The sequence below is a fragment of the Bradyrhizobium sediminis genome (assembly GCF_018736105.1).
Classification (GTDB): Bacteria; Pseudomonadota; Alphaproteobacteria; order Rhizobiales; family Xanthobacteraceae; genus Bradyrhizobium.
In genome coordinates this window covers 4,443,170-4,500,288 of sequence record NZ_CP076135.1, presented here as the reverse complement: position 1 = coordinate 4,500,288, position 57,119 = coordinate 4,443,170, and the positions used below count along the sequence as shown (strand labels likewise).

Annotated in this window: 51 protein-coding genes and 1 riboswitch (2 of these 52 running past the window's edge); of the genes, 17 read left to right on the top strand and 34 right to left on the bottom strand. The window is 63.9% G+C overall.

Features of this window, described 5'->3' with window-relative positions:
- Positions 1-1,418, top strand: partial view of a phosphoglycerate dehydrogenase gene (serA, locus tag KMZ68_RS21410; protein ID WP_215613145.1) — the 3' portion only. Its footprint begins 172 nt before the window's first position; only the last 1,418 of its 1,590 coding nucleotides appear in the window; its start codon lies beyond the left edge, outside the window; it ends in the stop codon at positions 1,416-1,418.
- Between the two features lie 164 nt (positions 1,419-1,582).
- Here serA and KMZ68_RS21405 read toward each other — a convergent pair whose 3' ends face one another.
- From KMZ68_RS21405 to KMZ68_RS21380, 6 genes are all read right to left on the bottom strand, one after another.
- Complete coding sequence (locus KMZ68_RS21405) at positions 1,583-3,145, bottom strand: GNAT family N-acetyltransferase (RefSeq protein WP_215613144.1); 1,563 nt, start codon at positions 3,143-3,145, stop codon at positions 1,583-1,585.
- Between the two features lie 38 nt (positions 3,146-3,183).
- Entirely contained in the window at positions 3,184-4,548 is a 1,365-nt protein-coding gene (locus KMZ68_RS21400; RefSeq protein WP_215613143.1) for an HlyD family type I secretion periplasmic adaptor subunit, read from the bottom strand.
- Between the two features lie 31 nt (positions 4,549-4,579).
- Complete coding sequence (locus KMZ68_RS21395; protein ID WP_215613142.1) at positions 4,580-6,556, bottom strand: type I secretion system permease/ATPase; 1,977 nt, start codon at positions 6,554-6,556, stop codon at positions 4,580-4,582.
- A gap of 172 nt (positions 6,557-6,728) precedes the next feature.
- Positions 6,729-8,666 (bottom strand): hypothetical protein, encoded by a 1,938-nt coding sequence (locus tag KMZ68_RS21390; RefSeq protein ID WP_215613141.1) that lies wholly within the window; start codon positions 8,664-8,666, stop codon positions 6,729-6,731.
- Between the two features lie 147 nt (positions 8,667-8,813).
- A complete protein-coding gene (locus tag KMZ68_RS21385) occupies positions 8,814-9,638 on the bottom strand; it encodes a hypothetical protein (protein ID WP_215613140.1) in 825 nt (274 codons plus the stop codon).
- A gap of 310 nt (positions 9,639-9,948) precedes the next feature.
- Positions 9,949-10,527, bottom strand: a complete 579-nt coding sequence (locus KMZ68_RS21380) for a hypothetical protein (RefSeq protein ID WP_215613139.1) — start codon at positions 10,525-10,527, stop codon at positions 9,949-9,951.
- Positions 10,528-10,935: 408 nt separating this feature from the next.
- Here KMZ68_RS21380 and KMZ68_RS21375 point away from each other — a divergent pair, with 408 nt between their 5' ends.
- Both KMZ68_RS21375 and KMZ68_RS21370 read left to right on the top strand, forming a co-directional pair.
- A complete protein-coding gene (locus tag KMZ68_RS21375) occupies positions 10,936-11,781 on the top strand; it encodes a helix-turn-helix transcriptional regulator (protein ID WP_215613138.1) in 846 nt (281 codons plus the stop codon).
- A 474-nt stretch (positions 11,782-12,255) separates the two neighbouring features.
- Complete coding sequence (locus KMZ68_RS21370; RefSeq protein WP_215613137.1) at positions 12,256-13,911, top strand: mucoidy inhibitor MuiA family protein; 1,656 nt, start codon at positions 12,256-12,258, stop codon at positions 13,909-13,911.
- A gap of 79 nt (positions 13,912-13,990) precedes the next feature.
- On the opposite strand, the gene KMZ68_RS21365 is transcribed toward KMZ68_RS21370, so the two are convergent.
- The 8 genes from KMZ68_RS21365 to KMZ68_RS21330 form a co-directional block, all read right to left on the bottom strand.
- Positions 13,991-15,346, bottom strand: a complete 1,356-nt coding sequence (locus KMZ68_RS21365; RefSeq protein ID WP_215613136.1) for an esterase-like activity of phytase family protein — start codon at positions 15,344-15,346, stop codon at positions 13,991-13,993.
- Positions 15,347-15,533: 187 nt separating this feature from the next.
- Positions 15,534-16,115 (bottom strand): DUF2478 domain-containing protein, encoded by a 582-nt coding sequence (locus KMZ68_RS21360; RefSeq protein WP_215613135.1) that lies wholly within the window; start codon positions 16,113-16,115, stop codon positions 15,534-15,536.
- A gap of 125 nt (positions 16,116-16,240) precedes the next feature.
- Positions 16,241-18,769 (bottom strand): arsenate reductase (azurin) large subunit, encoded by a 2,529-nt coding sequence (locus KMZ68_RS21355; RefSeq protein WP_215613134.1) that lies wholly within the window; start codon positions 18,767-18,769, stop codon positions 16,241-16,243.
- 12 nt (positions 18,770-18,781) lie between these two features.
- Complete coding sequence (locus KMZ68_RS21350) at positions 18,782-19,303, bottom strand: arsenate reductase (azurin) small subunit (RefSeq protein ID WP_215603322.1); 522 nt, start codon at positions 19,301-19,303, stop codon at positions 18,782-18,784.
- 208 nt (positions 19,304-19,511) lie between these two features.
- The gene (locus tag KMZ68_RS21345; protein WP_215613133.1) at positions 19,512-20,840 is read right to left on the bottom strand and encodes a sigma-54-dependent transcriptional regulator; all 1,329 of its coding nucleotides are present in this window, start codon (positions 20,838-20,840) and stop codon (positions 19,512-19,514) included.
- A complete protein-coding gene (locus KMZ68_RS21340) occupies positions 20,830-22,275 on the bottom strand; it encodes a sensor histidine kinase (RefSeq protein WP_249779440.1) in 1,446 nt (481 codons plus the stop codon). The genes KMZ68_RS21345 and KMZ68_RS21340 overlap by 11 nt, the downstream gene beginning before the upstream one ends.
- Positions 22,276-22,280: 5 nt before the next feature.
- Positions 22,281-23,165 carry a substrate-binding domain-containing protein gene (locus tag KMZ68_RS21335; protein ID WP_215613132.1) on the bottom strand — a complete coding sequence of 295 codons (885 nt, stop codon included), beginning with the start codon at positions 23,163-23,165 and terminating at the stop codon, positions 22,281-22,283.
- Positions 23,166-23,463: 298 nt separating this feature from the next.
- Positions 23,464-24,507, bottom strand: a complete 1,044-nt coding sequence (locus KMZ68_RS21330; protein WP_215613131.1) for a C-terminal binding protein — start codon at positions 24,505-24,507, stop codon at positions 23,464-23,466.
- 240 nt (positions 24,508-24,747) lie between these two features.
- Between KMZ68_RS21330 and KMZ68_RS21325 the strand changes: the two genes are divergently transcribed.
- Complete coding sequence (locus KMZ68_RS21325; RefSeq protein WP_215613130.1) at positions 24,748-26,433, top strand: methyl-accepting chemotaxis protein; 1,686 nt, start codon at positions 24,748-24,750, stop codon at positions 26,431-26,433.
- An 89-nt stretch (positions 26,434-26,522) separates the two neighbouring features.
- Here the strand turns inward: KMZ68_RS21325 and KMZ68_RS21320 are convergent, their stop codons facing one another.
- Positions 26,523-27,503: a Bug family tripartite tricarboxylate transporter substrate binding protein gene (locus KMZ68_RS21320; RefSeq protein ID WP_215613129.1), complete on the bottom strand. Its 981-nt coding sequence runs from the start codon at positions 27,501-27,503 to the stop codon at positions 26,523-26,525.
- A gap of 94 nt (positions 27,504-27,597) precedes the next feature.
- Positions 27,598-28,533, bottom strand: coding sequence for a DMT family transporter (locus KMZ68_RS21315; RefSeq protein WP_215613128.1), 936 nt, complete (start codon positions 28,531-28,533; stop codon positions 27,598-27,600).
- Positions 28,534-28,628: 95 nt separating this feature from the next.
- Here KMZ68_RS21315 and KMZ68_RS21310 point away from each other — a divergent pair, with 95 nt between their 5' ends.
- A complete protein-coding gene (locus tag KMZ68_RS21310; protein ID WP_215613127.1) occupies positions 28,629-29,030 on the top strand; it encodes a DUF1330 domain-containing protein in 402 nt (133 codons plus the stop codon).
- On the opposite strand, the gene KMZ68_RS21305 is transcribed toward KMZ68_RS21310, so the two are convergent.
- From KMZ68_RS21305 to hspB, 4 genes are all read right to left on the bottom strand, one after another.
- The gene (locus KMZ68_RS21305; protein WP_215616425.1) at positions 29,027-30,181 is read right to left on the bottom strand and encodes an alpha-hydroxy acid oxidase; all 1,155 of its coding nucleotides are present in this window, start codon (positions 30,179-30,181) and stop codon (positions 29,027-29,029) included. The genes KMZ68_RS21310 and KMZ68_RS21305 overlap by 4 nt on opposite strands.
- Positions 30,182-30,456: 275 nt before the next feature.
- Complete coding sequence (locus KMZ68_RS21300; protein ID WP_249779438.1) at positions 30,457-31,248, bottom strand: MlaD family protein; 792 nt, start codon at positions 31,246-31,248, stop codon at positions 30,457-30,459.
- Positions 31,249-31,357: 109 nt separating this feature from the next.
- On the bottom strand, positions 31,358-32,293 hold the full coding sequence (locus KMZ68_RS21295) for a DMT family transporter (RefSeq protein ID WP_215613125.1): 936 nt from the start codon (positions 32,291-32,293) through the stop codon (positions 31,358-31,360).
- 218 nt (positions 32,294-32,511) lie between these two features.
- Positions 32,512-32,970: a small heat shock protein HspB gene (gene hspB / locus KMZ68_RS21290; RefSeq protein ID WP_215613124.1), complete on the bottom strand. Its 459-nt coding sequence runs from the start codon at positions 32,968-32,970 to the stop codon at positions 32,512-32,514.
- 288 nt (positions 32,971-33,258) lie between these two features.
- Between hspB and KMZ68_RS21285 the strand changes: the two genes are divergently transcribed.
- On the top strand, positions 33,259-33,588 hold the full coding sequence (locus KMZ68_RS21285) for a hypothetical protein (RefSeq protein ID WP_215613123.1): 330 nt from the start codon (positions 33,259-33,261) through the stop codon (positions 33,586-33,588).
- Positions 33,589-33,678: 90 nt separating this feature from the next.
- Here the strand turns inward: KMZ68_RS21285 and ybaK are convergent, their stop codons facing one another.
- Positions 33,679-34,155 carry a Cys-tRNA(Pro) deacylase gene (gene ybaK, locus KMZ68_RS21280; protein ID WP_215613122.1) on the bottom strand — a complete coding sequence of 159 codons (477 nt, stop codon included), beginning with the start codon at positions 34,153-34,155 and terminating at the stop codon, positions 33,679-33,681.
- 131 nt (positions 34,156-34,286) lie between these two features.
- Positions 34,287-34,460 carry a LiaF transmembrane domain-containing protein gene (locus KMZ68_RS21275; protein WP_215613121.1) on the bottom strand — a complete coding sequence of 58 codons (174 nt, stop codon included), beginning with the start codon at positions 34,458-34,460 and terminating at the stop codon, positions 34,287-34,289.
- Between the two features lie 191 nt (positions 34,461-34,651).
- Between KMZ68_RS21275 and KMZ68_RS21270 the strand changes: the two genes are divergently transcribed.
- The 6 genes from KMZ68_RS21270 (at position 34,652) to KMZ68_RS21245 (ending at position 40,733) form a co-directional block, all read left to right on the top strand.
- On the top strand, positions 34,652-35,239 hold the full coding sequence (locus KMZ68_RS21270) for a TMEM175 family protein (protein ID WP_215613120.1): 588 nt from the start codon (positions 34,652-34,654) through the stop codon (positions 35,237-35,239).
- A gap of 137 nt (positions 35,240-35,376) precedes the next feature.
- Complete coding sequence (locus tag KMZ68_RS21265) at positions 35,377-35,589, top strand: YgaP family membrane protein (protein ID WP_215613119.1); 213 nt, start codon at positions 35,377-35,379, stop codon at positions 35,587-35,589.
- 56 nt (positions 35,590-35,645) lie between these two features.
- Positions 35,646-36,161 carry a Spy/CpxP family protein refolding chaperone gene (locus KMZ68_RS21260; protein WP_215613118.1) on the top strand — a complete coding sequence of 172 codons (516 nt, stop codon included), beginning with the start codon at positions 35,646-35,648 and terminating at the stop codon, positions 36,159-36,161.
- A gap of 33 nt (positions 36,162-36,194) precedes the next feature.
- The gene (locus tag KMZ68_RS21255) at positions 36,195-37,472 is read left to right on the top strand and encodes an NRAMP family divalent metal transporter (RefSeq protein ID WP_215613117.1); all 1,278 of its coding nucleotides are present in this window, start codon (positions 36,195-36,197) and stop codon (positions 37,470-37,472) included.
- A gap of 308 nt (positions 37,473-37,780) precedes the next feature.
- Positions 37,781-39,073 (top strand): adenylosuccinate synthase, encoded by a 1,293-nt coding sequence (locus KMZ68_RS21250; protein WP_215613116.1) that lies wholly within the window; start codon positions 37,781-37,783, stop codon positions 39,071-39,073.
- A 37-nt stretch (positions 39,074-39,110) separates the two neighbouring features.
- Positions 39,111-40,733 (top strand): hypothetical protein, encoded by a 1,623-nt coding sequence (locus tag KMZ68_RS21245; RefSeq protein WP_215613115.1) that lies wholly within the window; start codon positions 39,111-39,113, stop codon positions 40,731-40,733.
- Positions 40,734-41,117: 384 nt separating this feature from the next.
- Here the strand turns inward: KMZ68_RS21245 and thiC are convergent, their stop codons facing one another.
- The 6 genes from thiC to KMZ68_RS21215 all read right to left on the bottom strand — a co-directional run bounded on the left by thiC (position 41,118) and on the right by KMZ68_RS21215 (position 46,768).
- Entirely contained in the window at positions 41,118-43,067 is a 1,950-nt protein-coding gene (gene thiC / locus KMZ68_RS21240; RefSeq protein ID WP_215613114.1) for a phosphomethylpyrimidine synthase ThiC, read from the bottom strand.
- A gap of 218 nt (positions 43,068-43,285) precedes the next feature.
- Positions 43,286-43,894, bottom strand: coding sequence for a thiamine phosphate synthase (locus KMZ68_RS21235; protein ID WP_215613113.1), 609 nt, complete (start codon positions 43,892-43,894; stop codon positions 43,286-43,288).
- Positions 43,881-44,663 (bottom strand): thiazole synthase, encoded by a 783-nt coding sequence (locus KMZ68_RS21230; protein WP_215613112.1) that lies wholly within the window; start codon positions 44,661-44,663, stop codon positions 43,881-43,883. Before KMZ68_RS21230 ends, KMZ68_RS21235 begins: the two co-directional genes overlap by 14 nt.
- 169 nt (positions 44,664-44,832) lie before the next feature.
- Positions 44,833-45,030, bottom strand: a complete 198-nt coding sequence (thiS, locus tag KMZ68_RS21225) for a sulfur carrier protein ThiS (RefSeq protein WP_215613111.1) — start codon at positions 45,028-45,030, stop codon at positions 44,833-44,835.
- Positions 45,021-46,061, bottom strand: a complete 1,041-nt coding sequence (locus KMZ68_RS21220) for an FAD-dependent oxidoreductase (RefSeq protein ID WP_215613110.1) — start codon at positions 46,059-46,061, stop codon at positions 45,021-45,023. Before KMZ68_RS21220 ends, thiS begins: the two co-directional genes overlap by 10 nt.
- Positions 46,049-46,182: riboswitch (TPP riboswitch) on the bottom strand. (Overlaps the previous gene by 13 nt.)
- A 55-nt stretch (positions 46,183-46,237) precedes the next feature.
- Positions 46,238-46,768: a lytic transglycosylase domain-containing protein gene (locus KMZ68_RS21215; protein WP_215613109.1), complete on the bottom strand. Its 531-nt coding sequence runs from the start codon at positions 46,766-46,768 to the stop codon at positions 46,238-46,240.
- Between the two features lie 188 nt (positions 46,769-46,956).
- Here KMZ68_RS21215 and KMZ68_RS21210 point away from each other — a divergent pair, with 188 nt between their 5' ends.
- The 5 genes from KMZ68_RS21210 (at position 46,957) to KMZ68_RS21190 (ending at position 50,404) form a co-directional block, all read left to right on the top strand.
- Positions 46,957-48,447 carry a hypothetical protein gene (locus KMZ68_RS21210; RefSeq protein WP_215613108.1) on the top strand — a complete coding sequence of 497 codons (1,491 nt, stop codon included), beginning with the start codon at positions 46,957-46,959 and terminating at the stop codon, positions 48,445-48,447.
- Between the two features lie 150 nt (positions 48,448-48,597).
- Positions 48,598-48,801 carry a hypothetical protein gene (locus tag KMZ68_RS21205; protein WP_215613107.1) on the top strand — a complete coding sequence of 68 codons (204 nt, stop codon included), beginning with the start codon at positions 48,598-48,600 and terminating at the stop codon, positions 48,799-48,801.
- 58 nt (positions 48,802-48,859) lie between these two features.
- Positions 48,860-49,237 (top strand): PRC-barrel domain-containing protein, encoded by a 378-nt coding sequence (locus KMZ68_RS21200; protein WP_215613106.1) that lies wholly within the window; start codon positions 48,860-48,862, stop codon positions 49,235-49,237.
- Between the two features lie 201 nt (positions 49,238-49,438).
- Complete coding sequence (locus KMZ68_RS21195; RefSeq protein ID WP_215613105.1) at positions 49,439-49,960, top strand: PRC-barrel domain-containing protein; 522 nt, start codon at positions 49,439-49,441, stop codon at positions 49,958-49,960.
- 231 nt (positions 49,961-50,191) lie between these two features.
- Positions 50,192-50,404: a dodecin family protein gene (locus tag KMZ68_RS21190; RefSeq protein WP_215605337.1), complete on the top strand. Its 213-nt coding sequence runs from the start codon at positions 50,192-50,194 to the stop codon at positions 50,402-50,404.
- A gap of 61 nt (positions 50,405-50,465) precedes the next feature.
- Here the strand turns inward: KMZ68_RS21190 and KMZ68_RS21185 are convergent, their stop codons facing one another.
- From KMZ68_RS21185 to KMZ68_RS21160, 6 genes are all read right to left on the bottom strand, one after another.
- A complete protein-coding gene (locus KMZ68_RS21185; protein WP_215613104.1) occupies positions 50,466-51,659 on the bottom strand; it encodes an efflux RND transporter periplasmic adaptor subunit in 1,194 nt (397 codons plus the stop codon).
- Positions 51,660-51,661: 2 nt separating this feature from the next.
- On the bottom strand, positions 51,662-54,025 hold the full coding sequence (locus tag KMZ68_RS21180) for an ABC transporter permease (RefSeq protein ID WP_249779437.1): 2,364 nt from the start codon (positions 54,023-54,025) through the stop codon (positions 51,662-51,664).
- Entirely contained in the window at positions 54,022-54,681 is a 660-nt protein-coding gene (locus KMZ68_RS21175) for an ABC transporter ATP-binding protein (protein ID WP_215616423.1), read from the bottom strand. The genes KMZ68_RS21180 and KMZ68_RS21175 overlap by 4 nt, the downstream gene beginning before the upstream one ends.
- Positions 54,682-54,871: 190 nt before the next feature.
- Entirely contained in the window at positions 54,872-56,440 is a 1,569-nt protein-coding gene (locus KMZ68_RS21170) for a DUF4403 family protein (RefSeq protein ID WP_215613103.1), read from the bottom strand.
- 90 nt (positions 56,441-56,530) lie between these two features.
- Entirely contained in the window at positions 56,531-56,863 is a 333-nt protein-coding gene (locus KMZ68_RS21165; protein WP_215613102.1) for a GIY-YIG nuclease family protein, read from the bottom strand.
- A gap of 252 nt (positions 56,864-57,115) precedes the next feature.
- Positions 57,116-57,119: the final stretch of a L,D-transpeptidase gene (locus KMZ68_RS21160; protein WP_215613101.1), read on the bottom strand. Its footprint extends 680 nt past the window's final position; the window shows 4 of its 684 coding nt (coding positions 681-684); the start codon falls outside the window, past its right edge; it ends in the stop codon at positions 57,116-57,118.

The window sequence follows — 57,119 nt, the reverse complement described above, 5'->3', positions numbered from 1 at the left end:
CCACCGCGAAGATCCTCGAAAAGGCGAAGCGGCTGAAAGTGATCGGCCGCGCCGGCATCGGCGTCGACAATGTCGAAATCCCGGCCGCCACGGCCAAGGGCATCATCGTGATGAACACGCCGTTCGGCAATTCGATCACGACCGCCGAACACGCGATCACCCTGATGCTGGCGCTGGCGCGCGAAATCCCGCAGGCCGACGCCTCCACCCAGGCCGGCAAGTGGGAGAAGAACCGCTTCATGGGGGTCGAGATCACCGGCAAGACGCTGGGCGTGATCGGCTGCGGCAACATTGGCTCGATCGTCGCCGACCGCGCGCTCGGCCTGCGCATGAAGGTGATCGCGTTCGATCCGTTCCTGTCGCCGGAGCGTGCCAAGGACATCGGCGTCGAGAAGGTCGAGCTCGACGAGCTGTTCAAGCGCGCCGACTTCGTCACCCTGCATACGCCGCTGACCGAGAAGACCAAGAACATCATCGACGCCGGCGCGCTTGCCAAGATGAAAAAGGGTGTGCGCATCGTCAATTGCGCGCGCGGCGGCCTGGTCGACGAGCAGGCGCTGGTCGATGCGCTGAATTCCAAGCATGTCGCAGGCGCCGCCTTCGATGTGTTCGTCGAGGAGCCGGCCACGTCAAACGTGTTGTTCGGCCATCCCAACGTGATCTGCACTCCGCATCTCGGCGCGGCCACTACCGAGGCGCAGGAGAACGTCGCGCTGCAAGTTGCCGAGCAGATGTCGGACTATCTTCTGAGCGGAGCGATTTCCAACGCGGTCAATTTCCCCTCGATTACGGCGGAAGAAGCGCCAAAACTGAAGCCGTTCATCGAGCTTGCCGAAAAGCTCGGCTCGTTCGCCGGCCAGCTCACTGAGACAGGCATCGCGAAGGTGCAAATCACCTATGAGGGCCACGTCGCCGAAATGAAGATCAAGGCGCTTACCTCGGCGGTGCTGTCAGGCTTGCTGCGGCCGATGCTGGGCGACATCAACGTGGTCTCGGCGCCGGTGATCGCCAAGGAACGCGGCATGGTGGTCGACGAGATCGTGCGCGCGGCGCAGAGCGATTATGAAAGCCTGATTACGGTCACCGTGACCACCGAGCGGCAGGAGCGCTCGGTGTCGGGTACGGTCTATGCCGACGGCAAGCCGCGGCTGGTCGACATCAAGGGCATCCGGGTCGACGCCGAATTCGGCAAGTCGATGATCTACGTCACCAATGAGGACAAGCCCGGCTTCATCGGCCGCTTCGCCAGCCTCCTCGGCGACGCCAAGCTCAACATCGCGACCTTCCATCTCGGCCGCACCAAGCAGGGCGGCGACGCCATTGCGCTGGTCGAGGTCGATGGCGCGGTGCCTGCGGAAGTGCTCGCCAAGGTGCAGGGGCTGCCGCAGGTCAAACAGGCCAAGGCGCTGGTGTTCTAAGAGGCCTTGGTCTTCCAAGGCGCGGCTGTTCTGAGGCGCCGGTGACTTGAGTTTTCCCCTTTCCCGGTATGGGAGAGGGGAACCGGCGTCGCGAAACCTCCCTGCGGAAGCGTGCAACTGACCGGCCCGACGTTCGAGCGGACGCGGTTACGGCAGTCTTGCTTCTACAGCGCGACCGAGGCGTCCTGCGCCGGCCTGTCATGCGCTATGGCCGGTCCGTCGCGCCCAATCCTGACCGCCGGTCGGGGCGCTGGTCCTATCGTCGCCAGCAACGCGGCGCTGACTTCCGCAATCCGCCCGAGTTTAACCAGGCACCTGGCCGTGCCGACGAACCCGTCCGGAAGGTTCGGCTGCAGCCGCATGAACTCGAGATAGTGGTAGAGCGCTTCCTGATGCTGGCCGAGCCCTTCGCAGGCCTGGCCCAGGCACAGCCACGCCTTGGCGGCTTCGGGGCGGACCGTCGTCAAGGTGCGGAATAGCTTCTTGGCCGAAGCCAGGTCGCCCTTCGCGGTCAGCAACTGGCCCAGCCGGTGCAGCGCGTCGGCATGCCTTGGCTGGACCTCCAGAATCCGCCGGTAGCCGCATTCCGCGTCGGCGGTCTGTCCCTTCTTGTGAAGGTCGGTCGCTTGCTCCAGCACGTCGGGAATGCTTCGCAGGTCGATCCTGTTGCCGAGATTCCTGCCGTTCCTTGTCTCGACCACGGTACAGCGAATCTTGCGCTCCGTACAATGGAACGAATATTTGTAGGGTTCGTTGCCGCGCAGGAAATCGTACTCGGCAAAGCCGTTCTCGATCGCGTGCCGGATGCTGAAGGCATGCAGGATCATTCCCGGCGGCGGCCCATCGAAGGTCTCGTCGCGTCCGGCCATGTAGAAGGAGAAGGTCCGCTTGCGCGGATCGACCAGCGTGGCCAGCGCCGCGACCGGCCGGTCGCCCTGCCAGAAGGTCGGCAGGAATACCAGCCCGGACTGAAAACTGCGCGTCAGCATGTTGCCGTTGGAGCGAACCAGGCTGTCGGTCATCGTGCCCTTGCGGGGGCGCCATTTGATCTCCCAGAACCGAAGCAGGGATTTGAGGTCCTGCGCGAAAGTCTCGGGGGTCGCAACGGTGATCCGGTATTCACCTCCCGCGTTGACCATTTTCAGGAGGCGGCGGATCTTCTGCCTCGTATTGGTGCTCAGCGACTCCAGATAGGAATTCCAGTCCGCCGGCAAGGCTGCGTACGGGCAGAGACTGTTATCGATGCCGTCGATCTTGGCGATCCTGTCCACCTCAGTCATCTGAAAACCGGCCTTCGGAAAACAGGCCATGAGCAACCGGAAGCGTCGCTCCGACATCCGGACATTTTCGAGGTTGAGGCGTGCCCAGTTCATCTGCTTGATGCATCGGGCAAAGGCGGGAATGACCGTGTGCTCCGTCTCCGGCGTGCAGACGATGCCGGTGTAGTCGGCCGAAAAATTGCCGGCCATCCTGATCTCGCTGCGCACGTCGGCGTTCTCGATCGTGGTCTGAAGCCGCAAGGGAAAGAACGCAGCGTAGGGGGCGTCGGCGGCGTCGCTGGCCCTTGCCGCCAGGATGAACCAGGGGCCTTCGATGTGAGCCAGCCATCCGCCAAGCCATTTCCATGACAGGAAGATCTGGGCTTCGGGATCCGCATCGTAGACCGCGTTCCAGTTGTCCTGGAGCCTGGCCAGCGACGGCAACGTTTCGATGATGTCGATATGCACGGCTGACGCCTTTCCGAAATGCCTGCCTGGTTGCTTGCCTAGCGCTCCCTGAATGCCCTCGACATGCTGTCGTGGATGGGCCTGACGATGTACTGGAAGAACGTGCGTTCCGACGTCTTGATGTAGACCTCGGCCGGCATGCCGGGAGTGGGACTGAAGTCGGGAAGCGCCATGGCTTCCTCGTTGTTGAGTTTGACGCGGACGAGGTAGATGTCGGTCGGTCCGACCTGCTGCGACTTCTTTTCGTCGGCCAGCGTGTCGGCCGACAGATAGATCACGTCCCCAGAAACCATGGGCGAGATGCGCTGGTTGAGGGCCGTCAGTCGCACCATCGCCTTGTGCCCGCGCTTGACGCTGTCGATGTCTTGCGGCCGCAACCGGGCCTCGATGATCAGCTCGTCCTTCAGCGGCAACAGCTCCATGATGTTCTTGCCAGCCTCCACCACTCCGCCCCGGGTGTGGTAACGCAGCTTCACCACGACGCCGCTGACCGGCGCGGTGATGCGGACCCGATCGAGCACGCCCTTGGCGCTCAGCATCCGCTCGCGGACGTCGGCCAGCTCGCCCCGCACCTCGTGCATTTGCTCGACCGCGGCCTTGATCGCCGTCTTGCGCACGCCGTTGATCTGCTCGAAGGCACGGGCGATCCGTTCCTTGGCGTCGCCGATGTCGCCCATGATGCGGCCGACTTCGCCTTCCAGGTTGGCTTTCGACCTCTGCAGCACCATCAGTTCCGGCTTGCGTACAAGCCCGGCCTGCACCAGACGATCCTTGGTTTCGATTTCCTCGTCGAGCAGGACGATCTGGCGCTTGACCGCGTCCAGTTGAACGCGCGATCCCTGGACCCGTTCCTCCAGCGCCCTGATGCTCTCATTGATGCTCTTGATGTCGCTGTTCATATTGTTGCGGCGCGCCGTGAACGTCATCTTCTGACTGTCGATGATTTCCTTCACCTCGGGCGAATTCGCCGGCGCATTGGCGACTTCCGACGGAAACGTGATTTCCGGCTCTTCCCTCATTTCGGCCTGCAGCCTTGCATCGATGGCCGACAACCTGATGCGACGCAGAAACAGACGCTGCAATTCCGCTCGAGCGGAGGTCTCATCAAGCTCGAGCAGGATCTGGCCCGGCTCGACGATGTCGCCTTCGCGTACATAGATCTCGCGGATCACGCCGCCTTCGAAATGCTGGATGATCTTGTTCTGCCCGGTGGCGACGAACACGCCGGACGCGACCACTGCGCCCGCGATCGGCGCCATGTTGCCCCAGACGCCGAACCCCATCAGCACTGCGGCCATGACCAGCATGCCGGCGATAGTCGGAAATTTCGTCGATCGCGGCAGCGTATCGTACCAGGTGCCGTCTGCTGCCGCGGTTCGGACTGCAATTTTCCTGTTGGCCATGGCGCGCCTCGTTCCCTTCCGTCTGCGGCCGCTACGAATCCAGTGGCGGGGGATCGCCGGGCCCGCCCGGGATGTTCGTCGGCTTGCGCCCGGTGATGATTGGAATGATCTCGTCGCGGGTGCCGAATGCCTGCACCGCTCCCTGATGCAGAATCATGATTTTGTCGACGCTCTGCAGCAGTGCGGCGCGCTGGGTGATCGTGACCACCGTCATCTTCTTTTCCTTGGCGCGCAGCAAAGCCTTTGCGAGCGCCCGCTCGCCATTCGCATCCAGATTCGAGTTTGGCTCGTCGAGCACGATCAGGCGCGGGTTGCCGTAGAACGCGCGCGCCAGCCCGATCCGCTGCCGCTGGCCGCCGGACAACGGACTGCCGTCCATGCCGACGATGGTCTCATAGCCTTGTGCAAAGCCCGAGATCATCTCGTGCACGTCGGCGGTCTCCGCCGCGTCGAAGACGTCCTCGTCGCGGGCATCCTCGCGCATCCGGCCGATGTTGGCCTTGATCGATGCGGGGAACAATTGCACATCCTGCGGCAGGTAACCGACGCTCTCGCCGAATTGTCGTGGGTCCCAGTTGCGCAGATCCATCATGTCGAGCCTTACGCTGCCGGCGGTCGGGATGATGGATCCGACCAGCATGCGCGCCAGCATGGTTTTCCCGGTTCCGGAATCCCCGACAATGGCGAGCGATTCCCCGGGCTTCAGCTGAAAGCTGATTCCGTTCAGGATTACCTTCTTGTTCGGCGGCGGCACGTAGAGAATCCGCTCGACGTTGAGATATCCAGCCGGCCGCGGCAACCGCAGCCGCTCCATATTGAGCGGCGAGTTCAGCAGCAGGGTCTTGACCCGGGCATAGGCCGAACGCGCCTGGACGAAGCTGCGCCAGCCTTCGATGGTCCCTTCCAGTGGCGACAGCGCCCGGCTTGCGACGATCGAAGCCGCAATGACCATGCCGCTGGTCATTTGGCCTTCCAGCGCCAGCCATGCCCCCCATCCGAGGATGGCGATCTGGGTGCACAGCCGCAGGAACTTCGACAGCCCCGTCATCAGGATGTTGCGGTCCTGGCCGATCACCTGCGCCTTCAGGGACTCGACCGTTTCGCGGCCCCAGACCTGGACGCCTTCCGGAATCATTCCCATGGCGTTGATGACCTGGGCATTGCGGGCCATCGATTCCGCCTGCAGGTTTGCCCTGGTGCCGTAGTTGTTGGCCTGGGTGAACGGCACCGCGGTCACCCGCTGGTTCAACAGCGCCACCGCGACGAGGGCAGCGCCGGTCGACAGCACGATGAACCCGAGATGCGGATGAATGAGAAACACCACGGCAAAGTAGACCGGCGAAACCGGCGTATCGAACATTGTCAGCAATACCGGACCGGTGATGAATGACCGCAGATGCTGCAGGTCCGCCAACGTCTGGAATTCCCGGCTGGATCCGCCTTGTGCGGCCTTGGCGGCGGCGCTCAGCACGGGGCCCCCCAATCTCGCCTCGGTCTCGACCGCAACGCGCATCAGGATGATGCGGCGCATCATGTCCATCAGCACATGCGCCGCGATCGCAATGATGACGATTATGGTCAGCATCACCAGCGTGTCGGTGCTGCGGCTGGTCAGCACGCGATCGGACATATTGAACAGGTAGATCGGAATTGCGAGCACCAGCAGGTTGACCGCAATCGAGAAGATTCCCACGGTCACCAGGCTGCGGCGTGCTTTCGAAAGGCCCTTGCCGAGCACATCCCGGAATTCATGGTCGCGGGATTTCTTGTGCAGCGGCGGCGTGCCGCCACCTCCTCCGCCGCCGCCGGAGGCTCCGCCGCCGCCCCCGTCGCCGTGGCCGGTCGACGGCGGAGGAGTAGCGGGCTGCTCGATCAAGACGGTGGATCCCGGCGCCGGGGTCTTTGCTTCCTCCCGCTGCGCCGGTTCGACCGGCGGATCAGTGATTTTGGCTTTGGCCTGAGGCGCTTCCTCGTCCGCAAATTTGACGGGGGAATCGTCAGCCGGCATCGCAGATGCATCAGGCACCGTCCGAAGCGGAATGATCTTGGCCGTCCTCGGAGTCCCTTCGCCGGGTGGAATTGGATGCGAACTGCCGCCGCCGTTCAAACGATCGTCCCCGCCCAGCGACATTTCGAAACTCCACTACCGATGACAATCAAGCGGAACCCTGTCCTTGCGTCTATTGCAGTACGCTCGCGATCGGATCTGCTTGCACCGAAGCGGGGATCGTGGCGGGGGTCGTGCAGGTATCGTCCTGGCTGTCGTCGACGAAGGCGATCAGTTCGGGAATCAGTGCCTGGGTATCGGCGTTCACCGCCTGATCCTGATCCGATGGCAGAAGATTGGCCTGCACCAGAATCGTATCGGTGTAGACCTGACCGGTGACGTAGGTGTTGGTCGGGCCGACATCGATGATCGCGGCATCATTGACCAGACTGTTGCTGCCGGTTGTCACCGACTGGGTCCCGGGTCCGTCGGGGAAATATGTCAGTGCGCTGGACGACGGCTGGTTCTGCAACTGATAGATCACGTTGACGTCGGATATGACATTGGTCTGCCACACAGCGTTGATGTCGTAATAGTCACCCGTGACGTACAGCACATTGAATACGCCGCCGGATCCGTCCACCGCGGTGCCAAGACTCGGGTCGAGCGACGTTGCTCCGGCTTCCAGCGCGCTGAGGATGGCCTTCATCCCGTCGGTCATCTCGCCGAAATTGTCTCCGCCGTAATTCTCGATCGTCGCGTCGTTGAGAAGGTTGTTCTGCCCGGATTCGACCGACTGCGTCGGATCGGCGCCGTCCGCGGCCACGTGGATCTGGTCGTTGTTGAGCAACAGATTATTCTGGAAGATGACATTCATGCCGTGGTAGGCGCCTTCGATGACAATCAGGTCATAGTGAATCTCGCCGTTGAATAGCTGTGCGAGGTTGCCGAGCTGATTGTGGCCGTCCACCAGGTCGTAGTGCGTGTCCGCACTGGACTGAACCACGACGTCGTTGTCGAACAGGTAATTGGTCTGAAGCAGGACGTGGACGTTGTAATAGTTGCCGTCCACCACGTCGACGTTCCAATGCGGTCCGGCGAACGTCGCTTGGATCGAAGCGTAGACGCCGGGATGCTGCACGAAGTCGGCGATGTTGGTCGTCACGTCGTCACCGGTGGCCGCGAGCGGCGTCGGACCATCGGAAACGTTGATGTGATCGTGGTCAACAATCGTGTTGGTCTGAAAGATCGCATCGGTGTGGAAATAGTCGCCATTGACGATCATGGTGCGGCCGGACTCGCCAAGATCGATAATCAGCGCCGCGTTCAGGCTGCTGTTGTTGCCGAGGACGGCCCATTGCCCGAGACCCTGGCCCGTATCCGGCAAAGGCGCCGGCTCGACTATCAGTGTCTGGTCCGGGGCGATCGGGGCCGGGTCCTGCAACACGCCATTGAGGTAGTAGCCGGGCTGCACCGAATGCGCGTCCGGTGTTCCGCCGTTCGCCGCCCAGTCTGCGTCATGGGCGGTCAGAAAGTCGGTCGCGCCGGTTCCATTTTGCGGGATCCACCATTCCTGCGGGATCTCGCCGTTGGCAGCGTCCGCCATCCGTTCGATCGTCGCGGCGATGTTCGTCGCGAGACTCAAGGTCAGATCGCTCGGAGCAAGCCCGCCGTTGAGCTGCAGAAGAGTATCGTCGTCATGGAGAATGTTGCGTTGATGAACCTCGACCTGGCTTTGCTCACCGCCGGGCTGGTATTCCACCTTGATATGAAAGTCGACGCCGCTCGATCCGCCGCCGCCGGCGGATGTCGGAAGTTGGATGTTCGGTCCCCGTGAAGGCGGAAAGAAACCGAGATCGAGATCCGGCGTATCGCTCAAAGACCTGATCGAATGGATGCGGTTGAAATGAGCGGGGTCGTCCGGGATCAGGTCAGGCGCCGGGCCCACTCTGGTTTCCAGGTCATCGGGCGTGAAGGGATGATCGTAATCGGGTCGTAGGGTGATGTAGTCGTCCGGCGGACGGGGCGCGAGGCTCTCATCGTAGTGGACTCGGTCGCGGGCGATATCATGAAAGATCTGGAGGTACCCTGCAAAGTGCGAGATGACTTCGACGAAGCTCGCTGACGCCATGGGAGACCCTCCTCTGAGCCATTATGGCCATGCATCGGCCATCCAGCTTCTCATTGGCAAATTGCGGCGGCAGTGGTGAAACCAAGCGATGAAGCGGGTTGACGGAGGAAGCCCGCGCGGCGGATGCCGCGCGGGCAAAGCGCGTGACTAGCTGCCCAGTGAATGGTCATCCGCAAGATCGTGGCCTGCAGCTTGTATCGTGATGCTGTTGAACTGGATGTTCGCACCCTGGGTGATGGTCTGGTTGAACGCCTCCTGTGTCAGCGATGCGTCGGCATGTGACGCCACACCGCTGGCCGCGGCACCGACAACGTCTCCCATCTTGGAGTCGACCTTGGAGTCGCCGCCCTCGGCCTTGGCATCCATGTGGAATTCCACATCCCAGCCGCCGAACGATACCTTCGGATCGTACAGGGTGTCGTTGTCAACCAGGTTGTTCACCTGATCGATATTGAACTGGTTGCCGTTCCCCATGGTCTGGGTCACCACGTCGGGCATGATCAGCGAGTCGTTGATGTGTGTCAGTCCATGAAGATCGATCACGGGACTGCTCAGGCCGTCGGCGCTCAGGTCGAGGTCGACCTTCACATCCACATCGACGTTGACCTTGTTGTCGATGGTGTTTTCGATCTTGTTGTCGACGCTGTTGTCGACCTTGTTGTCGACGCCGTTTTCGACCTTGTTGTCGAGCTTGTTGTCGACCTGGTTCTCGTTCTTGTTGTCGTTGAAGTTCAGGTTGCCGTTAAGGTTGCCATTGCCGTTCAGGTTGCCGTTGGCATTCCAGTTGTCATTGCTGCTGCTGGAATCCAGCGACTGCACAGCGGTCTGGTACTGGCCCTGACCCTGGCCTTGGCCTTGACCCTGGCCCTGCAACTGACCCTGGCCCTGCAACTGGCCCTGAAGATTGGCTTGGATCTGGTCTTGCTTCTGGTCTTGGTCCTGGTCGTGTCTCCGGTGTGACCTGCCACTCATGGCGGGCTCCTGTGGTTGGAGCATCGCAGGACGAAACGAGATCGCTGATCTTCTGTGTCTGCGATCTTCGAAGCGCGGCGGTGCTCTTGAACGTCGGTTCCTCCGACTGCCCGCATCCGCCTTATTGCGAACGCCGGCGGCGCAACATCGCGCAACGGACGCGTTCGCAACATGGATGCATCCGGTCAGCCGCGATATCTTGCGATATCAGCCGATCGACGTTCCGGTTGGCGCATTCGATAGGCCTGGCATTCGGTTGGGGGATCGAGATGACGGCGGCGTCGCCGCTGTATGGCTGTCTGCTTCGGGCCTACGCCAACTGTCGCTGCGGCTGCGTGTCGCAGACATGTGCTTCAAGCCGCGGCAGCAGATCCCAGATGTCGCGGTTGATCTTCGTCATTTCGTTCGTGGTCTTGAGCATGTCCTGCAGGCGGCTGTCGTCCAGCGCCTTTATCTCGCCGAACCTGAGGCTGGACTTCGTTTCCACCAGCCGCATCGACTGGGTGTGGGTGATGGCGCCTGAGGCATCGTAGATGAACATGCAATGATTGAGCTCGTTGCGGACCTTTGTCAGTTCTCCGAAGCGCTCGACGAGAGCCGTCAGGTTCCTGGCGAGAGCCTTGTCCGTGACTCTGATCTTGGCCATCCGCTGGATCAGGTCGAGCCTCGCGCGGGTCGTGTTCAAGGTGGCGAACACGACGGCGGCGGAGGCCTCGTCGGTCCGCAGCAAAATCATCAGGACATAGATGAAGAGACTTTCGTTGTTCGACCAGCTGCAGATCAGGTTTCCGATCAGGGCGAGTACGAAAGTACGGCGGTCCGCCGAAGCCGGAGCGGCGGCGGCCAGCAGGTCGAAGTCCGGTTTTGGCGGTAGCTTGCTGACAAACATCGCGTTCTTGTCCGCTGGGCAGCCTAGTATTAATTGTAACTGGTTCGCCTACGAGGAAGTATATATCGAAAGATACATTACAGAGGTTGTCTAGAGCGACGTTGCATCTAGAGAGTGACAATAACGCCCGCATCCTGCTTACGCGCAACGACCGCCAGTCCGATGGAACCCGGAATTTGTTGGCAACTAATTGCTTATTATACTAAGATTGTCTCTATTGGCACAGGAGCAACCCCTTTGGTCCCTTTGGTTGCCGACAGCGTAATTCAAGCGCAGCCTTGGTCGTCTCGGAAAGATCCTGTTGAAAATACTTTAATATAAAAACAGAGTCGGGGGCGCGTTATGTTAGTCCCACCATCCAAGAAGACAGTTATCGTTATTGATGCGATGCCCTTTCGAAGGGCGGTGATGGAGAGCTTCCTGGGTCCCTGGGCCAAGGAAGAGAATGTTGAGCTGATTTCTCTGCAGCCCGAGGAAGCGCACACGAAGCTCGTCGAGCACATCGAGTGCGACATGCTGATTTACAATGTCGGCACGGCTGCCTCCATTCACGAAATGCTCGCCGAGTTGCAGGTGCTGCATACCCTCCGTCGAGAGGCTGCGCTGGTGATCCTCTCCGACGATGAAAGCCCGGTAAGCGTTATCTCCGCGATCAATTGCGGAGCCCAGGGTTACTTCACCAATTCCATGGTGCCGGCTCTCGCACTGCAGGCGCTTTCATTCGTTCTGCACGGAGGTACCTACTTCCCGCCTGCCATACTGGCCGCTCATGTGGCCAACGGAGCGCCGATGGTCGAATACACTCATCAGCATTCTTCCCCGGACACGTCGCATGGGCAACCGCCTCCGGGTTCCGAGCAACTAGGTCACACGCCGGCCGGAGGACAACCGGTAAGCCTCTTCCAACAGCAGGGTTCACTCTTTGATGAGAGGGCACTCGTCCAGCCCGGCGACCGTTTCGCGAGTATCCAGTGCGACGACGCCATCTCCAGGCCCGAATTGACGGTGCGGCAGCAGGCGGTGCTTTCTTGTCTCTGCCGTGGTGATCCCAACAAGGTTATCGGTCGCAAGCTCGGAATGACGGAAACGACCGTGAAGGTCCATGTCCGGGAGATCATGCGCAAGTTGGGCGTAAGCAACCGTACGCAGGTAGCCATTGCTGCCAGCCTCAACTGCATCATCCCGGATTCCGAGGCTGAACTCGTTCCCCAGGATCCACTGACGCTGGTCAAATCTTCGGAACCTCGTCATTAGAGGTGAATTCATGCTGTCTCTTCAGGTTTGCAGCCGTTGGAAATGGCCGGACTGATCGCAAACAGACGCCCCGGTGACAGGGGGGACTGTGGCCGGGGCGCTTTCGGTGGGGGGCTGTTCGCCGAAGCTGAGTTGATGGAGAGAAAATTTATCGTCTCTTGGAGAAAAGAAGCCTAGCATCGAACGGCGCCATGACGAATGCGCATCGGGGTAGGTGCCGGATCATCGGTGCTAATGCTTTCGACGGGCTCGGTCATCTCGGCAGGCCGTCCCACTGCGCTGCAGAAATTCTTCGGAAAGCGCGAACCGCATCCTCTGGCCCTGACGCCGCCCCGACGCCGCCTTACGGTTACCTCAATCGAACCGGTTCCTTCGTCGCCGCGTCTCATCACATGCGGTGATGTGACCTCGACCCGTCCGGCGCCGCTGGACAGGGGCAGGGTGGTCGCGCGCCAGATTTGCGGGAGGGAATTCATGCCAACGATTGCCAACATCCTCGTCACGACCAGCCTGGTCGCGGTTACGGCCTTTGCCGCCATGGAGGCGAGGGCGGCCGATATCGACGCCAGCTCTGCCGTCGATGCCGTCACGGTCTATCCCGACGGCGCCAGCATCATGCGCGTCATGACGCTGGATATGCCGGCCGGCGACCACACCCTGGTGGCGAAGGATTTTCCGCTAACGCTGGATCCGTCCTCGCTGCGGGTCGAGGGTGAAGCCGGCGCGAAGCTTACGATCGGCGCCATCGACACCAGGCCGCCGCGCGCGGCGCCGCCGGTCAATCTGCCGGAACTCGACAAGCGCATCGAAGCGCTCAAGGACGAGCGCGCCAACCTCGCAGGTGCGATCAATGCGGCCGCCGCGCGCCGCAAATTTGCCGAGCGCTTTGCGGAGGCCTCTCCCGCCGGGCTCGGCGAGAAGGGTGAGGCGCGTCCGATTTCCGAGTGGCGCGCCGCCTTTGCGGCGGTCGCGGAGGAAGTCGCCAGCGCGGACACCGCGATCCGCGACGCCGAACGCAAGCAGCGCGACATCGACCGCGAGATCGCCCGGCTCGAATCCGACCGTGCGGCCAAGCCGCCGAGCAAGCTCGAGGTCCGGATCGATGTCGCTACCGCCGCTGCGACCAGGGCGATGCTGCGGGTGACCTACGCCGTGCGCAACGCGCGCTGGGCGCCGATCTACGACGCCCGGCTCGACACCGGCGCAAAGGACCGCAAGCCCGCGCTCGAGCTGGTGCGCCGCGCCGAGATCACCCAGACCACGGGAGAGGATTGGTCGAACGTCGCGCTGGCCGTCTCGACGGTGCGGACCGCGCGCGGCGGCAGTGCGCCCGAGCTGGGTTCGCTGATCGTGCAGTATCCGCAAGTGCCACGCCCGCTGGCCGCGGGCAGCGTCTCCTCGGATATGGCCAGGCCGCGCGCGATGCCGGCGCCCCAGGCGGCCGAAGCGCGCGCAAAAGCCGCCGAAGAGCAGCAGGCGACGGCGGAAGTCGGCGGCTTTCAGGTGACGTTCAGGATTCCCGGCCGCGTCAGCCTGGGCGCCAATGAAGGCGCCAAGAGCCTGCGGGTGTCGACCGCCAGCATTACGCCGGTTCTCGCGGTGCGTTCGGTGCCGGTCAGGGATCCCACGGCGTTTCTCGAGGCCAGCTTCAAGCAAGGCGAGGACGCGCCGCTGCTGCCGGGGCGCGTGGCGATTTATCGCGACGGCGTGTTCGTCGGCCGCGGTCAAATGGCCGCCGCAAGCAAGGACGAAACGGTGCGGCTCGGCTTCGGCGCCGACGACAAGGTCAAGATCGAACGCTCCGTGGTCAGGCGCAACGAGGGCTCGGCCGGCCTGATCGTGACGACGTCGAAGACCGACGAGCGCAGCTTCAAGACCAGCGTGCGCAACGGACACGACTTCCCGATCCGGATCGCGATCGAGGATCAGTTGCCGGTGAGCGAAAACGAGGAGATCCAGGTCGAAATGCTGCCCTCGACGACCCCGCCGACCGCGACCAATGTACGCGACAAGCGCGGCGTGCTCGAATGGGCTTACGAAGCGAAGCCCGGCGAGGCGAAAGACATCGCGTTCGCCTGGCGCGTGCGCTGGCCCAAGGACAAGGGCGTCGTCATGACCCCGTCGGGGTGAGACGGCGCGACAACGCCGTCATGCCCCGCTTCAGGCGGGGCATGACATGAATTTGCGATGAAGCCACGGAAGCCGCGTCTCACTTCGCTTTCAGGAACTCACCGACTTCCAGCAGCACGAACTCGTTGTCGTCGGCCTTGTTGGGATCGCGGCTCGAGGAGAACGGCAGGTTGTTGTCGTTGCCCACGATGATATGGGTCTCGTCGACGCGGTCGACGTTCTCGATGGTGAAGAACGGGAACGTCAGCGCGCCGTCGTTGAGCGGCTTCTTCGCCTTCTTGTCGGGATCCCTGATCTTCATCAGGTCGATATAGGCGATCTTGCGCACCGGCTTGCCAACGTTGGCGTCGGTGAGTTCGATCTTGTAGATGCGCTTGAACTTGGCAAGGTCCGGGAAGCAGTTGTCGCCGCGGGTCCCTTGCGGGCAGGCCTTGTCCGCGGTGCCTTCGCCGTTGTCGCGTTCGATGATCAGGCCGCTCGATGCGTCGATCATGTTGAAGTCGCCGATCGCATGGCCGTTGTGCTCGAACACGTAATGCCAGTAGCGTCCGGTGAACTTTTCCGCCGCGACGTCGAATTCGAGGATCCGCGCGGCTTCCTTGCCGTCAACCTTTTCCCAATCCTTCTTTTCGGCGTCCCACAGCGGGCCTTCCAGCAGGCCGAAGAGGAACTTGCCGTCCTTCGATCCGCCAAAGCCTTCATAGCCCTTGGAGCGGCGCAGATTGACGGTGGTGTAGCTTGCGCCCGGGGCGCCCGGCGACTGCACCGACCAATGGTCCGGCGAGCGCACCGGCTTGCCGTCGGCCACGGTTTCGAACACCGCCAGCACCTTGCCGCTCTTGTCGGCCTTCAGGATGTAGGGGCCGAACTCGTCGCCGATCCAGAAGGTGTCGCCGACGATCTGAAAGCCTTCGGTGTCGAAGTCGGCGCCGGTGAGATAGCGCTTGGCGGTGCTCTCATGCAGGATGCGGAACGGCACCTTCCTGTCGGGATCGTGCAGGAACACGGTTTCCTGGCGGTCGATCTTGCCGGTCGCCCAGTCGATCTTGTGCCGGTTCAGGTACAGCATGGAATCCGGCGAGTTGTAACGCGAGCCCATGCCGTTGTCGGTGAGCACCCAGAACGAACCGTCGGGCATCACCTTGATGCCGGAATGGCCCTGCAGCGGCTGGCCCTTGAATGGCAGCGACACGCCGGTCGGCCGCTCGTAGGATTTCCCCATCACGCTGCCGATGGCATCGACCCTGCGGCCGGTGGTGTATTTGCCCGCGGTCTTGAGATCGTCAGGCGCGTCGGTGGGCGCTTCGACGAAGGACTGCGCCGGCAGCACCGCATGCCCCTTCAGGGTTGCGGGAAACTCGCCTTCGCCTTGCGCGAAGGCGGCGCCAGTAGCCAGAAGAATCGATGCAACGGAGCAAAGCAATGACATCCGCATGGTTAGTCTCCTTCAGTTGACCATGCGGTGTTTTGCGGAACGGGCGTTACGGCACGCTGACGGTTCCATGAAGCCGGCGTGACGCCTGTGGGCGGAGCTGCGGCGTTACGTCGCCGGCAGCGGTGTCAATTCCTCGCCACGCGTCGGGCCGACGACGGGACGTAGTCGACGACACATGCGTTCTCGCTCAATCGATACTCGCGGTATTCGCCGTGGCCACAGTGCCGATAGCCTCCCGATCCACGTCAATTCCGTGCCGCGAGAGCCATTCATGCAGCCGGGAGCAATCGATTGGGCATTCCTCGGCGAGGCCTTCAGCAAAGATGCGCCATTGTTCAATGTTGCGGTAGGGAACGCCGACGACGATTGGCACGCCGAGTTGCACGGCGTCGGCGAGCGCATCACGCAACCCTCGGCCCTCGGCCTCGAGCTTGCCGAATTTGTTGAGGATCACAATTTCCGGCCCGTTTCCGAGCGATGCGGAGAGCAGGGCGGCGGCTTCGGACAGGGCCCCCCGATCCAACCGGCAACCTCGTGCTTCCTTTCCGCGATCTTCAGAAAGTTGCAGGACGGTTTCCGAGCCGAGTTCCTCAACCTCCATGTTGCACTTGGCCCGGTCGCGGATGAATTTATTGTGCTGAACGATACCCGCCACCGCGATACCCGCGTCACGGATCCTGTAACCGAGATCAGAAATGAATCGATCGGCCGCGAGGCCGTCTGAATAGACGATTGCCAGGATCGGGGGCGGGTCGGGCGCGTGGTTCATTTCAAATGCCTTTGGGACTGGCGGTTTGATCCATGTTACGGCGGGCGAATCTTCGCGCAAATGGGCGGCCTGTTTTCAGACACCGCCGGGCGGCCGTTGCCGCCCGGAGGATCTCGCCCGAGAGATCAGACCTTGTATTCAGGCGACTTGAAAGATACCCGTTTTGTCGTCTCCGACGCCGAGGCGATTTTTCGGATATCGGCCCAGGTCTGCTTGTAATTTGGAATGATCAACTCGTTCACACCCGCGTTGACGACGTTGCCCTGGACGCCGGTCGGGAACGCGAAGAGCATGAAAGTCTGGTTCCGTTTTGCCGAAGGCGTGGGCTGCGCCATGGCTTGCGTTGAGCCGGAGTCGTTGAAGATTTCGACGATATCTCCGGCGGCCACATTCAGCGCCTTCATGTCCTCGGGGTTCATTTCGATGAAGGGATAGGGCATCCGATCCATCACGAAGTCGTTGTATTGATCCATGAATGCGTTTTGCCAGACCAGGTTGGTCCGTCCGTTATTGACGAGGAATTTGTATTTGGCCTTCTGCTCGGCCTTGCCTGGCGCCTGCAGGCCGCGCCACGGCGTCGCCATGAAGAAGGCTTTGCCGTCCTTGGTCGAGAACTTGCCGTCGGTATAGAGACGCTTCGTTCCGACGATCTTCTGGTCTGCGAACGCGGTTGCAGGTTCCTGGAAGCCATTGTTGCCCATTGCTTTCAGCCTGGCATAGCTGACGTGCTCGCCGCCTTTCTCGTGTTTGGCATAGCCGTCCTTGAAGGCGTCCTCCTCCGTTTTCCAGTCGAAGCCCTTGAACTGGTCGGCATAGGCGGCCTTGCCCTGCTCGCGGAGAACACGCTCCATGTTGTTGGCGAGACGTGCGGCGATCAGGCAGTCGGGCAGCGCGTTCCCCGGCGGGTCCATGTAACGCTCGGTGAGCCGCATGCGCCGCTCGCCATTCATGGATGTCAGGTTCATTTCGCCCGACACCGCCGCGGGCAGCCAGACATGGGAAGCCTGGCCGATCTGCGTCGGCACGATGTCGACATCGACCGAGAACAACCCGCCTTGCCTGACCGCCACCATGATGGCGTCGACCATGGCCTTGCGGTCGCCCCAAGGCACGGTGTTCATGGCATCCTTTACCATATCCGTGCGCCGCTTGTAGATTTGCTTGAGCTTGAGGGCGTTCAATGTCGTCTTGTAGTGATCGCAGGCCCAGATGTGATGGACGCCGCCGCGACCCTCGATCAGGAGCTTGTCGACATAGGCAGCGGGGCGCCCGACGTGAGCGTCGGAGGGGCGTGAGTAGCCCTCCTGATGGCCTCCGAGCCGGACAGCGCCGCCGCCAGGGCGCCCGACATTGCCGGTCGCAAGCGCCAGGTTCACAATCGCGCCGTTGGTGCGGTAATTGTCGTTGCCCCAGATGATGCCCTTTTCATATCCGAACATCGTGCGCCGGCGTTTGTTGCCGGACTTCGGCTCGGCGATCCACTGGGCCGCCTTGACGATGTCCTCGCCCTTGAGGCCGGTAATCCGCACCGCATCGGCAATTGAGGTCCGGTTGGCCGCCAGGGCCGCGGCAAAGTCGGTGAGGGGCTGATCGTTGGGGGCGCCGCCTGGCCGCGAGATCAATGCCGCCCCTTGCTCGGCAGCCAGCGTGCTGGCTGTGATGAATGCCTTGTCGACCCATCCCTTGTCGGCGATGTAAGTCAGCAGCGCATTGAACAGAACCAGGTCCGTGCCCGGTTCGAGCGCGAGGTGCAGCACCTTGTCCTTGCCCGCTTCCGCCTCGCAGGCGGCAACGGTCACCGTCCTCCGCGGATCGATGATGATGATGCGGCCGGCCTCGACGGCTTCGCCGGGAAATTCCTTCTTTTTCTTCTCAAGCGACGTGCCGCGCAAATTCGGCACCCAGTGATTCAGGAAGTAATTGGTCTGGGTCTCGAGCGGATTGGTGCCGATGGCGACGATCGTGTCGGCCAGTTCAGCGTCCTCGTAGCAGTTGTTGAGTTCGCCGACGCCCATGTCACGCGTGCCATGAACCTCCGAATTATAGGCCGGACGGTTATGGATGCGGACGTTCTTGATCTTCATCGCGCCGAAGTAGAGCTTTCCGGTGCCCCAGGTGTTTTCGTAGCCGCCGGCAGAACCACCGTGATCGAACATCGATACGAAAAGTCCATCCTCGCCCTGCTCGTTGATGACCGCCGAAGTCACGCGCGAAACCAGGTCCAGCGCGTCATCCCAGCTCGTCGGCTGCATCGAACCGTAGCGCCACACCATCGGGTCGGTAAGTCGCTGTAGTTGGGTGCCGCGCTGTTGCGAAGTGTGGTTCTCGGCCATCCGGGCGCCGCGGATCGAGCCGAGGCCCGAGTTTACGACGCAGTTGACGTCCGGTTTGATGACGAGCTGGACGTCCTGGCCATTCTGCTTGACCACATTGTACATCGACGGCGAATACCAGGCGGCGGTTTCCGCAGCTTGCTGCTTCGATAGGTCGATACCGAACTTGTTTGACTTCGCGTCAAATCCGCCCTGCTTGTTGATCGGCCATGTGTAGGCCTTGTAGCCGCAGCCGACGATACAATAGTGGCACGTGACGTTGTGCTCCTTCGCATCCGCCGGGACGATCGGCAGGCGATCAGTCTGTCGCTTGTGGGTCATGGAGTCCTCCCGTCAAAGTACGTTGGATAGCCGGCCATAAAGAAGCTCATCGACGCCTTCGGCGTAGACGTCTCCCTTGCCGTCCACGCGAAGTTCATACTGCGCGAGGTTCTGCGTTGCGTGGCCCCAAATCTGCTGACCGCCCTTTTCGCAGTCGTAGCGACCGTAGTGTCCCGGGCAGCTCAGCGTCTTGTCCTCCTTCGAGTAGCTCAGGGGGAATCCCTTGTGGGGGCATGCAGTCGAGAAGCCGACGATGTCGCCGTCGGGGCCGATGCCGCCCGGGACCCGTGTCCCGAGTTTGAGAAGGACGCCCGGCGCGTCCTTGTCCGGATAGGACACATCGAACGGCTCATTGACCTTGAGCTGCGATACGTTCGCCAGCCGGTTCGAGGGATAATTCACCCGCGCCGTGGTGGGCGCTGCGTTGGCTTCCGTGGGAAGAAGGGTGGTTGCAGCAGCGCCGGCTGCGGCGAGCCCGGCTCCGCTGAGGAACCGGCGGCGGCCGGCGTCGACAAGGTTGTTGCACCTTTTCATCTGGTTTCGCTCCCGGATTTTGGCGTGTCCGAATGGACGCCCACCCCTCATTGCAGGAGCCGGGCCAAAGCAGAATCATGTGGGAAATCAAATGTCCCGCGGAAAACTCTGGCTAAAACAGCGGGGCCGATGTTCGGAAATCCGAACATATTGCGATGCCGTCGGTTCGAAATTCCGGAGGCAGGTCGGCAACGCGACCGACATGAAATTACAAATCCGGATCGCCGTCGTTCAGACCCAGGCGGCGCATCTTTTCCCAAAGCGTGGTCCGGCCGATGCCGAGCAACTTCGATGCGGCGCCGACCTCCCCATTGGTCGCCAGCAGCGCGCGGATGATGTGACGCTTTTCGGCGCTTTGCCGGACGTCCTCGAGCGATCCCATTTGCATCGCCGTGGCCATCCCCTCGCTTTGTTCCGGAAACATGTCGCCGGGCATCACCCATTGTCCAAGTCCGAGCGCGACGGCGCGTTCCATGCGGTTGCGGAGTTCCCGGATATTGCCCGGCCACGCATAGGAGAGGGCCGCCTCTTCCGCGAGACTGCTGATGCCCTTCAACGACGTTTCCATGCGGCCCGCGCTCTCGGCGAAGAAGCGTTCCATCAGCCACGGGATGTCCTGCTGCCGCTCGCGCAACGGCGGGATCCTTACGGATACGACGTTGATCCGGTAGTAGAGATCTTCACGAAACCGCCCGGCCTCGACCAGTTTCGGAAGATCTGCGTTCGTGGCCACGACGAGGCGCCCATTGAATGGGATCGGCCGCTCACCGCCAACGCGATAGAACGATCTGTCTTCGATCAGGCGCAACAGCTTCGCCTGAAGCTCGGATCTGAGTTCGCCAATCTCGTCCAGGAACAGGATGCCTTCACCGGCACGCTCCGCATAGCCGAGGTGTCGCTGCGACGCTCCCGTGAACGCTCCTTTTTCGTGGCCCAGCAGTTCGCTTTCCAGAAGGTCGCCCGGAATGGCGGCGCAATTGACTGCCATAAATGGGCGGCCGTCGCTGGCCGACATGGCATGGAGAAATCTGGCGGCGACCTCCTTGCCGCTCCCGGTCTCTCCGGCGATCAGCACCGTGGAGTTAAGCCTGGCCACCCGCGTCAGCAGACGTTCCAGTTCCTTCATCTTCGGCGCAAATCCGAGAACATGTGTTCCTGACGCCGGAGGCGGACCCATCAACTCTCCGATCCGGATCAGGAAATCGTCGAGCTCGAATGGCTTCATGAAATAGTCGGCTGCGCCGGCCCGCATCAGTCGCACCGCCTGGTCGATGTCGCCGTGACCCGTGATGAAAAGGAACGGGGGCACGTTCGATGAACGCGCCGACTCTCGAAACACGTCTTCTCCGTTGAGGTCGGGCAATCTGATATCGCAGACGATCGCCTCCAGCTTGCTGACCGGGATTTCCCTTATCGCATCCCGTCCGCACTGCCACCATTTGACAGTCACACCCTCCAGGGCGAGCCTTTGGACGATGCTTTCACCCATGATCTGGTCGTCTTCGACAAGACCGATCACACGCTCGCTATGCGACATTGGACAACTCCATGCGCACGATTGGGATCTTCAGTGTGATGGCGGTGCCACCATGTGCGGGATATCCTACCTCAATTCGGCCGCCGATGTCGGTGATAAGTCGACTCGTGGTCCAGAGTCCCAAACCTCCGCCATCCGGCGGCGGGGGGGCAGCGCGCCGGCCGGTGAGGATGTCGGCTGCGGCGTCCGGCAACCCCGGTCCCCGATCCGCAACGGTAATTTCGAGTTCGTGGAGACCTGCCACAGCCGACATATTGACTTGGGATCCGTCCGGAGTCGCTGCGACGGCGTTCAGGAGCAGATTGAGGACCGCCTGTCTTATCGGTGTGCTCGACAGCGGAACGATTTCCTCCAGCGCATTCTCCGTCTTGATCTGGACGCCTTTTCTGTGAGCTTCCGGGGCGATCAGGAGACCCAGATCCTCGATATCCGTGGGGGCCAGCTCCCTTGTTGCGCCATCGTTCCGATAGATGGTCAGCGTCGTGCGGACGACGTCGCGTATGCCGACCAGGCCGCGCTCCAGCAAACCCAGGCTGCCGTCGCGAATATTGTCGAGGTGACCGTGGGACCTGAGTGTGGCGAGGGCATTGAACATCCCTCCGAGCGGATTGTTGATTTCGTGCGCGACCGTCGAGGCAAGTCGTCCCAGGCTTCCAAGACGCTTTTCCTCGGCGAGACGTTTTCCCAAATCCTCGCGCTCTCTCATCGATCGAACGAGAGCGTTATAGCCTCGAAACAAACGACCGAATTCGCCTCTCGTTCTCGAAACGACGTCTTCGGGAATGGGTACTGCAAGTGTTTCCTGCGCCACGCCGAGATGTTCCGAAAGGATGCGCACCGGGCGCATCATGAAAGCCACCAGAATCCAGCCCGCTACGGCCAGCGATAACGTCAGTATCCCGTTGGTGAAGGCCAGCGCGATGACCACGTCACGCCGCTCGGCCGCGAGGTGCCGTGTATCGAATGTCGCATAGATGATGCCCGCCACCCGACCCGGATAGGACAACACCCGGATGGCGCTGGCGCTGTCCGCGCCCGCACTGAAGCTGAAGCTTGCAGACGTTTCGTTGCCGGTCCGGGCCGGCTTGATGATGGATCCGACCGGATGCTGCCTGGGATCGGATGCCGCGATGACTGCGCCCTCCGCGTTTGTCACGATCGTTGCCATCGGATGCAGACTCTTGTTGATCGTTTGCATCCGGGTAATCGCGTCGAATATCTCCCAATTGTCTTCGCGCAGGATCGAAGGAGTTATCGCCGATGATAGCCCATCGAGATAGCTTTGCGATAATTCGATGAGATGGCTTTCCTGCGTGTTGCCAAGACGCGAAAGTACACGCTCCGACAAGACGAGCCCAACCAGCAACATCAGCGAAGCAACCGCAACGGGGACCTTCACCGTGATTGGCCAGGAGTGCACGAGAGGCATACGCATGTACGTTATCCCGCAGCTGCGACAAGCGCCGCCTTCGACGCGATTGCATCGAAAGAGGCGGGGTCCTCCGCGCCGAAACCATCCAGGCGCAGCATCTTCAGGACGGCTCGACCTTCGTCGTCCTTGTTCATCTCCCACAGTGCCTTGACGAGTGCATTCAGGCGAACCTGATTGAGCGGAACCCTTGGCGCGGCGATGGGAGGAAAGCCAAGCAACTCCGATGCCGTCAGAACGCGGGTGCCGGCCGTCAAATCGGGTTCGATCTCGCCAACGACGTCATAGATGTAGCCATCCACCGAGCCTGACCCGGCAAGTCCGGACGAGACTGCCCGGATCACATCGCGGTGGCCGTAAGTGAAGAAGGTTTTCGCGAAGAACGTTTCTGGCCTGAGACCGCGCTCGGCGAGGGCCGCTCGCGTGACGAGAAATCCGGAATTGGAGTCAGGATCCGAAAACGCATGGATGTCGCCTCGGAGATCAAGAAGTCCGCTGCCCCCACGGTCGCGATCGACAATCAGATACGAGCGATAAAGTGGCTTGTGGTGCCAGAGTGGGACCGCAACAAGCTGGAGTTCGGAGCGATGCGCAACATACGGAAATCCGCAAATCCAGGCGGCATCGAGTTGGCCCGTGGTCAGGAGAGTGGTGATTTCCTGATATGTGCGCCGGGTAACCAGCTCAACCGGATGCCCCGTTGCGCGCTGAAGATATGACTGCAAGCGCCCGAGAAGCTCAAGGTCATTGGTAAGAAATACCGGCGTAAGACCAAATCGAATGCGTCCGGATGCCTGCGCTGCCGCCTGCGCGCCTAAACCCGGTGCCAATAGCGCACATCCGCCCGCGCGCAGAAACGCGCGCCGATGCAGTCGATGGTCCAAACTGGAATTCATGAACCTCCCAGTCTTCTTCGAATTTTGCCTGCAATACTAGCGTATTTTGGAAATGCTTGGAACAGGCTGTCGAGGCCTCGTGGACGACCTTTTCCCGCCAGGATGTCCGCGTCCGGCTCCGCCTCGAAGCGCTGACGATGCAGGCGCTGGAACCTGCGGCATGGGCCGCCATGCTCGTCCTTCACCGCCCGACGAACGGCGACTGGAACGTCACGCTGGCGGGAGGCGGCCGTCAACGCGCCGATAGGGGCCGTCCGACACCAGTTCGGTCAGTAACCCTGATGGCCTTTGGCAGTAGCTAGCTGTTGGGGCCGCGGTCCATGCTGACGGGTTGCCAACGCCGAAGCGAGGTATCCTGCAGCACCGACGGATTGACGCAGCTTGCCGGCCACATCCCTTGCAGGACCAATGACAATTCGTGGCCGACGCGGCGCTTGCGCGCTTCGTCGAAGCGTGCCGAGGCGGAAGCGACATGGGCCGTCAGGGTTACGTTTTCCATACCCAGCATCGGATTGTTGTAGGAGGGCGGTTCCGTCTCCAGCACGTCGAGGGCGGCGTGCGCGATCCAGCCTTCCTGCAGCGCCTTGACCAGCGCCTCTTCGTCCACGGTCGCGCCGCGGCCGGTATTGATGAACACGGCGCCCGGCTTCATCTGCCGAAAATGCTCTTCGCCGAGCATGTGGTGGACCTCGGGCCGCGCCGGGGCATGCATCGACAGGAAATCCGATTGCGACAGCACTTCCGACAAGGTTGCCGGCATCACGCCATGGTCGGAAATCAGGGTCTCCTGAATGAAGGGATCATAGGCCATCATCCGCAACCCGAACGGCGCCGCGCGCTTGGCCACGGCGCGCGCCACCCGGCCGAACGAAATGAAACCCAGCGTTTGCCCCATCAGCCGGGGAATCTTCAGCAGCGCCGGGCGGCCCTCGGACCATCGGCCCTCCCGGACCATCCGGTCCTGTGCGACCAGCCGGCGAAAGCCCGCCAGCAGCAGCATCATGGCGTGGTCGGCGACCTCCTCGATGAAAGTGTCGGGAACGTTGGTGACGGGGATGCCGCGCGCGGTGGCGGCCTTGACGTCGACGCTGTCGACGCCGACGGTGCCGAGCGTGATGACCTTGCAGTTTTCCAGGGCGTCGATGATGGTCTTGGTGATCCGGATGCCCTTGGCGTAGATCGCGTCGGCGGTCCGGGCGGCGGCGATGAACTCCGCCTCATTGGCCGGAGCCTCGACGATCTCGGCGTCGATCGGATCGAGCGCCTCCCTTTCGAGCGCATAACCGCCGCCGGTGACCGTGAAGCTCGCGCCTTTCGGCGTCACCACCCTGAATTTCGGCATTTTGTTCTCCCCGATTTGACGCTTCGGTGTTGGTTATGACGGCGACACGTCGCCGCTGCCTCGCGTTTCCAGCATTCTCAGCCTCGCACAATTCCGGCGACCTGCGGAAGAAAGCGGCATTTGCGTCCGGGCTTCTACGGGCGGCCGAGTAACAAAGCGCTAAAGGGTTTCACTATAGCGTGTTGGGACTCATTCCGCGAATCGCGCGCCACCCCGCGCCAAAATCCCTGGAGAAACACTGTGAAGCTGAACAATCTGAAGATTGCCCCCAAACTCGGCATTTTGGTGGGGGTGGCATTGTTCGGCCTTTGCATCGCCGGCGCTCTCGCAAGCTATCTGATGCAGCGCGAGATGCTCAACGCCCGCATCGAACAGACCAAGGCCATCGTCGAGGCCGGGCGTAACCTGGCGGCCGGGCTGCAGAAGGAAGTCGAGGCCGGCAAGCTGACCAAGGAAGCCGCGATCGCCGAATTTGCGCGCCGCGGGAATTCGATGACCTTCGACAAGGGGGCCGGCTATCTGTTCGGTTATACGATGGAAGGCATTGCGCTGATGACGCCCGACTCCAAGCAGCACGGCCAGAACCGCCTCGATGTCGAGACCAATGGCAGAAAGCTTGCGCGCGAATTGCGTGACGGCGTGGCTGCAAAGGGCGAGGTCACCCTGACCTATGAATACCGGAAGCCAGGCCAGGAGGACATCACGCGCAAGATATCGTATGCCGTCGCAGTTCCCGGCTGGAACATGTTTATCGGCACCGGGGCCTATATCGACGATATCGACGCCAAGCTGAGGCCGATCATGTGGATGCTCGGTCTCGCCATTCTCGGCATCGGCGTGATCGCGGGCGGCATTGCCTGGATGATCGGCCGCAGCATCAGCCGGCCGCTCGGTCAGCTCGGCGACCGCATGCAGGCGCTGGCCCATGGTTCGCTGGAAGGCGACATTCCCGGCATCGGTCGCGGCGACGAGGTCGGCGCGATGGCCGCGACCGTGCAGATATTCAAGGACAACGCGCTACGGATTCGCGGGCTGGAAAAGGCCGAGGCCGAAACCCAGGCCCACGCCGCGGCCGAGCGCCGGGCGGCCATGGAGAGCCTCGCGGGCGACTTCGAGCGCAGCGTCAACGGCATCGTCCGCTCGGTGTCGACGGCGGCGGCAGACATGCAGACCACGGCGCAGTCCATGACCGCCACCGCGAGCGACGCCAGCGCGCGTGCGGCTACCGTCGGGGCGGCGTCGCAGAGCTCTTCGAACAATGTCGGAACGGTCGCGGCCGCCGCGGAAGAGCTGTCCAGCTCGGTCAGCGAGATTTCCCGGCAGGTGAGCCGCTCCAGCGAAATCGCCAGCAAGGCGGTGGGGGACGCCGAGCGCACCAACGCCACCGTGCAGGCGCTGTCGACCGGCGCCGAGAAGATCGGCGAGGTGGTCAAGCTGATCTACTCGATCGCCGCGCAAACCAATCTCCTGGCGCTCAACGCCACCATCGAGGCGGCGCGCGCCGGCGAATCCGGCCGCGGCTTCGCGGTGGTGGCTTCCGAGGTGAAGGCGCTCGCCAACCAGACCGCCAAGGCCACCGAGGAAATCTCGGCCCAGGTCGCCGCCATGCAGGCGTCCACCGGCGAGGCGGTGACCGCGATCAGCGGCATCAGCGAGACCATTGCGCAGATGAGCGAGATCACGAACGGCATCTCGACGTCGATCGAGCAGCAGGGCGACGCGACCCGCGAGATCGCCCGCAACATCCAGTCGGTCGCGGCCGGCTCGAACGAGATCAGCGCCCATATCGGCGGCGTCACGTCAGCGGCGGCAGCCACCGGCACCGCCGCCACGGAGGTGCTCTCGAACGCCCGCGAGCTCGACAATCAGTCCGGCATGCTGCGCAGCGCGGTCGACGGATTCCTGGCCAAGGTCCGCGCGGCGTAGGCCTTGCAGGATTGCACTCTTCATGCCCGGGCAGAAGCGCTTCGCGCTTTAGCCCGGCCATGACGGCAACTATCTAGGCGAGCCGCATCTCACTGCTTCTCGATTCCCGCGTTCGCGATCAGCTTTTCCCACACCAGCAGCTGCTCTTTCAGGAAGGCATCAAACTCTTCGGGTGGGCCCGAGAACGCCTCCATGCCGCGCTCGGCGAGCTGGCTCTTGACGTCCGGCCGCTCGACCACCTTGCGGATTTCCGCGTTCAGCCTGGTGACGATATCCTTCGGCATATTGGCCGGGCCGAGGTAACCCTGCCACGACGTGATGTCGAAGCCTTTCACCGTGGCATCCATGGTGGGAAGGTCGGGCAGCAGGGCCGAGGGCTGCTTGGTGGTGACCGCAAGCGCCTTCAGCGCCTTGCCTTTGACATGGGGCAGGCCGGTAAGGACATCGATGAACATCATGGAGACGCGGCCGGCGATCAGGTCGGTGAGGGCCGGCGGCGAGCTCTTGTAGGGAACGTGAAGCAGATCGATGCCGGCAAGGCGGGCAAACGTCGCGCCTGACACGATCGCCGCCGAACTGCCGCTGGCATAGGAGAACTTGCCCGGTTCCTTCTTGGCCAGCGCGATCAGCTCGGCCACCGAATTCGCCGGAATTTCCGGATTGATCACCAGCATGAACGGCAGATCGCCGGTCCGCGCGATCGGCGTGAAGTCCTTGATCGGATCGTAAGTCATGTTCTTCAGCAAATACGGATTTGCCGAATGCGGTGTATTCGTCGACACCATCAGCGTGTAGCCGTCCGGCTCGGAGCGGGCGACATAGCTCGCCGCGAGCGAGCCGTTGGCGCCCGGCTTGTTTTCGATCACGATGCCGACGCCGAGCGCGGTGCCAAGTTCCTTGGAGATGATCCGGGTTGTGCTGTCGGTGCCGCTGCCGGCGGCGAACGGCAACACCAGGGTGATGTTACGGTTCGGATAGGGTGCCTGCGCGGAAACGGCGGAGGTCAGTCCGGCGAAGATCAGCGCGAAGGCGCCGGCTGCACGCAGGCATTGTGTCGATAGCGAAATCATTCCGTTTCGTCTCCCATGGGGCTTTCTGGCTATGCCGGGCACGTTAGCCTGCCGGAGACAAAAACAAAAGCCTGTGCCATGCGGCAGCCGCGGATCAGGCCGCGACCGACGCCCGCCGCGACGCGATCACCACGCCCGCCAGCACCAGCAGATAGCCGATCAGATGAAACAGCCGCGGCTGCTCGCCGAGCAGCAGGATCGCCATCGCCGAGCCGAACACCGGCACCAGGTGGAGAAACGGCGCGGCGCGGTTCGGCCCGATCAGCGCGATGCCGCGGTTGAAGAACAGGTATGCCAGCGTGGAGGGAAAGATCACGACGTAACTCAGCGTCGCGGCCGTCAGCAGATCGGGTTGCAGCCTGGCGCCGGAGGAAAATTCAAAGATCGAGAACGGCAGCAGCAGCAGCGCGCCGCAGCCGATGGTGAATGAAATCAGCGACAGCTGATGCGTCTTCGGCCGCCGCGTCATCAGCGCCGAATACAGCCCGAAGCTCACCACCGCGCCGGCGAACATCACGTCGCCCCGGTTGAAACGGATGCTGACCAGCGCCGCGACGTCGCCGCGCAGGAGGATGGTGAGCACGCCGGCGAGCGAGATCATGATGCCGGCGAGTTGCGCCCAGGTCAGCCGCACCCCGAACAGCGTCAGCGCCCACAACGCCACGAACAGCGGTCCGGAGGACTGGATCAGCAGCGCATTCAGCGCCTCGGTGTATTGCAGCGCCCAGTAGGAAATCGCATTGTTGAAGGCGAACCCGGTCGCCGACAGCGCCACCATCAGGGGCAGGCGGGCGCGCATCGCCGGCCAGTCCCGCTTCAGATGCGGCCAGGCAAACGGCATCAGCATCAGGAAGGCGCCGATCCAGCGGACGCAGGACAGCGTCATCGGCGGCACGTGTCCGGCGACATAGCGCGCGAGCACGATGTTGCCGGCCCAGAACAGCGAGGTCAGGCTCAAGAGCAGATAGGGCTGGTTGTTGAGCCACCTGACCGGATCGGGGGCAGACGGCGCCGGCGCGGGAATTGTCATGTGCTTCAGGGAGAAGTTGTGCCGGTTTTGTGCCCGCGACAAGTCCTGCGTCCGCAATGCTACAATGCCGGAATCAAAGCGAACGAGGAGCGGCCATGGGCGTGGATCTGTTGAATATCAGAGGTCTGAAGCAGCTGGAGCATCAGGGGCCGGTCGTGATGGTGAACCTGATGCGGTTCCACCCGCACTCTCTCGACGGCGACGGCACGGGCTGGGATGCGTATCTGCGCTACAGCGCGCTCACCGTGCCGATGATCAAGGCGCGCGGCGGCACGCTGCTGTGGACCGGCGACGCCAAGGCGGTCGCGCTGGGCGCGCCCGACGGCAATCAGTGGGACTATCTGGCGCTGGTGTATTACCCGTCGGTGGCCGCCTTCACCGATATGATGACCTCGGCCGATTACGAAAACCGCTGCGACCCGCACCGCCGCAACGGCTGCGCCGAGCATGTCATCATCTGCACGAAGGAGGCCTACAGCAAGTTCAAGATCGGCTAAAACCGCCGCACCAGGTCCGGCGTGATTTCGCTGATCTTGCGGATGCCGAGCAGCGCCAGATCGCGGTCGATCTCGTCCTTGAGCAGCGTCAGCGCGCGGCTTACCCCGGCTTCGCCGCCGGCGACGGCGGCGTAGAGCAGCGGCCGGCCGACGAAGACGAAGTCGGCGCCGAGCGCCAGGGCCTTGATCACGTCGGTGCCGCGCCGGATACCGCCGTCGAGCATCACGGTCATGCCGTGGGCTTCGGCTGATATCTCCGGCAGCATGCGCAGCGCCGACACGGTGCAGTCGAGCTGGCGGCCGCCATGGTTGGAGACCATCACGCCGTCGACGCCGCTCTCGCGCGCGATCCGCGCATCCGCCGGCGAGATCAGGCCCTTGACGACGAGCTTGCCCTTCCAGCGCTTGCGGATCAGCTCGACATGCTTCCAGGAGAGCTGGTCGCGGTGACCGATGTTGCGCATCAGGTTCTTGGAGAGCACCGGCGGACCCTGCTTGGCGTCCATGTTCTCGAAATGCGGCATGCCGTGATTCATCAGCGTGCGCGCCCAGGTGCCGAACAGCCAGTGCGGATGCGTGACCGTGTCCCAGACGACGCGCGGCGTGATCGCCAGCGGGACTTGGAAGCCGTTGCGGATGTTGTTCTCGCGGTTGGGCGGCACCGGCACGTCGGCGGTAACGACGAAGGTATCGTAACCGGCGGCGGCGACGCGGTCGACCATCGGCTCGATGCGCGAGGGGACGCCGGCGAGATAAGCCTGGTACCAGGCATCGGGATTGGCGCGCTTGACGTCCTCGAGCGTGATCAGCGACGATGCGCTCAGGATCATCGGCAGGTTCATGGCAGCGGCCGCGCGCGTCAGCACGATGTCGCCGCGATAGGCGCACAGCGCCGACGAGCCCATCGGCGGAATGCCGAACGGCGAGGCATAGGTCTTGCCGAACAGCGTCGTGGTCTGATCGCGGCCGGAGACGTCGTTGAGCACGCGCGGCACGAAGCCGTATTCGTCCAAGGCTTTTCGATTGTCGCGCACCGCGGCATCGGTCTCGGCGCCGCCAGAGATGTAGCCGTAGAGGAATTTCGGCAGCCGGCGGCGGGCGGTCGCCTCGAAATCATCGAGCGACAGATAGCGCCGCAGGGCGCGCGGCACCGGGCGCTTCTCGCGATTCACGGTCGGCGGCGGGGGAGTTGTGGGCGCGGTCTTGTCGTGCACGTCGGCGAACCTTCTTTCGGGGGTCTTGGCCATCATGGTGTGACAGAGCGGAGCGAGCGTCAACCTCCGCTACAGGCCCCGGCACGCAAGATCATGATCCGATTAGATCGAATCGGATCATGATCGCATCTTTTTGTTGGAGCATGATCTCCGGGCAAACGCTTCGCGTTTGTCCCGAGGGAAAACCGGTTCCCGCTTTTCCGGATCATGCTCTAGCGTCTGGCGGGGCGGCCGCCAGGCTTCTGGTCCGCCTTGCCGACGGACTGGCTGACATCGTGGAGCATGCGGCGGGTGTCCGCCATCAAGGCGCCGGAGCGCTTGTCGAAACTTTCGATCAGTTCGCGAAGCGAAATCACGGTCGGCAGCAGGTCGCCGCCATATTTGGCGCTGCCGAGGCTCGCCAGAAACTTGTCGGTTTTGGCAAGACCGCTGTCGACGCCTGCCATGGCGTTGTCGGCGGCAGAGACGATCTCGGTGATCCGCTCGCCATTACCCGCGAGCGTCGCGGTGAAGGTCTCGAAATTCCGCAGCGTATCCTTCACCGCCACCTGATTGTCGGCGATGATCTTGTCGACGTTGCGCAGCGCCACCCGGATCTTTTCCTGGACATCGAGCAGCGCGTCCGGATCGGCGGTCAGCACCGGCACCCCGTCCTTGTCCAGCGGGACCGGCGGACCGTCGATCGAGCCGCCGATCAGCGATATCGCCGCCACGCCGGTCAGCCCCTGAAACTCCAGTCCGACCTCGGTGTCCTTGCGCACCGGCGCGCTGCTGTCGATCATCGCCATCGCGACCACCCGGCGCGGGTGATCCAGCTTCAGCGAAACCACTTCGCCGACCCTGATGCCGTCGAAATTGACGCTGCCGCCCTTGTGCAGGCCGGAGGCGGCACCTTCGAAAATGACCCGCAGCGGCACCTGCCCCCGGATGCCGGCGAACTTCTTGACCCCGAGGAACGTGCCGAATCCCCCGGCGATCAACGCCAGGAACAGGGATCCGATCATCAGGCTGCTCGCCCGCCATCTCATGTTCGAAGTATCCAGCTGCAAACAGCGGCAAGAGATAGCGCACTTGCCGTCCCGCGTCACCGCTTTCCGGACGGTCTGCGGCGGGTCAGTCCGCCGCCGCGGGCCTTCGCGAGGCGACGAAAACGCCGGTCAGCACCAGCGCGAAGCCGATCACGTGGAAAAGTTGCGGCTGCTCGCCGAGAAACACGATGGCCATCGCCGCTCCGAACACCGGGATGACGTGAAAGAAGGGGGCCGCGCGGTTGGCGCCGATCAGCTGCACGCCGCGATTGAAGCACAGATAGGCCAGCGTCGAGGGAAACACCGCGACGTAGAACAGCGACAGGAGGTTGGCGGTGTCGATCCGCATCACCGGCCGGGCGAGCAGTTCCCAGATCAGCAGCGGAATCAGCACGGCAGCGCCGCAGCCGAAGGTGAAGCCGACGAACGACAGGCCGTGAATCCGCGGGCGCTTGTAGGACAGCGCCGAATACAGCCCGAAGATCGCCAGCGCGGCGACGAAGATGATATCGCCGGCGTTGAACTCGATATTCTTCAGCGTGGTCAGGTCGCCGTGCAGCAGGATCACCAGCACGCCGACCAGCGACAGCGCGAGCCCGCCGGCCTGCGCCAGCGTCAGCCGGACGCCGAGCAGGACCAGCGACCATGCCGCGACGAACAGCGGTCCGGCCGATTGCAGCAACAGCGTGTTCAGCGCCTGGGTATGCTCGAGCGCCCAGTATTGCATGGTATTGAAGGCGCCGATCCCGGTGATGGACAGAATCACCATGGTGCCGAGGTGGCGGCGTATCGCGGCCCAGTCGCGCACCAGATGGTTCCAGGCGAACGGCAGGATGATGAGGAACGCCAGCGACCAGCGCAGGAACGACAGCGTCACCGGGGGAATATGCCCGGCGGCGAGCCGGCCGACGATGGCGTTGCCGGCCCAGCACAGCGAGGTGATGGACAGCAGCAGATAGGGCTGGTTGGCGATCCAGTTCCCGGAAGGGGCGGCATCGGTAGTCGGATCGGAAGCAGACATTCGCTGAGCTCGGTTGATGACGCCGCGCCCGCCCGGCGCGGACAGCCGGGCCGGAATGTTCGCCCGGCACACCTCAAAGACACGGATTTGTCGTCGACATCAATGGCGCAGGATGCATCTCGACCATGCGCCGGACAGGCCGGGTCACGGTTCGCGCGCACGGGGAACTTCGCGGCGGCGGCCGCCGCGAAGGCCCTACTACCGACGAATGCTGCCGGTCAGGCTACCTTGGTCTCGATCTCGCGGAGGCCGGAGGCAGGCGAACCATTGATCGCGATCCGGCGCGGCTTCATCGCTTCCGGGATTTCGCGGGTCAGTTCGATCTGCAGCAAGCCGTTGTCGAACGTCGCGCCCCTGACCTGGACATAGTCGGCCAAGTTGAACTGACGCTTGAACGGCCGCGAAGAGATGCCTTGGTAGAGGAATTCGCGCTGCGTCTTCTCGGCCTTGCGGCCTTCGACCGTCAGCACGTTCTGCTCGGCGGTGACGGTGATCTCATCGGGCGCGAAGCCGGCGAGCGCCAGCGATATCTGATAGCGGTCCTCGCCGAGCCGCTCGACGTTACAGGGCGGGTAGTTGTCGTCGCTGCCGGCATGCTGCGCTGCATCGACGAGATCGAAAAAGCGGTCAAAGCCGATCGTCGACCGCCAGAGCGGAGTGAAGTCGTAGGTTCTCATAGCCAAATCCTCCGTTGAGCAAGTTGGGTACGAGCAGGCACCGGACATCACCGATGCCCGCCTCATCCGGGCCCCCGAGAGGCGCCCGGGCCGCAGGTCGCGGCAGTCAAAAAACTAGCAAACGCCTTTGCAGTTTCAAGAGACCGCACAATTTTTTGGTAAACCTGATCGCGGGCGGCCCGTAGGCTCCAGGCCGACGGTCAAAAATTTTCGCAGGGGTCTTGAAGTCGGTCCCGGTTTTTCTAAGTCGTTTTCCGTCCCGAAACGAAAGGAGTTCAGGAGGACGACATGACCGATCTCGACCGAAACTTTGATGAAAATGTCTACGATCTGAACGCCATTTTGCATCCCGGTTCGGTATTCGATCATCCCCGGGATGTGCTGGCCGACGCAACGCTGTCGCGGGCAGAGAAACGGGCCATCCTGGCCTCCTGGGCATCCGATGCCGCAGCGGTGACGTCCTGCCCCTCGTTGCGCGTCATCCCCGGAGCCAGGCGGACGGTCTCGATCGACGAGATCCTCGAAGCGTTGTCCAGCCTGGACCAGCCACCGAGAAATCCGCCGGGGGGGAAGCCGGCCCGGCTCAAATCTGTCGAACGGACGTCGCTCGCGGCCTGAGCGATTGCGCGCCTCGAAGTGGGACCGGCGGCGCTTGGCGCCCGTTGCGTGGCGGGGACGGTGCTGCCGGATGGTATCCTTGGCGCGATTTTACATCGTCAGTTCGTGTGCGACGGCGCCTGCGGCGATGGCGGCGTCATTGGGATCGATCTCGATCTGCAGTCCGCGCTGACCGCCATTGACGTACACGGTCAGATGGCTGAGCGCCGCCTGTTCGATCGCGACCGGCACAAGCCTCCTCTGCCCGAACGGGCTGATACCGCCGACATGATAGCCGGTCAGCCGCTCGGCATCGGCCGGGCGCATCATGTTCGCCGCCTTGCCGTCGAACGCCGCGGCGAGCTTTTTCATGCTGACTTCGCGATCCGACGGCACGATCACGCAGACCGGCCTGCCGTCGACCTCGGCCATCAGGGTCTTCAGCATGCGCCCTGGTTCGACGCCGAGCGCCTCGGCGGCCTGCAGGCCGATCTTGTTGTCCACGTTGGAATCGTAGACATAGGTGTGCAGCTTGAAGGCGCAGCCAAGCTTCCGCAGCGCAAGGGTCGCAGGCGTGGTCTTCGACATGGCGCCGCCGCTCCTCGTCAGATATCCCGGAAGTTCAGATAGCAGAGTTTCGGGCGGGCCGTCACGCCTGCCCGGATCATGACCGCAATGCGCATGCAGCAGGCGAGGCAGGGTACCTCGCGGCCGGTCCGCTACCTGGCGCGACGGGGCCGCAGCATCACCGTGACGCCGACGACGATGAGCAGCAGGGGCCACCATTGCGCCAGCAGCTTCCTGATTTCCGCCGCCGGAGCAACATCGAGATTGATCAGGAGGAAGATCACGCCAAGCAGGATCAGGATCACCGCACCGATATGCAAACGCATGTTGGCCTCCACCAGACTCTCAGCGCCGCATGATCGCACTGTTGAAGACACTGTCAATGCAATGCTGCTACGCCCTTGACCTGCATCAAGCGAGGGCCGGAAAAACCGGCAGAACCTTTTGCTAGGTTGCGAGGCGAGGGAGGGGCCAAATGGCTCAAGCGGCACAACGCAGAATTTTCAGTCCGGAGCGAATGCTTGCATTCAGCGACGGGGTGATTGCCGTTGCGATGACGCTGCTGGTTCTCGATGTCAGGCTTCCCGCAATGAGCGGCAGTGTCGACGAATCCCAACTCGCGGACGCTTTGGTTGGAATCCTTCCCAAGCTCGGGATGTACGCGTTGAGCTTCGTCGTGGTCGGGTCGATCTGGCTCGCCCACCACCAGAAGTTCTCCTATATCGAACGCGTCGATCGCCGGCTGATGCAGCTCAATCTGCTGTTCCTGATGTCGGTCGGCCTGGTGCCGATTGTGACAAGCCTCGTCAGCGAGTACTCCAACAAGGTCGCCACCATGGCCTATGCGGCGAGCATGATGACGACGCTGTTGCTTCTGGCTGCAACCGGCTGGTACGCGGCGCGTCATGCCGATCTGATCGCCAAGACCGCGCCTCGCGATATCGGGCGCGAGTTGATTCTCGTTCCCCTGCTGTCGGCGGCGGTATTTGCGGCTTCGATCGGAGTAGCGGCGGTGGATTCTACCGCCGGCCGTTTGATGTGGGTGCTGACGTTTCCCGTCACGCTGCTCGCGGTCTTGAAGCTTCCGCGGATGACGGATGCATGACGGATCGAACGGTCGCTGCGGTTGATTGCGCTGCAACTTTGCCCGTATCCGGCGAGCGGGTTTGACTCACGTCAATGTCCGGCGGCGGTGGCCCGATATTGTTGGATTTTCCCGCAATCTCGAAAGGATCGCACATCATGAGCAGGAACGTTGGATCGGTCGATCGGATCATACGTGTCGTGGTGGGGCTTCTGCTGATCGCATACGCCATTCCCATCGGCTTCTCGCAGACCGGCTGGAATTGGGTCGGCTGGATCGGCGTGGTGCCGCTGCTGACCGCTGTCTTTGGCTATTGCCCGGCCTACTCGCTGTTCGGCATGTCCACCTGCCCGCTCAAACAGCAGAGCTGACGGCGCGCATCGTCCAATCGATCTGGGCCTCGTGCCCCTGAACCGGAGAGAATACCATGGCGGCAAGATTCGGGATCGTGCTGGTTGCTTCCGCAGCCTTGGGTGTCAGCGCGCTGCTGGCGACCGCCGCTGCACAGCCGGGTCCGGGGCCCGGATTCATGGGCCCGGGCATGATGTCGGGTCCCGGCATGATGGGGTCGGGGATGATGGGCCGCCGCGGTTTCGGCGCGATGTGCAATCCGGGTGCAACCGGATTTGCGGAGTGGCGGGCCGACAGGATCGCCGAACTGGTCAAGCTGACCGACGCGCAGCGCGGCAAGTTCGATGAATTCAAGGCGGCGTCGATCAAGTCGGCCGAGGTGATGCGCAACGCCTGCCAGACCGATGTTCCCGAGACCATTGTCGGGCGAACCGAGGCCATGGAAAAGCGCATGGACACCATGCTGCAGGCCATCCGCACCATGCGGCCCGCGCTGGAGGCGTTCTACGCGACGCTGAGCGATGAGCAAAAAGCCAAGCTCAATTCCAATTACGGCCGCGGCCGGTTCGGGCGCTGGCGCGACCGCTGGTAAACGGGTGCGCAGCTCACCGGCTAAGCTGGCGGCATGAACGAATCACCCGATAAGCCGGCCGGCAGCCTGCTCGGGCGCATCTGGAGCCGGCTCGGCCCCGGGCTCGTGACCGGCGCGGCGGATGACGATCCCAGCGGGATCGCCACCCACAGCCAGATCGGCGCGCAGTTCGGCTTCGGGCTGGCGTGGACGTTCGTGCTCAGTTTTCCGCTGATGGTGGTGATCCAGGAGGTCGCCGCCCGGATCGGCAGCGTCAGCGGACGCGGCATCGCGCACAATCTGCGGCGACATTACCCGCCGTGGCTGTTGCGGCTGGTCGTGACGCTGCTGCTGGTCGCCAACATCATCAACCTCGGCGCCGATCTCGGCGCGATGGGGGCGGCGCTTCAGCTGCTGATCGGCGGGCCGGAGCACCTCTACACCCTGCTGTTCGGCGTCGTCTGCATCGTGCTCGAGGTCTGGCTCAGCTATCCGCGCTATGCCGCGGTGCTGAAATGGGGAACGCTTTCGCTGTTCTCCTATGTCGCCGTCGTGTTCGTGGCCGACGTGCCGTGGATGGCTGCGGTGAAATCGCTGCTCATTCCGGCCATCGACCTCACCGGCGCTTCCGCGATGGCGATGGTGGCGATTCTCGGCACCACCATCAGCCCCTATCTGTTTTTCTGGCAGGCCGGGCAGGAAGTCGAGGAGCAGCACCGCCACCACGCCAAGCCGCTGTGCGTGGCGCCGAAGACGGCGGGGCCGGAGCTCGCCCGCATCCGCATCGATACCATCACCGGGATGGCGTTCAGTTCGCTGGTGTCGCTGGCGATCGTGTTCGCCACCGCCGCGACGCTGCACGCGCACGGAATTACCGATATCGCCACCTCGGCGCAGGCCGCCGAGGCGCTGCGCCCGATCGCCGGCGAATTCGCCTTCGCGCTGTTCGCTCTGGGGATCATCGGCACCGGCCTCTTGGCGGTGCCGGTACTGGCGGGTTCGGCGGCCTATGCGGTCAGCGAGGTGTTCGGCTGGACCGAAAGCCTCGATGCCCGCCCCAACGACGCCCGCGCCTTCTATGCGACCATCGCGGTGGCCACGCTGCTCGGCGCCGCGCTCAATTTCGTCGGACTCGATCCGGTGAAGGCGCTGTATTGGGCGGCGGTCGTCAATGGCGTGCTGGCAGCACCCCTGATGGCGGTGATGATGCTGATCGTCCGCAACCCGCGGGTGATGGGGCGGTTGACGGTATCGCGGTCGATGGCGGTCTGGGGCTGGGCCGCGACCGCGGTGATGGCCGCGGCGTCACTGGGGTTTTTCATGCTGCGTTAGAGGCGTGCCGCACCCGGCCGTCGCCGCGCTGGACGGCCGCCATCGTGCGGCCACAAATTTTCAGGGGATATCAATGGGTTGAGGCCCTTCTAACCCGGCCCCGAGGGCCCGTTCTTGCTTGCCTAGATCACCTGCTTCCTTTATCCGATGGGGTGCCTCGCATGCGAGCGGCCCCGGCCGTGTTTTAGCTGGGGGCGTACGCGCGAGCATGATCCGGAAAAGCGGGACCGGTTTCCTTCGGGACAAGCCGGCCGGTTGCCCGGAGATCGTGCTCCAACGAAGCGAGTTGCAGAGGGATAACTTACGAAATGGCCAATGTCGTCGTCGTCGGCGCCCAATGGGGTGACGAAGGGAAGGGCAAGATTGTCGACTGGTTGTCGGAGCAGGCCGATATCGTCGTGCGCTTCCAGGGCGGCCACAATGCCGGCCATACCCTCGTCATCAACGGCATCACCTACAAGCTGGCGCTGTTGCCCTCCGGCGTGCTGCGGCCGTCGAAGCTCGCGGTGATCGGCAACGGCGTGGTGTTCGACCCGCAGGCCTTCCTCGATGAAGTGACGAAACTCAAGGGCCAGGGCGTCGCCATCAGCCCGGACAATCTGCGCATCGCCGAGAACGTCACGCTGATCCTGCCGCTGCATCGCGACCTCGATTCGATCCGCGAATCCGCTTCGGCCCTGACCGCGATCGGCACCACGCGGCGCGGCATCGGTCCGGCCTATGAAGACAAGGTCGGGCGCCGCGCCATCCGGCTGATGGACCTCGCCGATCTCGATACGCTGCCGCACAAGATCGACCGGCTCCTGGCGCATCACAACGCGCTGCGCCGCGGGCTCAAGCTGGAAGAGATCGACGGAGCCGGCATCCTGAAGGAGTTGAGCGCGCTGGCGCCGCAGCTTCTGCCCTATGCCGAGACGGTGTGGCGGCTGCTCGACCAGAAACGCCGCGAGGGCAAGCGCATCCTGTTCGAGGGCGCGCAGGGTGCGCTGCTGGACGTCGATCACGGCACCTACCCCTACGTCACCTCGTCCAACACCGTGGCGGCGCAGGCGGCGACCGGTACCGGTATGGGGCCGTCGGCGGTCGGCTACGTGCTCGGGATCTGCAAGGCCTATACGACCCGGGTCGGGCAGGGGCCGTTTCCGACCGAACAGGACAACGAGATCGGCCGCCGGATCGGCGAGCGCGGCCGCGAGTTCGGCACCAATACCGGCCGGCCGCGGCGCTGCGGCTGGTTCGACGCGGTGCTGGTGCGCCAGACCGTGCGGACCTGCGGCATCAACGGACTGGCGCTGACCAAGCTGGATATTCTCGACGGTTTCGACGCCATCGAGGTCTGCACCGGTTATATGCTGGATGGTAAGGAGATCGACCATCTGCCGGCGGGCGAGGGCGCCCAGGCCCGGGTGGTGCCGGTCTACGAGACCATCGAAGGCTGGAAGGAACCGACCGCCAATGCCCGTTCCTGGGCGGATTTGCCGGCCCAGGCCATCAAATATGTCCGCCGGGTCGAGGAATTGGTGGGTTGTCCAATCGCCTTGCTTTCCACCAGCCCGGAACGCGAAGATACTATTCTGGTACAGAACCCGTTCGAGGCTTAACGAGATATTACCGGGAAGTCCGCATTGTTGAGTACAAATGGCTGATTACTACCCGCTGATCGCCCGCGCCATCGCCGGACTGGATCCCAGTGCTCCCGGCGAGAGCCGCCGCGCGCTGTATGAGCGGGCGCGCACCGCGCTGATCGCGCAGCTGCGCAGCGTGCAGCCGCCGTTGAGCGAATCCGAAATCACCCGCGAGCGGCTGTCGCTGGAAGAGGCCGTGCGCAAGGTCGAATCCGAAGCCGCCCAGCGCGCCCGCGACGCCTCGCGCAGCGCCCGCGGCGGCGACGGGGGCCGCGCCGGCGATTCCTTCCGCGCCACCACCCGCCCCGCAGCGCGGCCGGCCGAACCGGCGCCACCGGCCACCGCCCAGCCGCAGCAGCCACCGCCGCGGCCGCGTCCCCCCGGGCAGCCGCCGGCCCGCAACGAACGGCCGCCGCTCGGCCAGGACGACCGCGCCCCGCGCGGCTCGCGCCCCGACGCCGCCCCGCCGCTGCCGCGTCCGCAGCCGCCGCAACCGCAGGTCTCGATGCAGGACCCGCAGCTGCCGCCGACCCGGGAACGGCCGGGCGCGCCGCGCCGCGGTTCCGACAGCGCCATCCCGCAGGCGCCGGGCATGCGCGGCTTCCGCGACATCGCCGCCGATGCCGACGATCTCGGCCGCGCCGCCGCGCAGGCCAGCCGCGCCGCGCGAAAGACCTATGCCAACGTGCCTTCGCCCTCGCCGGAATTCGACCGGCTCGAGCCGAGCATGGAGAACCGCGGCGCCGATCCCGACGCGCCCTATTCCTATGACGAATCCGTCGAGGAGGCCGAGCGCTACGCGCCGCCGCCGCAGGCGCCCGCCGCGCGCACCCGGATCGGCCAGGATCGCGAGCCGAAGAGGCGCGTCCGGTCAGGCACGGTGTTTCCGTTCAAGAGCGCGATCGCGGTCGGCGTGGTCCTGATCCTGGTCGGCGCCGGCATCCTGTGGGGCAAGTCGCTGGTGACGGCGGTCAGCGGACTGTTCAAGTCGCAGCCCGCCGTGGTCGAAGCCCCGAAGGATCCCTCGACGTCGCTGTCGAAGCCGAAGATTCCCGATCGTGTCGGCCAGCCGTCGTCATCGGATCAGCTCGCCCCGGTGGCGCAGCGGGTGGTGCTGTATGACGAGGATCCGTCCGATCCCAAGGGCAAGCAATATGTCGGCTCGGTGATCTGGCGCACCGAACCGATCAAGGCGTCCGGCAATCAGAAGGCCGATATCGCGGTGCGCGCCGACATCGAAATCCCCGACCGCAAGTTCAAGATGACGATGTCGTTCCGCCGCAACACCGACACCTCGCTGCCGGCCAGCCATACCGCGGAGCTGACGTTCATCCTGCCGCAGGATTTCACCGGCGGCGGCGTCGGCAACGTGCCGGGCATCCTGATGAAATCCAACGAGCAGGCGCGCGGCACGCCGCTGTCGGCGCTGGCCGTCAAGGTCACCGACGGCTTCTTCCTGGTCGGCCTGTCCAACGTCGATTCCGAGCGCTCGCGCAACCTGCAGCTCCTGAAGGAGCGCTCCTGGTTCGACGTGCCGCTGGTCTACGTCAACCAGCGCCGCGCCATCATCGCCATCGAAAAGGGCGCCCCCGGCGAACGCGCCTTCAACGAGGCGTTCGCGGCGTGGGGCGAGTAGGCGGACGTTTGGGGCGTTGAGAAGCGCCGCTTGATGGCGTACTCCGGGATGGCGTGTTGAGCCGCTCCGGATTTCGCAAGCGCTCCATCCGGGCTACCAGACTCTATCAACGTCATTGCGAGCGAAGCGAAGCAATCCATTTCACCGCTTGCTGAGACATGGATTGCTTCGTCGCAAGCGCTCCCTTGCGCAAACGCTCTGCGTTTGTCGCAGGCAATGACGTCGTGGCAGTTTTGTTTCGAATTTCAAACAGCAGACATGCGTCCGAGAGGTGTGGTGCTGTTGCGAGTCACCAAACAACAAAGGCCGAGCTTTCGCCCGGCCTTTCGCATTTCCGATGGATGCCCGGGTCAAGCCCGGCAATGACGAGGAGAGTGTGGTAGGTCACAACACCCGATTACTCTCCTTCACCTTCTCCGCATCCAGATACACGCTGCTCCCCATCTCCTTGAACTTCTGCGACATCTGCGCCATGCCCGCCTTCGCCAAGGCTTCGGCGGGCAAGCCGTCCTCAAGTACACCCGACACCGACATGCCAACACTGCCGCCCGCCACCGCGCGCTTGTCGGGATCGTTCAGCGTCGCGGCGTAGTCCCGCACGTCCTGGGTGATCTTCATCGAGCAGAATTTCGGGCCGCACATCGAGCAGAAATGCGCGACCTTGTGGGCTTCCTTCGGCAGCGTCTCGTCGTGGTAGAGCCGGGCGGTTTCCGGGTCGAGGCCGAGGTTGAACTGGTCCTCCCAGCGGAAGTCGAAGCGGGCGCGGCTCAGCGCGTCGTCGCGCAGTTGCGCGGCGGGGTGGCCCTTGCCGAGATCGGAGGCGTGGGCGGCGATCTTGTAGGTGATGACGCCGACCTTGACGTCGTCGCGGTTGGGGAGACCCAGATGCTCCTTCGGCGTGACATAGCACAGCATGGCGCAGCCGAACCAGCCGATCATGGCCGCACCAATGCCTGAGGTGATGTGGTCGTAGCCCGGCGCGATGTCGGTGGTCAGCGGCCCCAGCGTGTAGAACGGCGCCTCGCCGCACTCCTTGAGCTGCTTGTCCATGTTGATCTTGATCTTGTGCAGCGGCACGTGGCCGGGGCCTTCGATCATCACCTGGCAGCCCTTCTTCCACGCGATCTGCGTGAGCTCGCCGAGCGTCTCCAGTTCGGCGAATTGCGCGCGGTCGTTGGCATCAGCGATCGAGCCCGGCCGCAGGCCGTCGCCGAGCGAGAACGACACGTCGTATTTGCGCATCAAGTCGCAGATTTCCTCGAAATGCGTGTAGAGGAAGCTTTCCTTGTGATGCGCCAGGCACCACTTCGCCATGATCGAGCCGCCGCGCGAGACGATGCCGGTGACGCGGTTGGCGGTGAGGTGGATGTAGGGCAGCCGCACGCCCGCGTGGATCGTGAAATAATCGACGCCCTGTTCGCACTGCTCGATCAGCGTGTCCTTGTAGAGCTCCCAGGTCAGCTTGACCGGATCGCCGTCGCACTTCTCCAGCGCCTGGTAGATCGGAACGGTGCCAATCGGGATCGGCGCGTTGCGCAGGATCCATTCCCGCGTGGTGTGGATGTTGCGCCCCGTGGAGAGGTCCATCACGGTGTCGGCGCCCCAGCGGATCGCCCACACCATCTTGTCGACTTCTTCCTCGACCGACGAGGTGACCGCGGAGTTGCCGATATTGGCGTTGATCTTGGTCAGGAAGTTGCGGCCGATGATCATCGGCTCGAGTTCGCCGTGGTTGATGTTGCAGGGGATGATGGCGCGGCCGCGCGCGATCTCGCTGCGGACGAATTCCGGGGTGACGAAGGCCGGCACCGACGCGCCGAAACTTTCGCCGTCGGCAATGGCGGCTTCGGCGCGCTCGAGCTGCATTTTGCGGCCAAGGTTCTCACGGGTGGCGACATAGATCATCTCCTTGGTGATGATGCCGGCGCGGGCGAATTCGAGCTGGGTGATCATGTGGCCGTCGAGCCCGCGCAGCGGCTTGTGATGCGCAATGAAGGATTTCGCGGCATGCGCGGCGCCGACATTGCCGTTGTCCTCCGGCTTGATGTCGCGGCCCTGATATTCCTCGACGCCGCCGCGCTCCTTGACCCAGGCGATGCGGCCGCGCGCGAGACCGGCGTTGACGTCGATGGTCACGGCCGGATCGGTGTAGGGGCCCGAGGTATCGTAGACCGGCAGGTCAGGCTCGCCGGCGCCCTTGCTCAAAATGATCTCGCGCAGCGGCACCCGCAGGTCGGGCGCCTCGTCGGGCGTGACGAAGATCTTGCGCGAGGACGGCAGCGGGCCTGTCGTGACGGCGGGCAGCGTGGTGTCGGGATTGGAGCGGATGTTCATGGCCTATCCTCCTGTGATTCTTGTTGTCGTTTTCGTTATTGCGAGCGCAGCCAAGGCGCCCACCCCAATAAGAGTGTCGTCGCCCGGCTTGACCGGGCGATCCAGTACGCCGCGGCTTCTCGGTTGAACACGACCGTCTCTGGAATACTGGGTCGCCCGGTCAAGCCGGGCGATGACAACGGTGTTTGTTTCGGCAGTGGGCGATTTCGTAAGTCTCATCACGCCGCCTCCGCGTTCAGTCCGAGCCACGCGCGCACCCGGGCGTCGGGGTCGGCGTTCTGGGTGACGTCGCTGACGACGGCGATGGAGTCAGCGCCGGCTTTGAAAATCTCGGCGGCGTGTTCGAGCTTGATGCCGCCGATCGCGACCAGCGGGATGTTGCCGATGCGTTTCTTCCATTCGGTGATTTTCGGAATGCCCTGCGGCGCGAAGCGCATCGATTTCAGCGTGGTCGGGAAGATCGGCCCGAGCGCGACGTAATCGGGTTTGGCGCGCAGCGCGGTTTCGAGTTCCTCGTCGTCATGGGTGGAGATGCCGAGCGTCAGGCCGGCTGCGCGGATCGCCTTGAGGTCGGCATCGACAAGGTCCTCCTGGCCGAGATGCAGATGCCTGGCGCCCGCCGTGATCGCCGCGCGCCAGTAGTCGTTGACCACCAGCCTCGCCGGCGTGCCCTTGATCACCTCCAGCGCGTCGCGCACGATCTGCAGCGCGTCGGCATCGTTCAGCTCCTTGGCGCGCAGTTGAATGGTGCCGACGCCGAGCAGCGCCAGCCGCGCCACCCAGGCGACGCTGTCGACGACGGGATAAAATCGATCAGGATACGGCATGCCAGAACGGGGTCCCAACGACAGGAGTGGAAGGGGAGGCGAAGTCGCGGGCTTCCATCAGCCCGGCTTGATAGGCAGTGCGGCCTGCCTCGATGCTGAGCCGAAACGCGTTCGCCATCGCGACGGGGTCGGCGGCTTTGGCAATCGCGGTGTTCAGGAGCACGGCGTCGTAGCCGAGTTCCAGCGCCTGCGCCGCATGCGACGGCGCGCCCAAACCGGCATCGACCACCAGCGTGATGTCGGGCAGGCGGTCGCGCAGCAGTTTTAAGGCATCGCGGTTGACGATGCCCCTGGCGCTGCCGATCGGCGCCGCCCACGGCATCACAACCTTGCAGCCGGCATCGACCAACCGCATCGCGACGCCGAGATCCTCGGTGCAATAGGGAAACACCTCGAAGCCGTCCTTGATCAGGATGGAGGCGGCCTCGACCAGGCCAACCACGTCGGGCTGCAGCGTGTCGTTGTCGGCGATCACTTCCAGCTTGATCCATGATGTCGCAAACAGTTCGCGCGCCAGCTTCGCCGTGGTCACCGCCTCGCGCACGCTGCGGCAGCCGGCGGTGTTCGGCAACACCGTCACATCGAGCTCGCGGATCAGCGACCAGAACGCATCGCCGGTCTTGCCGCCGGCGGATTCGCGCCGCAGCGACACCGTGACGATGTTGGCGCCGGAGCTGCGGATCGCCTGCTGCATGATCGCCGGCGACGGATACAGCGCGCTGCCGATCAGGAGGCGGGAGGTGAATTCGCGGTCGTAGAATTTCAGCATGATCGCCGTCCCAACACGCAGCTGTCGTCCCCGCGAACGCGGGGACCCATACGCCGTGTCTTCTCAATGTGGCAGTGTGGTAGAAACCTTTCGTAACCACGAAGGCCTGTGGTTATGGGTCCCTGCGTTCGCAGGGACGACAGGTGTAGAGTGTGATGCGCACCCATCCTCACCCTCCCTGCCGCGGCGTGATGATCTCGATTTCGTCGCCGTGCTTGAGCGGCGTCTCGGCCCAGCGGCTCTTCGGCAGTACGTCGTAGTTCAGCGCGATCGCGAAATGGGTGCCCTCATATTCGAGTTCGGCGAGCAGCGCGTCGACGCTTGACGAGGAAATTTCCCGCGCCTCGCCGTTGACGATCACACGCATCGCATCACCTCGTTGTCGATCTGGCCGCGTTCGACGAAGTTGAGCGTCAGTTCCGCCAGCGCCGGCGCGATCAGGAAGCCGTGGCGATAGAGCCCGTTGACCGCGATATGCTTCTTGTCGATCGCGATGCGCGGCAAATTGTCGGGAAACGCCGGGCGCAGGCCCGAGCCGAATTCGAGAATCCGCGCTTCGGCGAACGCCGGGTGCACCGCATAGGCCGCGCCGAGCAATTCCAGCGCGGAGCGGACGCTGACGCCGGTGTCCTCAGCCTCGATCGAGGTCGCGCCCAGCATGAACAGGTTGTCCTCGCGCGGGATCACGTAGAGCGGCCAGCGCGGATGGATCAGCCGCACCGGGCGCGCCAGTTGAACCTCGCTGGTTTCGATCAGGATCAGCTCGCCCTTGACGCCGCGCAGCTCGGGCTGGGTGTCGCGCGCGGAAAGCCCGCGGCAATCGATCACGATACCGTCGAGCTCGGCGGGCTCAGGCTCGCTGTTGAACTTGATGGTGCCGCCGGCGGCGATGATGCGCTCGTGCAGTTTCGGCAGCACGCGGCGCGGCTCGACATGGCCCTCGTCGGCAAAGTACAGCGCTTCGCGGAAGCGGCCTTCCAGCGAGGGTTCGAGTTCGGCGAGGCCGCGCGCATCGAGCCGCTGGTGGCCTGTCGTGAGCCTGGCAAAGCGTTCGAAATCGTTGCGCTCGCGCGGCAGCGCCACCACCAGCGAGCCGTTGAACGGGGTATCCGGCAATTCGCGGCGCCACAGATCGAGCGATTTCAGGCCGAGCCGGCTGATGATGGGTTCGGCGACCTCGCTCTCGCAATAGGGCGCCAGCATGCCGCCGGCCCAGTGGCTGGTGGAGAGCATCATCGCCTCGTCGCTGCGCTCGTGCAGCGTGACGTCGTGGCCGGCCTGCGCGAACAACAGCGCCTGCCAGGCGCCGGCAATGCCGGCGCCGATGATGGAAACCGGGGATTCCCCCCCGGGCGCGACGGGCGACGGCCCGCGCTGTGCTTTCGAACTCTGGTACATCCCTGTCCCTTCGCCGGCATGACCCGGATCAGGTTCAAAGGGTCACCGCGGTCTCTCGCCTGAAAACAGGTTCGAGCGTGCGGTATCTCAGCTCCTCGTCGGAGCTCCCCTCGGAACGGGGCTAATGTAGGCCGATGGCAGGGAGTGTCAACGCTGCGCAGCCGGTTTGCACCGGTCTAGCGCGCGGGAACCCGCTGTGCCTTGGCGTCGGCGGAGTTCCCGGTCGCGTGTTTCCGCGGCGGACCGGCTGATACCTCGATCGGACTGCCGGAAGGCTCCTGCCCCTGAACCGCGATGCGCTCCAGCCGCTGGCGCTTGGCGGCGTGGTAATAGCCGCTGGCGTAATAGGCCATGGCGCGGTTGTGGTCGCCGTTGGCGGCGCGAAAGGCGCCGGCGAGATACTTCACGCCATAGGTCAGATTGGTGGCGGGATCGCGCAGCCCTTCGGCGTCGCCGCCGTAGCCGAGGCCGCGCGCGGTCGCGAGCTTGATCTGCATCAGCCCGATGGTGCCGCCGCGCCCGACCAGCTGCGGCTGGTAGCGGCTCTCATGCTTGATCACGCGATGCACCAGCGCTTCCGGCACCGCATTGGCGCTGGCGTGGGTCGCGACCAGCGCATCGTATTCGGCGCGCTGCGCCAGCGCGCTTTCCGAAAATGGCAGTGTGGCGATGGCGGCGAAGCAAGCGAGCGACAGCAAACGTTTCATCGGGAAAAGGGCCTCGGTGCTGTTATGGGGGGCTGGGCACCTCCATTGCCGCAATCGCCGGGCAGGGATGTGGCCAAATCCCGGCTTTCTCGGGCGTATTGCCCATGCTTTGGCGGGCCGGATTTACCAAGAATTATGCCCTGGCGTGCTTCGATTGACCGGAAAAGTCCGAAAATCCGGCCGCGCCAATGACCCTATCCGTCGCCCACACCACGGAGGCCGCGCACCCCCTGCGCGGCTTGCTGCCGTTATGGGTCGGCGTCGCCATCTACGCGCTGTTTCTTTTGGCCGGAAACCGGCTGCTGATCGATCCCGACACGATGTGGCAGATCACCGTCGGGCAGTGGATATCAGACTACCGCGCGGTGCCGGAGACCGACGTCTATTCCTTCACCATGCGCGGCCAGCCCTGGATCTCGACGCAGTGGCTGGCGCAGGTGATGTACGCCAAGGCCTTCGCGATGTTCGGCTGGAGCGGGCCGGTGGTGCTGGCGGCATCAGCGATATCGGCGACTTTCGCGCTATCAACGAAATTCCTCAACCGGCATTTGAGCGAAAGCACCACCCTGGTGTTCATCGCCGCAGGCCTGGCGCTGGCGGTGCCGCATCTGTTGGCGCGGCCGCATGTGCTGGCGCTGCCGGTCATGGTGGCATGGGTCTGCGGCATGATATCGGCGGCGGACCGCCGCGCGGCGCCGTCGTTGCGGCTGCTGCCGCTGATGGCGCTGTGGGCCAACCTGCATGGCGGCTTCGTGTTCGGTCTGGTCTTGATCGCGCCGATCGCGCTTGACGCGGTGTGGAGCGCGGAAGCGCGCTTGCGCAAATCGCTGGCGCTGCGCTGGGCAGCGTTCGGCGCGGCGGCGCTGCTGACGAGTTTCGTCACGCCCTATGGCTGGAATGCGCTGCTGGCGTCGCAAAAGATCCTCGGCCTCGGCGCCGCACTGCCGTTGATCATGGAATGGAAGCCGGCGGATTTCGGCAGCCTCGGCGCGCTCGAGGTCTGCCTGCTGCTCGGCACCGGGCTCGCACTCTATCGCGGCATCAAACTGCCGCCGGTGCGCATCGTGCTGCTGCTGGGACTGGTGCACATGGCGCTCGCGCAAGGCCGCGCCAGCGAAATCCTGGCGCTGCTGGCGCCGCTCGTTCTCGCCGCGCCGCTGGGCAAGCAGATCGGCGGCGCGGCGACGGCCCCTTCCACCGCCGCGCCGATGCGCGGACTATTGTTCGCCGGTGTCGCGGCCGCGCTCTTGGCGGCAACGATCGCCTGGACGTCAGTGCATCGCTTCGAGCCGCATACCCGCGGCTCGCCGGTCGCGGCGGTGGCTGCGCTGAAGCAACTGAAACTGTCGCGCGTGTTCAACGATTACGATTTCGGCGGCTATCTGATCGCCAACGGCGTCGCGCCCTTCATCGACGGCCGCACCGAACTCTACGGCGAGAAATTTTTCGTCGACCACAATGCGGCGTCCGGCCTGATGGAACCGGAAAACCTGTTCCGGCTGCTGGAAGCGTACAACATCGAGGCGACGCTGATGCGTACGCAAAGTGCGGCGAGCAAATTGCTCGACCATGTCGACGGCTGGCAGAAGATTTACAGCGATGATATCGCCACGATTCATCTCCGCAAATCAGGTGCGGTGCACAGCAGGCAACCGGCGGTCGATCCGAAGGCGAAATAAATCTTCAAATTATTTCCGGCGTCTCGCCGTGCAATAGACGCAATGCGCGGCAAGAATTATAATCCGCTTGCGTCAATATCCGGCAGCAATCCTGTCCAACTTCCAGCACCACCACCAGCTCAAAACCAAGAGACGACAAGGGAGACGCGCATGGCCCGAAGAGAGTTCGGCTATCTGCCCCGTGAAAATCCTTGTGCCCAATGCGGCGAGCCGATCGCCGCCCCGGACTGGATCGAAAACGGTCCGCGCCGCATTTCCTATCTGTGGCGCTGCAAGGCCTGTAATTACCGCTTCGAGGCGGTGGCGTTCTACGATGCGTCGCAGTCGGACCGGGAAACCCCGCTGGCGGCCTGACGGAACTCGTTGAAGGGCATTGCGTTAGTTTCCTCCTTCATCAACCCAAGGAGGGACGATGATGACCGACGTCATGACCAAACAACATCAGTTGATTGCGAGCGACCGGGTCGAAGGCACCGCGGTGCGGCGGCCCAACGGCGACAGGATCGGCCACATCGAGCGGCTGATGATCGACAAGGTTTCCGGCAAGGTGGCCTACGCCATCCTCAGTTTCGGCGGGTTCCTCGGCATGGGAACCAGCCTCTTGCCGCTGCCGTGGGAGCGTCTCACCTACAATACGACGTTCGAGGCCTACCAGCTCGATATCGACGACGAGGAGCTGAAGCGCGCGCCGTCGTTCCGCGCCGACAAGGATTTCGACTGGGGCGACCGCTCGCAGGAAGCCGAGCTGCATCGCTATTATCGCACACCGCCGTACTGGGGCGCGTTCTGATCGCATTCGCAGCCTGGTGTCTTGAAAACCGCAACGCAGCAGCGCGAGCTGTCCGCGCCCGTGGTGACGTGTTCCGCGGAACCGATCGCCCTTCATCGTGGATGTTGCAATCGTGGATGTTGAAAATGTGCCCGGCCTCCGGAACGGCCGGAGGCGTAGCGGGTTTTCTCCCGATCGATTTCAAATCAGGGAGAACCCCAGATGTTGGCAAGATTCATGACGGCGGGTCTGGTCGGATCCGCATTGCTTGCGACGGTTGCTTTCGCGCAGACCCCGACCGCCACCACCGACAGCGCCAAGTCGTCGCCGTCGATGGTGTCGGACACTTCGATGCAGGGCAACTGGCGTGCCTCGAAGCTCGTCGGGCTCAGGGTCTACAACGACGCCAATGAAAGTCTCGGCTCGATCAACGATCTCCTGACCGACAAGAGCGGGAACATCAAGGCGGTGGTGCTCGGCGTCGGCGGCTTCCTCGGCGTCGGCGAGCATCTGGTCGCCGTTCCCTTCGACAAGATCAGGTTCGTCAACGAGCCGGTCGCCTACACCGGCGCCGCGAACGCACCGGGCAGCCGCCCGTCGTCGACCACGACCACGGGCGCCGCCACCGGCACCGCGCCTCCGCCGATCGCATCGAAGCCCAACCCGTGGTATCCGGATCACGCCGTGTTCAGCGCCACCAAAGATGCGCTGAAGGCGATGCCCGAGTTCAAATATGCGATCTGAGCGGGCAAGGCCCATGCCTTAAGGCCCTCGCCTTAACGCCTTGAGCCGATGATCCGAAATGGCCGGACGGCAGCGCTGCCGCCCGGCCTTGTTCTGCAGCGGTTCGATGCGCCGGCCTCGGCGCACGGAAGCATGGTGCGGCGCATCCTTTCGGCGCCGGTATCCCGATGTTAGGCTGCCTGCGCGGCAGGAGCACCCTTTCGTCCTGCCTGACATCAACGGGAGGACGACATGGCTGAGAGCGTCTACAAGGTCATCGAGCTGATCGGCACCAGCAAGGAATCCTGGGAGAAGGCCGCCACCGCGGCCGTCAACCGGGCCGGCAAATCCCTGCGCGATCTCCGTGTTGCCGAAATCGTCCAGCTCGATCTGCAACTGGACGCCAAGGGCAAGGTCGAAGCCTACCGCGCCAAGCTGAAAGTCTCGTTCAAGTTCGAGGGCTGATGCAGCGATCAAGCTGCGAGCCCGCTTGCCCGACCTCGTCCCGCAAGCGGGGCGAGGTTTCTCATTTCAAACTGATCCGGACGCCGGGGCTGACCTGATCGCTGGGATAGACGATCACGCGTTCGCCCTGGGCGAGCCCCTTCCTGACTGCGGCAAAACCGCGGGAGCGGCGCACGAGTTCGATGGTTCGCGGTTGCGCGCGTCCATCGTCGGCGACGTAGACGCTCCAGCTGTCGCCGCGGCGGAACAGGGCGCCGGCCGGGATGATCTCGATGTCGTCCTGCGTGAACACGGTGATCCGCGTGTCCACCTGATAGCCGTCGCCGAGGCCGTTCCATTGCTGCGGCGGCGACAACACGTCGATCAGCACATTGACCCGCTGCTCTTCGACGCCGAGCGTCGACACCTTGGTGAACGCCGCGGGCTCGACCCGGCGCACCCGCCCCGAAAGCACGCCGGGCCCGCCCCAATGCTCGATCGTAACCTCGGCGCCGGGACGAATTTCGACCGCATCGGTGCTGAGAACGTCGGTCACGATTTCGAGGTCGCGCGGATCGCCGATTTCCATCAGCGGCATTCCCGACTGCACCACCGTCTCGCTCTCCTGCAAGACCTTCAGCACCACGCCCGATACCGGCGCCGTGACGTTCCAGGGTTCGGTCGGTGCGTCCACGCCATCCCTGTAGCGGCCGAGCAGCGCCTTGGCCTGGGCGACTTCATGGCCCGCCGCATGATCCTGGAATTCCGCGGCCCGCAGGTCGCGATCGGCGATCCGCTGCGCGAGTTCGGCGCGCTCCAGCGCCTGCACGGTCGATGCGCCGCGACCGGCAAGCGTGCGGGTGCGATCGAGCTCGGTCCTGGCCTGCTCGGCCTGGGCCTGCGTGCGCTCGACGGCAGCCTTGCTGCGCTCCAGCGCGGCCTCGGCGGTGCCCAGCCGTTCCTCGGCCTCGCGGCGGCTGCGCGGGTCGAGCAGCGGCGCCGGCGGCGGCAGGATCGCGGCCACGACATCGTCGGCGGCAACCGGGTCTCCCGCCTTCAATCGGACGCGCGTCAGGCGCCCGCCGAGCGGGGCTGCCACCACATAACGCTGGCGGATGCGGGTCTTGCCGTCGTCATCGACACTGGCGACAAAGCGTCCCTTGCTGACGGTCGCCGTCTCGACCGGGATCGGCTGCGGCATCACAAACCAGGCGATGCCCGCGGCCGCAGCCAGTGCGCCCAGCGCCAACCCCACACGACCGGCCGTGATCTGCATCGTCAATCCCTCGTCTTCAGTACCGCAACCAGATCGAGACGATCGACCCGGCGGCGTACGATGTATGCGCTGGCTGCGGCGGTGGCCACGACAATGGCGACCGCCACCACATAGGTTCGCGCGCCCACCACGCCCGGAATCTGGAAGCTCTCGTTGGAATGAAACCGCGCGATCAGCGTGACGATGCTCTGGGAGAGCACCAGCCCGATCGGAATCGCCAGCGCGATTTCGGCGGCGAATTGACTGAACAGGATCTGCGCCACCTCGGCGCGGGTGAAGCCGAGCACGCGCAGGCTGGCGAGCTCCCAGGCGCGCTCCTGCAAGGCGATGCGGGCGCTGTTATAGACCACGCCCACCGCGACGATCACCGCAAAGGCGGTGAGGATGCCGGCGCTGACGAGAACGATGCCCGCGATCTTTTCCAGGAACGAACTCAGCGTGTAGGCCTTCACCGCCACCGACTCGATGACGGGCAGTTCCTTGAAGCGCCGCGACAGGGCCGGAAGCGCCGACGGCTCCACGAACAGGGACGCTGCCGACACCACCGCGCCTTCACCGGTCAGGCGGTTGAGCGTGTCGATCTCCATGTACGACGACATCCCGATCGTCTCGTCGACGATGGCGCTGACCGGCAGGTCGATCTTGCGGCGCTGGCCCTCCATGACCTCGATCGTCACGATTTCGCCGGGGCGGACCTCGATCCGTTCGGCCAGCCGGCGGGTGAGGGTGATGCCATCGGGCGGCACGTCGATCGGACGCAATGCCGCATCGTGCGGGCGCCGCAGGCCGGCGTTGAACGGCAGGCCGATCACCGACGTCAGGTAGCTGCGATGTCCCGCGCGCAGGCGGACCGGGACAAATCGCAGACCTTCGGCGACGAGCACGCCGGGCTCGCGCGCGAGGTCGCCGATCACGGTGCGGTTGAGCGGATGGGGGAACGTGACCACGGCGTTGCCGCGTTCGACCAGGTTGAACTGGACTTCAATCATCTGGTCGATCGCGTCGCGCCAGAACAGGCCGAGCACCACCATCGGCACCGCGAGCGCGATGCCGACGATCGTGAATGTGCTGCGCAGCGGACGGCCGGCAAAATTGCGGATCGCCAGCACCCGCCGCGGCGTCAGCGCCTTCGCCGACAGCAATGCCTCGATCCACGAACGGCGAAAACGCCGCGGTGCGGCCGGCCGCATCGCCACCGCCGGCGCCAGCGCGACGACGTTTCGCAGCGCCGTCACCACGCCGAGCGTCGCCGCCGCAAGGCTGATCAGGAAGCCGGCGAGCGCGGACCATGGCGTCGGTTCGAACACCAGCGCCGGCAGGCGAAAGAAGCCGTGATAGCTTGCCACCATCGCCTCGCCGAACAGGTAGCCGCCGGCGAGGCCGAGCGCCGATCCGAAGAGAACGACGACCGCGACCAGCTTGAGATAGTGCAACACCAGCGGCGTCGTCGGAAAGCCGAGCGCCTTCAAGGCTGCGATCTGCTCGCGCTGCGCGGTCACCAGCCTTCCGAGCACCACGTTGAGCAGGAACGCGGCGACCCCGAAGAAGATGATGGGGATGGTGATCGACATCACCTTCTGCTGGTTGAGCTCGTCGTCCAGGAAACGATTGGACGGCTGATCCCGCCTGGCGATGGCGCCGACCGAACCATAGGGCTCGAGCAGGCGGTCGAGCTGGTCGATCACCTGCCTGGGGTCGCTGCCCGGGGTCAGCGACACGATGGCGTCGTTGAACGCGCCTTTCATGTCGAAGGCGGCCTCGGCGGCGCTGCGGTCGACCCAGAGCACGGCGTAGAAGCGGTCGTCGGGGATCGGCACCCCCGGTTTCACCGCATAGACATATTCGGGCGACAGCGCCACGCCGGCGACGCGAAAATTCTGGATACGCCCGTTCAGCACGACCGGCACGTCGGTGCCGAGCTTGACCGAATTCGCCTCGGCAAAGGCCTCGTTGATGGCGACGGTTCTGGTGTCGCCCGGCTCCGGCGGGGTGCCTCGGCGCACATGCAACCGCGCCAGCGGCTCGTCGCCGGCATGCGTCAGCGAAACCATCCGCGCCGAAACCGGCAGGATGGCGGAGGGCCAGTCCAGAATGACGTCGCGCACGATCCGCGGTTCGATCGCGGCCACGCCCGGAATTTCCCTGAGCTGCGCCACCACCGAAAGCGGCGCCCGCTTGAGGGTTACGAAAACCTGCGGAAACCGCGTGGCGGCGTAGAAGCGGTCGCGCCCGGCGCGCAGCGAATCGTAGGTCGAGATCGAGGCGATGAAGACGGCCGTGCCGGCGGCGACCACCAGCGCAATGGTCGTCACCTGCCCGCGCATGGCCAGGATATCCCGCAGCAATTTGCGATCGAGCAGGGTCACCAGCGCACCTCTTCCGGCGAAAGCCGGCGCGCGTTGCGCTCTTCGCCGACGATGCGTCCGCCGCCGAGACGGAGAACGCGATCCGCCATGCCTGCGATCGCCGCGTTGTGGGTGATGATGATCGTCGTGGTGCCGAGTTGCTCGTTGACCCGCGCGATGGCGGCCAGCACGACCTTTCCGGTCTCGAAATCGAGCGCGCCGGTCGGCTCGTCGCACAACAGCACATCGGGCGATTTGACGATGGCGCGGGCGACCGCGACACGCTGCTGCTCGCCGCCGGAGAGCTGCGAGGGAAAATGATCGAGCCTTTTGTCGAGGCCGACCAGCGCCAGTGCCTCCCGGGGATCGAGCGGTTTGTCGGCGATCTCGTTCACCAGCGCCACGTTCTCGAGCACGGTCAGGCTCGGAATCAGATTGTAGAACTGAAACACGAACCCGACATGCTCGCGCCGGTAGCGCGTCAGTTCGGCGTCGTCGGCGCCGACCAGGTCATGGTCGCGCCAGCGCGCCTGGCCGCCGGTCGGGGCGTCGAGCCCGCCGAGGATGTTGAGCAAGGTCGACTTGCCCGAACCGGACGGCCCGAGCAGCACGACGAATTCGCCTTCATAGATGTCGAGATTGACGTCCCTGAGGGCGTGGACCTCGACTTCGCCCATGACATAGGTCTTGGACAGATCGCGGGCCTGAAAGACCAAGCGACGGGGTTCGCCTTGCTGCCGGGGTTGGTTCAGCGCCACGATGTCCTGCTACTGCCAGTGCGCGCTTCAACGAGCGGCCGAAGATAGGTAGCGCCTTGCGCCGTACCCTGTTTGAGACAGGTCAATCTGGCGCCCGGCGCCAGCCCCGTCACAGTCCCGGCAGCGCCGTGAGATAGACGTTGATTGCGCCTTCGGCCTCCGCGATCACGCGCAGCGTTTTGGAATCGAAGGCGATGTCGGCGAGCCGCAGGCTCGAGATCTCGGCCGCCACTCGCACGCCGTCCTCGTTCTTCTGGAAGTCCGCGATCACGGCGGCGATCTTCTTCTGCGCATTGCTGGCGAACGGCTTGAGGTCGATCGTCGCCTTGTCGGCCAGCGCCTTCTGCAGATGCGGCATGGCCGCGCGCGCCGCGGCGCCGAGCAGCCCGAACGCCGCTTCGGATTCGACCGCAAGTTCGATGTCGGTCAGCCGCAGCGTCTGCCTGGCCTGATCGAGCACGGGCTTGCCCCAGATATGCACGTTGGCCTCGCCGCCGAAGCCGAAGAAGCTTTTCTTCTCCCTGGCGTTGACCAGGAGCGAGATCAGGAGCCGGTCGCCCGAGGCGGCGACGTTGGCGCGCTTGACGGTGACGTCGACCGCGCCCGAGCCGTCCTCGGGAAAGGTCTTGCCGGCGAACTGCGCCTCCAGCAGCTTGTTGAGATCGGTGAACGGCATGTCGATCGGCACGCCGATGCTGACCCCGCCGGGCGTCGCCGGGATGATGGCGATGGTCGCCGGGAACGGACAATTGGGCTTGGTCTGCACCGGGGTGATGCGGGTCTCCGCCTCGATGCCGAGCGTCAGCGTGACCGCGGAGGCATCGACGCGCGGCTGCGCGGCGATCGCCCGGGTCGGCCGCAGCTCCAGCCACAGCGCCGGCAGCGACGAGGTGGCGCCGGTGCCTTGCAGCGGGATCGAGCGGCAGGCCTTGGCCCATTGCGCCCGCGCGTTCTGCTCCAGCGCCGGATCGTTGCGGATCCGCGCCTGGGTCGCGGCGATCTGGTCGGCTACCGTCTTGTCGATCAGCGGCTTGACCTGTGCCGGAACGTTGACGCGCGCGCCCGCCACCACGAGGCTGGTGTCGCCGAGATTGACCTGCGCGGCGAGGTTCGGCTCGAGCCGCCAGGCGGCGGCGAGCTTCGGCCTTGCGGTGATGGTGACGTTGCCTTTGATCTCGGCGCTGGCGTTGAGGTTCTTGATGTTCACGCTGCCGATCTGCTTCGCGACATTGCCGCCGAGCAGGCCGCCGAGCGCGTCGCCGACTGCGCCGGTCGCTTTCGCCGACAGCGAGCCCGTCACATTCAGCGTTCCCGTCAGCGGCGTGGCCAGCGACAGCAGGTCCTGGGCGCCGGTCGCGGTGATCGGCCCGCGCGAGGCGGTCCAGCCGATATCGGCGTTCTGCAGGATCTGCGACACCGGATTATCGGCCTTGCCGGCGAAGCTGCGCGGCGCGCCGCGATCGGCGGCTTCGCGAATCGCCGACAGCGCGATCGCTACCGGCGCGATGATGCGGGAGGAGCGCGGGGCCGGCGGCAGCGGCGGCAATTCGACCAGCACCGGCGGGCGGAAGGTGCCGCGCGGCGCCACCCAGTCCATGATCTTCAGGCTGACGAAAAACGAGACCGCGACCACCGCGACCCCGAGCAGGATCGTCTTCAGACTTATCGGCAGCCGCATCGTCCCCCCGGACCAAATCAGCTGATAATTCTACAGGGCGGGCGGGGGAGGCGCCAGAGCGGGGGGATAGGCGGCCAGACACTCCAGCCCTCATCCTGAGGAGCCCGCCGCAGGCGGGCGTCTCGAAGGATGAGTTGACTTGCGCTTTGCCAGTTGCTGCAGCGATTCGAAGTCGCCGCGGATGAACGCTTCCTTCTTGGCGCGGCTCCATTTCTTCAGCTTGCGCTCATTCTCGATGGCATCCGTGATCCGATCGAACCATTGCGAGAAAATCAGTTCCACCGGCCTGCGCGATGCAGTGTAGCCTTCGAACGTGCCGCTATTGTGCTGGGCTATTCTGATCTCGAGCGACGTCCGGGTGGTGCCGATGTAGTAACTTCCATCGGAACATCTGAGAATGTAGAGCCACGCTCCCTCGGTCATTCCCGTACACGCCCCATCCTTCGAGACGCGGCGAAGACGCCGCTCCTCAGGATGAGGCTAACTGCCGGTGTGTCAAATTCAAGAAGTGAGTTGGCAGCTCTCAAAGGATGCCCGCCAGACCATCGCGGCCTCATCCTGAGGAGCCCGCCCGCAGGCGGGCGTCTCGAAGGATGAGGGGATGTGTGCGAAAACAAAAATGGCGCGGGGACCGCGCCATTTTTCAAATCATCAACTCTATCGTTGCTGAATGATTCAT

Bases quoted from the DNA above. Each gene is read 5' to 3' on its own strand.
- hspB (WP_215613124.1), bottom strand. From the start codon at position 32,970: ATGAGAACCTACGACTTCACTCCGCTCTGGCGGTCGACGATCGGCTTT.
- KMZ68_RS21390 (WP_215613141.1), bottom strand. From the start codon at position 8,666: ATGGCGTCAGCGAGCTTCGTCGAAGTCATCTCGCACTTTGCAGGGTAC.
- KMZ68_RS21270 (WP_215613120.1), top strand. From the start codon at position 34,652: ATGCTTGCATTCAGCGACGGGGTGATTGCCGTTGCGATGACGCTGCTG.
- KMZ68_RS21210 (WP_215613108.1), top strand. From the start codon at position 46,957: ATGACCCTATCCGTCGCCCACACCACGGAGGCCGCGCACCCCCTGCGC.
- KMZ68_RS21265 (WP_215613119.1), top strand. From the start codon at position 35,377: ATGAGCAGGAACGTTGGATCGGTCGATCGGATCATACGTGTCGTGGTG.
- KMZ68_RS21285 (WP_215613123.1), top strand. From the start codon at position 33,259: ATGACCGATCTCGACCGAAACTTTGATGAAAATGTCTACGATCTGAAC.
- KMZ68_RS21165 (WP_215613102.1), bottom strand. From the start codon at position 56,863: ATGACCGAGGGAGCGTGGCTCTACATTCTCAGATGTTCCGATGGAAGT.
- KMZ68_RS21350 (WP_215603322.1), bottom strand. From the start codon at position 19,303: ATGAAAAGGTGCAACAACCTTGTCGACGCCGGCCGCCGCCGGTTCCTC.
- KMZ68_RS21175 (WP_215616423.1), bottom strand. From the start codon at position 54,681: ATGGGCGAAGTCGAGGTCCACGCCCTCAGGGACGTCAATCTCGACATC.
- KMZ68_RS21215 (WP_215613109.1), bottom strand. From the start codon at position 46,768: ATGAAACGTTTGCTGTCGCTCGCTTGCTTCGCCGCCATCGCCACACTG.
- KMZ68_RS21255 (WP_215613117.1), top strand. From the start codon at position 36,195: ATGAACGAATCACCCGATAAGCCGGCCGGCAGCCTGCTCGGGCGCATC.
- KMZ68_RS21340 (WP_249779440.1), bottom strand. From the start codon at position 22,275: ATGCGTATGCCTCTCGTGCACTCCTGGCCAATCACGGTGAAGGTCCCC.
- ybaK (WP_215613122.1), bottom strand. From the start codon at position 34,155: ATGTCGAAGACCACGCCTGCGACCCTTGCGCTGCGGAAGCTTGGCTGC.
- KMZ68_RS21310 (WP_215613127.1), top strand. From the start codon at position 28,629: ATGGGCGTGGATCTGTTGAATATCAGAGGTCTGAAGCAGCTGGAGCAT.
- KMZ68_RS21375 (WP_215613138.1), top strand. From the start codon at position 10,936: ATGGAGAGCTTCCTGGGTCCCTGGGCCAAGGAAGAGAATGTTGAGCTG.
- KMZ68_RS21185 (WP_215613104.1), bottom strand. From the start codon at position 51,659: ATGCAGATCACGGCCGGTCGTGTGGGGTTGGCGCTGGGCGCACTGGCT.
- KMZ68_RS21275 (WP_215613121.1), bottom strand. From the start codon at position 34,460: ATGCGTTTGCATATCGGTGCGGTGATCCTGATCCTGCTTGGCGTGATC.
- KMZ68_RS21170 (WP_215613103.1), bottom strand. From the start codon at position 56,440: ATGCGGCTGCCGATAAGTCTGAAGACGATCCTGCTCGGGGTCGCGGTG.
- KMZ68_RS21300 (WP_249779438.1), bottom strand. From the start codon at position 31,248: ATGATCGGATCCCTGTTCCTGGCGTTGATCGCCGGGGGATTCGGCACG.
- KMZ68_RS21380 (WP_215613139.1), bottom strand. From the start codon at position 10,527: ATGTTTGTCAGCAAGCTACCGCCAAAACCGGACTTCGACCTGCTGGCC.
- KMZ68_RS21355 (WP_215613134.1), bottom strand. From the start codon at position 18,769: ATGACCCACAAGCGACAGACTGATCGCCTGCCGATCGTCCCGGCGGAT.
- KMZ68_RS21260 (WP_215613118.1), top strand. From the start codon at position 35,646: ATGGCGGCAAGATTCGGGATCGTGCTGGTTGCTTCCGCAGCCTTGGGT.
- KMZ68_RS21235 (WP_215613113.1), bottom strand. From the start codon at position 43,894: ATGCCGTATCCTGATCGATTTTATCCCGTCGTCGACAGCGTCGCCTGG.
- KMZ68_RS21220 (WP_215613110.1), bottom strand. From the start codon at position 46,061: ATGTACCAGAGTTCGAAAGCACAGCGCGGGCCGTCGCCCGTCGCGCCC.
- thiS (WP_215613111.1), bottom strand. From the start codon at position 45,030: ATGCGTGTGATCGTCAACGGCGAGGCGCGGGAAATTTCCTCGTCAAGC.
- KMZ68_RS21345 (WP_215613133.1), bottom strand. From the start codon at position 20,840: ATGTCGCATAGCGAGCGTGTGATCGGTCTTGTCGAAGACGACCAGATC.
- KMZ68_RS21205 (WP_215613107.1), top strand. From the start codon at position 48,598: ATGGCCCGAAGAGAGTTCGGCTATCTGCCCCGTGAAAATCCTTGTGCC.
- KMZ68_RS21250 (WP_215613116.1), top strand. From the start codon at position 37,781: ATGGCCAATGTCGTCGTCGTCGGCGCCCAATGGGGTGACGAAGGGAAG.
- KMZ68_RS21395 (WP_215613142.1), bottom strand. From the start codon at position 6,556: ATGCCGGCTGACGATTCCCCCGTCAAATTTGCGGACGAGGAAGCGCCT.
- KMZ68_RS21200 (WP_215613106.1), top strand. From the start codon at position 48,860: ATGATGACCGACGTCATGACCAAACAACATCAGTTGATTGCGAGCGAC.
- KMZ68_RS21385 (WP_215613140.1), bottom strand. From the start codon at position 9,638: ATGAGTGGCAGGTCACACCGGAGACACGACCAGGACCAAGACCAGAAG.
- KMZ68_RS21320 (WP_215613129.1), bottom strand. From the start codon at position 27,503: ATGATTTCGCTATCGACACAATGCCTGCGTGCAGCCGGCGCCTTCGCG.
- KMZ68_RS21370 (WP_215613137.1), top strand. From the start codon at position 12,256: ATGCCAACGATTGCCAACATCCTCGTCACGACCAGCCTGGTCGCGGTT.
- KMZ68_RS21245 (WP_215613115.1), top strand. From the start codon at position 39,111: ATGGCTGATTACTACCCGCTGATCGCCCGCGCCATCGCCGGACTGGAT.
- KMZ68_RS21295 (WP_215613125.1), bottom strand. From the start codon at position 32,293: ATGTCTGCTTCCGATCCGACTACCGATGCCGCCCCTTCCGGGAACTGG.
- KMZ68_RS21315 (WP_215613128.1), bottom strand. From the start codon at position 28,533: ATGACAATTCCCGCGCCGGCGCCGTCTGCCCCCGATCCGGTCAGGTGG.
- KMZ68_RS21190 (WP_215605337.1), top strand. From the start codon at position 50,192: ATGGCTGAGAGCGTCTACAAGGTCATCGAGCTGATCGGCACCAGCAAG.
- KMZ68_RS21365 (WP_215613136.1), bottom strand. From the start codon at position 15,346: ATGCGGATGTCATTGCTTTGCTCCGTTGCATCGATTCTTCTGGCTACT.
- KMZ68_RS21335 (WP_215613132.1), bottom strand. From the start codon at position 23,165: ATGAATTCCAGTTTGGACCATCGACTGCATCGGCGCGCGTTTCTGCGC.
- thiC (WP_215613114.1), bottom strand. From the start codon at position 43,067: ATGAACATCCGCTCCAATCCCGACACCACGCTGCCCGCCGTCACGACA.
- KMZ68_RS21360 (WP_215613135.1), bottom strand. From the start codon at position 16,115: ATGAACCACGCGCCCGACCCGCCCCCGATCCTGGCAATCGTCTATTCA.
- KMZ68_RS21400 (WP_215613143.1), bottom strand. From the start codon at position 4,548: ATGGCCAACAGGAAAATTGCAGTCCGAACCGCGGCAGCAGACGGCACC.
- KMZ68_RS21195 (WP_215613105.1), top strand. From the start codon at position 49,439: ATGTTGGCAAGATTCATGACGGCGGGTCTGGTCGGATCCGCATTGCTT.
- KMZ68_RS21230 (WP_215613112.1), bottom strand. From the start codon at position 44,663: ATGCTGAAATTCTACGACCGCGAATTCACCTCCCGCCTCCTGATCGGC.
- KMZ68_RS21330 (WP_215613131.1), bottom strand. From the start codon at position 24,507: ATGCCGAAATTCAGGGTGGTGACGCCGAAAGGCGCGAGCTTCACGGTC.